Origin of the sequence: Novosphingobium sp., from assembly GCF_040398825.1 — a bacterium.
Classification (GTDB): domain Bacteria; phylum Pseudomonadota; class Alphaproteobacteria; order Sphingomonadales; family Sphingomonadaceae; genus Novosphingobium.
In genome coordinates this window covers 1-56,241 of record NZ_JBBATI010000021.1, presented here as the reverse complement: position 1 = coordinate 56,241, position 56,241 = coordinate 1, and the positions used below count along the sequence as shown (strand labels likewise).

General features: G+C 64.8%; 53 protein-coding genes and 1 pseudogene (1 of these 54 only partly in view). 28 read left to right on the top strand and 26 right to left on the bottom strand.

Going from position 1 to position 56,241, the window contains the following annotated elements; all coding sequences use genetic code 11:
- Positions 1-1,640, top strand: partial view of a TonB-dependent receptor plug domain-containing protein gene (locus ABWP89_RS11665; protein ID WP_353229413.1) — the 3' portion only. 1,291 nt of this gene lie to the left of the window's left edge; the window shows 1,640 of its 2,931 coding nt (coding positions 1,292-2,931); its start codon lies off the left edge, out of view; the stop codon is at positions 1,638-1,640.
- A 93-nt stretch (positions 1,641-1,733) separates the two neighbouring features.
- Here the strand turns inward: ABWP89_RS11665 and ABWP89_RS11660 are convergent, their stop codons facing one another.
- Genes ABWP89_RS11660 through xseA form a run of 3 tightly spaced genes read right to left on the bottom strand, consistent with a single transcriptional unit; the run spans position 1,734 to position 4,272 of the window.
- Positions 1,734-2,555 (bottom strand): M23 family metallopeptidase, encoded by an 822-nt coding sequence (locus ABWP89_RS11660; protein ID WP_353229412.1) that lies wholly within the window; start codon positions 2,553-2,555, stop codon positions 1,734-1,736.
- A complete protein-coding gene (locus ABWP89_RS11655) occupies positions 2,552-2,755 on the bottom strand; it encodes a DUF2093 domain-containing protein (protein WP_353229411.1) in 204 nt (67 codons plus the stop codon). Before ABWP89_RS11655 ends, ABWP89_RS11660 begins: the two co-directional genes overlap by 4 nt.
- A gap of 44 nt (positions 2,756-2,799) precedes the next feature.
- Entirely contained in the window at positions 2,800-4,272 is a 1,473-nt protein-coding gene (gene xseA / locus ABWP89_RS11650) for an exodeoxyribonuclease VII large subunit (RefSeq protein WP_353229409.1), read from the bottom strand.
- On the opposite strand from xseA, the gene purD reads away from it, so the two are divergent.
- The 3 genes from purD to pbpC are packed head-to-tail and all read left to right on the top strand — an operon-like array spanning position 4,271 to position 13,500.
- The gene (gene purD, locus ABWP89_RS11645; protein WP_353229408.1) at positions 4,271-5,551 is read left to right on the top strand and encodes a phosphoribosylamine--glycine ligase; all 1,281 of its coding nucleotides are present in this window, start codon (positions 4,271-4,273) and stop codon (positions 5,549-5,551) included. The two genes, xseA and purD, sit on opposite strands and share 2 nt — an antisense overlap.
- A 39-nt stretch (positions 5,552-5,590) precedes the next feature.
- Entirely contained in the window at positions 5,591-11,377 is a 5,787-nt protein-coding gene (locus ABWP89_RS11640) for an alpha-2-macroglobulin family protein (protein ID WP_353229407.1), read from the top strand.
- Positions 11,365-13,500 (top strand): penicillin-binding protein 1C, encoded by a 2,136-nt coding sequence (pbpC, locus tag ABWP89_RS11635; protein ID WP_353229406.1) that lies wholly within the window; start codon positions 11,365-11,367, stop codon positions 13,498-13,500. Before ABWP89_RS11640 ends, pbpC begins: the two co-directional genes overlap by 13 nt.
- On the opposite strand, the gene galK is transcribed toward pbpC, so the two are convergent.
- The 3 genes from galK to ABWP89_RS11620 form a co-directional block, all read right to left on the bottom strand.
- On the bottom strand, positions 13,487-14,659 hold the full coding sequence (galK, locus tag ABWP89_RS11630) for a galactokinase (RefSeq protein WP_353229405.1): 1,173 nt from the start codon (positions 14,657-14,659) through the stop codon (positions 13,487-13,489). The genes pbpC and galK overlap by 14 nt on opposite strands.
- The gene (locus tag ABWP89_RS11625) at positions 14,656-15,690 is read right to left on the bottom strand and encodes a UDP-glucose--hexose-1-phosphate uridylyltransferase (RefSeq protein WP_353229404.1); all 1,035 of its coding nucleotides are present in this window, start codon (positions 15,688-15,690) and stop codon (positions 14,656-14,658) included. Before ABWP89_RS11625 ends, galK begins: the two co-directional genes overlap by 4 nt.
- 96 nt (positions 15,691-15,786) lie before the next feature.
- A complete protein-coding gene (locus tag ABWP89_RS11620) occupies positions 15,787-16,728 on the bottom strand; it encodes an adenosine kinase (protein WP_353229430.1) in 942 nt (313 codons plus the stop codon).
- A 206-nt stretch (positions 16,729-16,934) separates the two neighbouring features.
- On the opposite strand from ABWP89_RS11620, the gene ABWP89_RS11615 reads away from it, so the two are divergent.
- On the top strand, positions 16,935-17,330 hold the full coding sequence (locus tag ABWP89_RS11615) for a hypothetical protein (protein WP_353229403.1): 396 nt from the start codon (positions 16,935-16,937) through the stop codon (positions 17,328-17,330).
- On the opposite strand, the gene ABWP89_RS11610 is transcribed toward ABWP89_RS11615, so the two are convergent.
- The 5 genes from ABWP89_RS11610 to ABWP89_RS11590 all read right to left on the bottom strand — a co-directional run bounded on the left by ABWP89_RS11610 (position 17,327) and on the right by ABWP89_RS11590 (position 21,017).
- The gene (locus ABWP89_RS11610) at positions 17,327-18,490 is read right to left on the bottom strand and encodes a saccharopine dehydrogenase family protein (protein ID WP_353229402.1); all 1,164 of its coding nucleotides are present in this window, start codon (positions 18,488-18,490) and stop codon (positions 17,327-17,329) included. The genes ABWP89_RS11615 and ABWP89_RS11610 overlap by 4 nt on opposite strands.
- Before the next feature lie 239 nt (positions 18,491-18,729).
- The gene (gene dcd / locus ABWP89_RS11605; protein WP_353229401.1) at positions 18,730-19,284 is read right to left on the bottom strand and encodes a dCTP deaminase; all 555 of its coding nucleotides are present in this window, start codon (positions 19,282-19,284) and stop codon (positions 18,730-18,732) included.
- A 27-nt stretch (positions 19,285-19,311) separates the two neighbouring features.
- A complete protein-coding gene (locus ABWP89_RS11600) occupies positions 19,312-19,758 on the bottom strand; it encodes a cytidine deaminase (protein WP_353229400.1) in 447 nt (148 codons plus the stop codon).
- On the bottom strand, positions 19,755-20,462 hold the full coding sequence (locus ABWP89_RS11595; RefSeq protein WP_353229398.1) for a glycoside hydrolase family 25 protein: 708 nt from the start codon (positions 20,460-20,462) through the stop codon (positions 19,755-19,757). Before ABWP89_RS11595 ends, ABWP89_RS11600 begins: the two co-directional genes overlap by 4 nt.
- Positions 20,463-20,534: 72 nt before the next feature.
- Positions 20,535-21,017 carry a UPF0262 family protein gene (locus ABWP89_RS11590; RefSeq protein WP_353229397.1) on the bottom strand — a complete coding sequence of 161 codons (483 nt, stop codon included), beginning with the start codon at positions 21,015-21,017 and terminating at the stop codon, positions 20,535-20,537.
- Positions 21,018-21,134: 117 nt separating this feature from the next.
- On the opposite strand from ABWP89_RS11590, the gene ABWP89_RS11585 reads away from it, so the two are divergent.
- The 7 genes and pseudogenes from ABWP89_RS11585 to ABWP89_RS11555 all read left to right on the top strand — a co-directional run bounded on the left by ABWP89_RS11585 (position 21,135) and on the right by ABWP89_RS11555 (position 28,177).
- Entirely contained in the window at positions 21,135-22,661 is a 1,527-nt protein-coding gene (locus ABWP89_RS11585) for a replicative DNA helicase (RefSeq protein ID WP_353229395.1), read from the top strand.
- 179 nt (positions 22,662-22,840) lie between these two features.
- Complete coding sequence (locus tag ABWP89_RS11580; RefSeq protein ID WP_353229394.1) at positions 22,841-23,305, top strand: hypothetical protein; 465 nt, start codon at positions 22,841-22,843, stop codon at positions 23,303-23,305.
- Between the two features lie 126 nt (positions 23,306-23,431).
- Complete coding sequence (gene rpoZ / locus ABWP89_RS11575; RefSeq protein ID WP_353229393.1) at positions 23,432-23,776, top strand: DNA-directed RNA polymerase subunit omega; 345 nt, start codon at positions 23,432-23,434, stop codon at positions 23,774-23,776.
- Between the two features lie 133 nt (positions 23,777-23,909).
- Positions 23,910-26,477 (top strand): helicase-related protein, encoded by a 2,568-nt coding sequence (locus tag ABWP89_RS11570; protein WP_353229429.1) that lies wholly within the window; start codon positions 23,910-23,912, stop codon positions 26,475-26,477.
- Positions 26,478-26,488: 11 nt separating this feature from the next.
- Positions 26,489-26,752, top strand: a pseudogene (locus ABWP89_RS11565) (RNA-binding S4 domain-containing protein); the annotation flags it as partial.
- Between the two features lie 164 nt (positions 26,753-26,916).
- Complete coding sequence (gene fdxA, locus ABWP89_RS11560) at positions 26,917-27,255, top strand: ferredoxin FdxA (protein ID WP_353229392.1); 339 nt, start codon at positions 26,917-26,919, stop codon at positions 27,253-27,255.
- A 397-nt stretch (positions 27,256-27,652) separates the two neighbouring features.
- On the top strand, positions 27,653-28,177 hold the full coding sequence (locus tag ABWP89_RS11555; RefSeq protein WP_353229390.1) for a CarD family transcriptional regulator: 525 nt from the start codon (positions 27,653-27,655) through the stop codon (positions 28,175-28,177).
- Between the two features lie 102 nt (positions 28,178-28,279).
- On the opposite strand, the gene ABWP89_RS11550 is transcribed toward ABWP89_RS11555, so the two are convergent.
- The gene (locus ABWP89_RS11550; RefSeq protein WP_353229389.1) at positions 28,280-29,248 is read right to left on the bottom strand and encodes an L-threonylcarbamoyladenylate synthase; all 969 of its coding nucleotides are present in this window, start codon (positions 29,246-29,248) and stop codon (positions 28,280-28,282) included.
- A gap of 49 nt (positions 29,249-29,297) precedes the next feature.
- On the opposite strand from ABWP89_RS11550, the gene ABWP89_RS11545 reads away from it, so the two are divergent.
- Together ABWP89_RS11545 and ABWP89_RS11540 are read left to right on the top strand one after the other, a co-directional pair.
- A complete protein-coding gene (locus tag ABWP89_RS11545; protein ID WP_353229387.1) occupies positions 29,298-31,019 on the top strand; it encodes an acyl-CoA dehydrogenase family protein in 1,722 nt (573 codons plus the stop codon).
- A 10-nt stretch (positions 31,020-31,029) separates the two neighbouring features.
- The gene (locus ABWP89_RS11540; RefSeq protein WP_353229385.1) at positions 31,030-31,851 is read left to right on the top strand and encodes a DUF815 domain-containing protein; all 822 of its coding nucleotides are present in this window, start codon (positions 31,030-31,032) and stop codon (positions 31,849-31,851) included.
- Between the two features lie 29 nt (positions 31,852-31,880).
- On the opposite strand, the gene ABWP89_RS11535 is transcribed toward ABWP89_RS11540, so the two are convergent.
- Positions 31,881-33,344 carry a PQQ-dependent sugar dehydrogenase gene (locus ABWP89_RS11535; RefSeq protein ID WP_353229384.1) on the bottom strand — a complete coding sequence of 488 codons (1,464 nt, stop codon included), beginning with the start codon at positions 33,342-33,344 and terminating at the stop codon, positions 31,881-31,883.
- Positions 33,345-33,406: 62 nt separating this feature from the next.
- On the opposite strand from ABWP89_RS11535, the gene msrC reads away from it, so the two are divergent.
- On the top strand, positions 33,407-33,901 hold the full coding sequence (gene msrC / locus ABWP89_RS11530) for a free L-methionine (R)-S-oxide reductase MsrC (RefSeq protein WP_353229383.1): 495 nt from the start codon (positions 33,407-33,409) through the stop codon (positions 33,899-33,901).
- A gap of 115 nt (positions 33,902-34,016) precedes the next feature.
- Positions 34,017-34,814: a glycine zipper 2TM domain-containing protein gene (locus tag ABWP89_RS11525; protein ID WP_353229381.1), complete on the top strand. Its 798-nt coding sequence runs from the start codon at positions 34,017-34,019 to the stop codon at positions 34,812-34,814.
- On the opposite strand, the gene ABWP89_RS11520 is transcribed toward ABWP89_RS11525, so the two are convergent.
- Complete coding sequence (locus ABWP89_RS11520; protein ID WP_353229380.1) at positions 34,799-34,963, bottom strand: hypothetical protein; 165 nt, start codon at positions 34,961-34,963, stop codon at positions 34,799-34,801. The genes ABWP89_RS11525 and ABWP89_RS11520 overlap by 16 nt on opposite strands.
- 143 nt (positions 34,964-35,106) lie before the next feature.
- Between ABWP89_RS11520 and ABWP89_RS11515 the strand changes: the two genes are divergently transcribed.
- On the top strand, positions 35,107-35,598 hold the full coding sequence (locus tag ABWP89_RS11515; RefSeq protein WP_353229378.1) for an Lrp/AsnC family transcriptional regulator: 492 nt from the start codon (positions 35,107-35,109) through the stop codon (positions 35,596-35,598).
- A 50-nt stretch (positions 35,599-35,648) separates the two neighbouring features.
- Here ABWP89_RS11515 and ABWP89_RS11510 read toward each other — a convergent pair whose 3' ends face one another.
- The 7 genes from ABWP89_RS11510 to ABWP89_RS11480 all read right to left on the bottom strand — a co-directional run bounded on the left by ABWP89_RS11510 (position 35,649) and on the right by ABWP89_RS11480 (position 42,998).
- The gene (locus ABWP89_RS11510; RefSeq protein ID WP_353229377.1) at positions 35,649-36,803 is read right to left on the bottom strand and encodes an acyl-CoA dehydrogenase family protein; all 1,155 of its coding nucleotides are present in this window, start codon (positions 36,801-36,803) and stop codon (positions 35,649-35,651) included.
- Positions 36,804-36,925: 122 nt separating this feature from the next.
- Positions 36,926-37,942, bottom strand: coding sequence for a ParB/RepB/Spo0J family partition protein (locus ABWP89_RS11505; protein WP_353229376.1), 1,017 nt, complete (start codon positions 37,940-37,942; stop codon positions 36,926-36,928).
- Positions 37,939-38,715 (bottom strand): ParA family protein, encoded by a 777-nt coding sequence (locus ABWP89_RS11500; RefSeq protein ID WP_353229374.1) that lies wholly within the window; start codon positions 38,713-38,715, stop codon positions 37,939-37,941. The genes ABWP89_RS11505 and ABWP89_RS11500 overlap by 4 nt, the downstream gene beginning before the upstream one ends.
- Positions 38,712-39,443: a 16S rRNA (guanine(527)-N(7))-methyltransferase RsmG gene (gene rsmG / locus ABWP89_RS11495; RefSeq protein WP_353229373.1), complete on the bottom strand. Its 732-nt coding sequence runs from the start codon at positions 39,441-39,443 to the stop codon at positions 38,712-38,714. The genes ABWP89_RS11500 and rsmG overlap by 4 nt, the downstream gene beginning before the upstream one ends.
- Complete coding sequence (gene mnmG / locus ABWP89_RS11490) at positions 39,443-41,308, bottom strand: tRNA uridine-5-carboxymethylaminomethyl(34) synthesis enzyme MnmG (RefSeq protein WP_353229371.1); 1,866 nt, start codon at positions 41,306-41,308, stop codon at positions 39,443-39,445. Before mnmG ends, rsmG begins: the two co-directional genes overlap by 1 nt.
- A gap of 73 nt (positions 41,309-41,381) precedes the next feature.
- Entirely contained in the window at positions 41,382-42,686 is a 1,305-nt protein-coding gene (gene mnmE, locus ABWP89_RS11485; protein WP_353229370.1) for a tRNA uridine-5-carboxymethylaminomethyl(34) synthesis GTPase MnmE, read from the bottom strand.
- A gap of 24 nt (positions 42,687-42,710) precedes the next feature.
- A complete protein-coding gene (locus ABWP89_RS11480; RefSeq protein ID WP_353229369.1) occupies positions 42,711-42,998 on the bottom strand; it encodes a DUF6489 family protein in 288 nt (95 codons plus the stop codon).
- A gap of 258 nt (positions 42,999-43,256) precedes the next feature.
- Between ABWP89_RS11480 and ABWP89_RS11475 the strand changes: the two genes are divergently transcribed.
- Positions 43,257-43,640 carry a nuclear transport factor 2 family protein gene (locus ABWP89_RS11475; RefSeq protein ID WP_353229367.1) on the top strand — a complete coding sequence of 128 codons (384 nt, stop codon included), beginning with the start codon at positions 43,257-43,259 and terminating at the stop codon, positions 43,638-43,640.
- 90 nt (positions 43,641-43,730) lie between these two features.
- Here the strand turns inward: ABWP89_RS11475 and rho are convergent, their stop codons facing one another.
- From rho to ABWP89_RS11460, 3 genes are all read right to left on the bottom strand, one after another.
- Positions 43,731-44,987, bottom strand: a complete 1,257-nt coding sequence (gene rho, locus ABWP89_RS11470; protein WP_353229366.1) for a transcription termination factor Rho — start codon at positions 44,985-44,987, stop codon at positions 43,731-43,733.
- A gap of 163 nt (positions 44,988-45,150) precedes the next feature.
- Positions 45,151-45,594, bottom strand: coding sequence for a CopD family protein (locus ABWP89_RS11465; RefSeq protein WP_353229365.1), 444 nt, complete (start codon positions 45,592-45,594; stop codon positions 45,151-45,153).
- Positions 45,595-45,725: 131 nt separating this feature from the next.
- Positions 45,726-45,914: a hypothetical protein gene (locus ABWP89_RS11460; protein ID WP_353229364.1), complete on the bottom strand. Its 189-nt coding sequence runs from the start codon at positions 45,912-45,914 to the stop codon at positions 45,726-45,728.
- Between the two features lie 79 nt (positions 45,915-45,993).
- On the opposite strand from ABWP89_RS11460, the gene ABWP89_RS11455 reads away from it, so the two are divergent.
- A complete protein-coding gene (locus ABWP89_RS11455) occupies positions 45,994-47,517 on the top strand; it encodes a glycosyltransferase family protein (RefSeq protein WP_353229363.1) in 1,524 nt (507 codons plus the stop codon).
- Positions 47,518-47,536: 19 nt separating this feature from the next.
- On the opposite strand, the gene hemE is transcribed toward ABWP89_RS11455, so the two are convergent.
- On the bottom strand, positions 47,537-48,565 hold the full coding sequence (gene hemE / locus ABWP89_RS11450; RefSeq protein WP_353229362.1) for a uroporphyrinogen decarboxylase: 1,029 nt from the start codon (positions 48,563-48,565) through the stop codon (positions 47,537-47,539).
- Between the two features lie 345 nt (positions 48,566-48,910).
- Between hemE and ABWP89_RS11445 the strand changes: the two genes are divergently transcribed.
- The 9 genes from ABWP89_RS11445 to ABWP89_RS11405 all read left to right on the top strand — a co-directional run bounded on the left by ABWP89_RS11445 (position 48,911) and on the right by ABWP89_RS11405 (position 55,271).
- Positions 48,911-49,795 (top strand): pyruvate, water dikinase regulatory protein, encoded by an 885-nt coding sequence (locus ABWP89_RS11445; protein WP_353229360.1) that lies wholly within the window; start codon positions 48,911-48,913, stop codon positions 49,793-49,795.
- Complete coding sequence (locus ABWP89_RS11440) at positions 49,792-50,376, top strand: Maf family protein (protein WP_353229358.1); 585 nt, start codon at positions 49,792-49,794, stop codon at positions 50,374-50,376. Before ABWP89_RS11445 ends, ABWP89_RS11440 begins: the two co-directional genes overlap by 4 nt.
- Positions 50,373-51,239: a shikimate dehydrogenase gene (gene aroE, locus ABWP89_RS11435; RefSeq protein WP_353229357.1), complete on the top strand. Its 867-nt coding sequence runs from the start codon at positions 50,373-50,375 to the stop codon at positions 51,237-51,239. Before ABWP89_RS11440 ends, aroE begins: the two co-directional genes overlap by 4 nt.
- Positions 51,236-51,859: a dephospho-CoA kinase gene (gene coaE / locus ABWP89_RS11430; protein WP_353229356.1), complete on the top strand. Its 624-nt coding sequence runs from the start codon at positions 51,236-51,238 to the stop codon at positions 51,857-51,859. Before aroE ends, coaE begins: the two co-directional genes overlap by 4 nt.
- 131 nt (positions 51,860-51,990) lie before the next feature.
- Positions 51,991-52,695, top strand: a complete 705-nt coding sequence (gene dnaQ, locus ABWP89_RS11425) for a DNA polymerase III subunit epsilon (RefSeq protein ID WP_353229355.1) — start codon at positions 51,991-51,993, stop codon at positions 52,693-52,695.
- Between the two features lie 121 nt (positions 52,696-52,816).
- Positions 52,817-53,431, top strand: coding sequence for a ribosome hibernation-promoting factor, HPF/YfiA family (hpf, locus tag ABWP89_RS11420; protein WP_353229353.1), 615 nt, complete (start codon positions 52,817-52,819; stop codon positions 53,429-53,431).
- A 127-nt stretch (positions 53,432-53,558) separates the two neighbouring features.
- Complete coding sequence (locus ABWP89_RS11415) at positions 53,559-54,020, top strand: PTS sugar transporter subunit IIA (RefSeq protein WP_353229352.1); 462 nt, start codon at positions 53,559-53,561, stop codon at positions 54,018-54,020.
- A 30-nt stretch (positions 54,021-54,050) separates the two neighbouring features.
- The gene (locus ABWP89_RS11410) at positions 54,051-54,386 is read left to right on the top strand and encodes a DUF1491 family protein (protein WP_353229350.1); all 336 of its coding nucleotides are present in this window, start codon (positions 54,051-54,053) and stop codon (positions 54,384-54,386) included.
- 462 nt (positions 54,387-54,848) lie between these two features.
- Positions 54,849-55,271 carry a cell wall hydrolase gene (locus ABWP89_RS11405; protein WP_353229349.1) on the top strand — a complete coding sequence of 141 codons (423 nt, stop codon included), beginning with the start codon at positions 54,849-54,851 and terminating at the stop codon, positions 55,269-55,271.
- Between the two features lie 37 nt (positions 55,272-55,308).
- Here the strand turns inward: ABWP89_RS11405 and ABWP89_RS11400 are convergent, their stop codons facing one another.
- On the bottom strand, positions 55,309-56,154 hold the full coding sequence (locus ABWP89_RS11400) for a thioesterase family protein (protein WP_353229348.1): 846 nt from the start codon (positions 56,152-56,154) through the stop codon (positions 55,309-55,311).
- Positions 56,155-56,241: the final 87 nt, after the last annotated feature.

The window sequence follows — 56,241 nt, the reverse complement described above, 5'->3', positions numbered from 1 at the left end:
AGGTGCGTGACGATACCCGCTCCGGGGCGATCCTGCTGAACAACTACGGCGCGGCGCTCGATGCCACGACGATCAACGGCCAGATCGTTTGTGCCGATCCCGCGGCCCGCGCCGCCGGTTGCGTGCCGATCAATATCTTCGGTTACAACACGGCTTCGGCCGCGGCGATCAAGTGGCTGTCGACGTATTCGGGCGTGGGCGGAATTGCCCCCGGCGCAACCGCGGGGCAGACGGTTACCGACGAATATCTGCGCAAGAGCTATCAGGACGTCGCAACAGTCAACATTTCGGGGGCACTCTTCCGGTTGCCGGCAGGGCCCGTTGGCGTTTCGATCGGCGGCGAATATCACCACGAAAAGGCCCGTGAGATCTATGACCCGTTCACCAACGCGGGGATTAGCTCGGCGCAGCAAGCGACCAATACCATCGGTTCCTACAACTCCAAGGAAGCCTATGGCGAAGTCAGCATCCCGCTGCTGGCAGACAAGCCGTTCTTCCACGCGCTGACGCTCGAGGGCGCCGCGCGCTATGCCAATTATTCGACGGTAGGGTCGGTGTGGTCGTACAAGTACGGCGGAACCTGGGCACCGCATCAGGATATCCTGTTCCGTGCGATGTATGCCCGCGCGGTGCGTGCCCCCAATATCAATGAATTGTTTGCCAACAAAAGCCTTACCGCGATCCAGGTGATCGATCCGTGCGACCAGAACGCAGGCAATGGCGACACACCGCCCGCGAGCGGTGCCATCCCTCTTCCTGCCGCCTGTAAGTCGATCCCGGGGATCGCCAATTATCTCGCGAACCACCCCGGCCAGAATTTCGCCTATTCACTTGCGCAAGTTCAGACCGCTTACGGATATCTTGGCGGCAATCTCAATCTGAATGCCGAAGCAACCAATACGTTTACTGCGGGTATGACGGTGAAACCGTCGTTTTTCCGCGGCTTCGACATGACGGTCGATTACTATAACGTGAAGGTCAAGAACGCGATATCGTCGGTCGACCAGCAGACGTCGGTCGATCAGTGCTTCCAGACGAGCAATCCGCAATTCTGCAACAGCATCACGCGTGATGCGAACGGCTTTATCAAACAGGTCGATTCGCTTAATATCAATGCCGCATCGTATCAGGTGGCAGGCATCGACTTGCAGGCACGCTATGCGCTTAACACGCATGTTTTCGCACCAAACGAACACCTGACCTTTGCGTTGTTCTATAACCACAAGTTCAAGCAGCAGCAGACGCCTTTCGTTGGTGGTCCTGTTTCGAAGGAACTCGGGACCGCCGACCAATACGCCGGTAGTCAGCTTGGTACGGGTTTCAAGAACCAGTTCACGCTGAACGCAGGTTACAACACCGGGCCAGTTTCTTTTGCGTATAAGTTGAAATACCTTGGCCCGGTTACTGGCAGCTCGGGAAAATTTGCTATCCCTTCATACACCTATTCCGACATTCAGGTGAAATTTACCGTGGGTGAGGCCAAGAAGCTTGAATTTTATGTCGGGTCGAACAACGTGTTCGACAAGCAGCCGCCGTTGATCACCAGCGGCAACAGCCAATGGCCGGGCACCAATACGGTGGCCGATACCTATGACCTGTTTGGCCGCATGCTTTACGCGGGCGTCACTGCCAAGTTCTGACACCGCCGATATGTCGACAAGCGCCGCCCGGAGCTCAGCTCCGGGCGGCTTTTTTTGGCGCGGGAAACCTCTGCAGACGTTGCGAAGAATCGCTCAGGTACGATCCAGAAACAGCAGCGGATCGAGCTTGCGCCCGTGCCAGTTGAGTGCCCAGTGCAGATGCGGCCCGGTGGCGCGGCCGGTCATGCCAACTTCGCCGACCGGCTGGCCCTGGCGCAGCACAGTGCCCTCGGTCACGGACAGCGCGCGGGCGTGCAGCATTGCGCTGTTCAGCCCCATGCCGTGATCGATGATCAGCAGATGTCCTTCGAGTGTAAACGGTTCGGCCACGGCAGCGAGCACCACCACACCATCCGCTGGTGCCACGATCGGCGTGCCCGCGCCCGCCGCAATATCCAGCCCGCCATGATAGGCCGCCGGGACCCCGCGAAACACGCGTTGCGCGCCAAACCGGCCGGTGAATGCGCCGTGCGCGGGGCGCAGCATGGTCTGGCGCCAGCCCGCTGCGCCGGTGTCGTGGCGTCGCGCCGCGCCGATTCGCGCCAGTTCCACGCTGCGGCGGCGGGCAAATTCGGCATCGGCCATGCCCGGTGGATGCAGCGGGGTATCGATGTGTTCGATCTGCCAGGCGCGCGGGGCAATGGCGATCGTCTGGCGCAGCGTTGTACCCTCTGCCACCAAAGTGGCCGTTGGTGGCGCATCGCGGTCAAACGCAATCAGGAACGCGCCATCGGCGGCGACCGCCACCGGCAGATCATCCAGGCGCAGCGCGGTCGTGCCGGCAGGCACCCGCCCGCGCAACCACCCGCCCTGGGTCGCCGCGCCAGTCAGCGCAAAACGATCATCGGCGGCCAGTGCAGACCCCGCCGCCAGGGCACCGGCGGCACCCAGCAGGTGGCGCCGGGTTACGATCATTCCTGCCCGAGCAGCCGCCGCGTGGCGATCGCGCAGCTGGCATAGGCCTCTTGCCGATCGGCGCTCCAATAGCGCAGCATATCGAGCGGGATCAGCGCGCCGGTCACCGCGCACAGCACGTGATCACCCGGCGACAGCTGGCGAAAGGTACCGGGCAGATAGTGAAGCCGCGCAAGGCGGCTGGCGGGGGGAGTCAGCATTCCCGCTCTCTATGGCCAATTGCCGGTTAAAGCAATTTCGCGCGTCACAGCAATTTGGGCTGGGTGGTCGATCCGCCGGGTGCCGGCGTGGCGCGCGGCCGGGCCGGGCGCGGCGCCGGATCATCCGGTTGCGGCACCACCGCCAGTTTTCCATCGGCGAATTTCAGCATGAGCGCAGCGTGACCCACCGCATCGGCACGGGTTTTCACCACGCCACCGGTGGCATCGGTGACCAGCACATAGCCGCGCAGCAGCGGCGCATCGGGGTCGAGTGAACGGCGCAGACGATCCAGCGCATCGACTCGCTGACGCGCGACGCCGATCCGTTGCAACAACAATTCGGGCCGCAAACGCAGCGCCGACAGCCGTTCGCCTTCACGCCGCAACCGTGCGTCGAGCAGCCCGGGGCGCAGCGCCCCGGCGTGGCGCGCCAGCTGTGCCGCCGCCAGTTCGGTGCGATGGCCCAGTGACCGTCGCAGCCGGTCGCCCAGATCATCCAGCCGCTGCGCCTGCGCCGCCAGCAGCGCCTGTGGCTGCGGCAGGCGACGTGCGCGCGCGTCCAGCCGTTCACGCGCCTGCGCCACCTGGCGCCCGATCGCGCGCTGCCGTCGCGCTTCGAATTCGGCCAACGACGCGATCAGTTCTGCGCGCACTGGCACAGCCATTTCGGCGGCGGCAGTCGGCGTCGGCGCGCGGCGGTCGGCAGCAAAATCGGCCAGCGTGGTATCGGTTTCATGGCCCACCGCGCTGATCACCGGGATGGTGCAACCGGCGATCGCGCGCACCACCACTTCTTCATTGAACGCCCACAGGTCTTCGATCGAACCGCCGCCACGCGCGACAATCACCAGATCAGGGCGCGGAATCGCGCCATCGGCGGCAAGATCGGAAAACCCGCGCACCGCCGCCGCCACTTGCGCGCCGGCACCCTGGCCCTGCACCAGCACCGGCCACACCAGCACATGCACGGGAAAGCGGTCGCGCAGACGGTGCAGGATATCGCGGATCACCGCGCCAGTGGGCGATGTCACCACGCCGATCACGCGCGGCAGATAGGGGATCGGGCGTTTGCGCTCGCTATCGAACAGTCCTTCGGCGGCCAGCCGCGCCTTGGTCTTTTCCAGCAGCGCCAGCAGCGCGCCTTCGCCCGCGACCTCCATCCGTTCGATCACGATCTGGTAATTCGACCGGCCGGGATAGGTCGTCAACTTACCCGTGGCGATCACTTCGACCCCGTCGGCGGGCTGAAACCCCAGCCGCTGCACCGATCCGCGCCACATCACCCCGTCCAGCCGCGCGCCATCATCCTTCAGGCTGAGATACAGGTGGCCGGAAGCGGCACGTTTTACCCCTGACAATTCGCCGCGCACGCGGACAAAACCGAAACGGTCCTCCACCGTGCGCTTCAACAGTTGCGACAGTTCGGAAATCGACAGCGCCGGGGCGTTGTCGCCCGCCGTTTCGCTCGCTAACAGGCCGGGTGCGCCGTAATCATCGTCGGCGAAGGGAGAGGTCATGAATATCCTGTTGCTCGGCGGCGGTGGGCGCGAACATGCGCTGGCGTGGAAACTGGCGCAAAGCCCGCTGCTGGGCAAGCTTCATGCCGCACCCGGCAATCCGGGCATAGCAGAACACGCGCAATGCCACGCGATCGATGTGACCGACCATGGCGCGGTCATCGCGTTTTGTCATGCGCATGCGATCGGCCTGGTGGTGGTCGGGCCGGAAGCGCCGCTGGTCGACGGCCTGGCCGACAGTGTACGCGCCGCCGGGATCAGTGTGTTCGGCCCGTCGCGCGCTGCCGCGCAACTGGAAGGATCAAAAGGCTTTACCAAGGACCTGTGCGCGCGCGCCGGCATCCCGACCGCCGGCTATGTCCGCACCGACAGCCGCGAAGACGCGCTGGCCGCGCTGGCCGGGTTTGGCCTGCCGGTGGTGATCAAGGCCGATGGGCTGGCCGCGGGCAAAGGCGTGGTGATCGCCGAAACCGCCGCGGAAGCACATGACGCCATCGACGACATGTTTGGCGGCCAGTTCGGCAGCGCCGGCGCCGCCGTGGTGATCGAGGAATTCATGACCGGCGAAGAGGCCAGCCTGTTTGCGCTGACCGACGGCGGCACGATTGTGGCATTCGGATCGGCGCAGGATCACAAGCGGGTCGGCGACAACGACACCGGGCCCAACACCGGCGGCATGGGCGCCTATAGCCCTGCGCGCGTGCTGACCCCGGTGCTGGAGCAAGAGGCGATCACCCGGATCATCGCCCCCACGGTGCGGGCGATGGCAGATGCGGGCATGGCCTATTCGGGCGTGCTCTATGCCGGGCTGATGCTGACGGCTGACGGCCCGAAGCTGATCGAATACAATTGCCGGTTTGGCGATCCCGAATGCCAGGTGCTGATGCTGCGGCTGAACAGCGATCTGGTCGAATTGTTGTCGGCGGTCGCGGACAACCGGCTGGCAGCGATCGCGCCACCCGATTTTGCACCCCGCCCGGCGTTGACGGTCGTGATGGCGGCGGACGGATACCCGGGCACGCCCAGCCGGGGCGGGATGATCGCGGGAATTGCCGCGGCCGAACGCGATGGCGCCAAAGTGTTTCATGCCGGAACCCAGCGCGATGATGAGGGTGTGTTGCGCGCCAGCGGCGGCCGCGTGCTGAACGTATCGGCCAGCGGGGCAACCGTGCGCGCAGCGCGCGACACCGCCTATCACGCGGTCGATGCCATCGATTTCGCCGAAGGATTCTGCCGCCGCGACATCGGCTGGCGCGAAATCGCGCGCGAAGCGGGATAATGCGGTTGGCGATGGACAAGACGATCGATTGACGCGAGCATGACGTCGGCAGATTCGCCGGGAGAATGCAACATGGCGTGGCGGTCGGGCGGCATCTGGAAATTGGTGCTGCTGCTGTTGCTGGCATTGCCGCTGGCGGCGCGCGGTGATCTGCCGCCACAAGTGGTAACCGCGACACCGGGCAGCAACGGCGCCATGAGTGGGACGGTGGACCGGTTCACGGTGCGCTTTTCCGAGGCGATGGTGGCGCTGGGCGATCCGCACGCGACCGCGCCCGCCACCAGCGATTGTCCAGGGGCCGGCGCCGGCCGGTGGATCGATGCGCAGACCTGGGTGCTGGAATTTGCGACCGCGCTGCCGCCGGCGACGAAGTGCACGGTAACCTTGCGCGATGCGCTGGCCACATTGGCGGGCTCGCGCGTGATCGGGCTGAAACAGTTTTCGATCGACACCGCCGGGCCATCGGTGCGCGCCGTGCTGGCGCCGGGCGAAGACGGCAGCGCGATCGATGAGGACCAGGTGTTTCTGGTCGCCACCAATGGCCCGGCCGACTGGGCCTCGGTCGCAGCGCACGCGTCGTGCGCGATCGATGGATTGGGTGAGGCGGCCGCGGTGGACGTGCTGCCGCAGGGCACCGCGGCCAAAGTGCTGGCTGGCCTTGGCAAAGGCGATTGGCATGCGCGCAGTTTTCTGGACGATGCCGGTATTCCCGCCGGTGCGACCGGGCATGGGCTGGACAGTGTGCTGGCGCTGAAATGCCGGCGCCCGCTGCCTCCGCATCACGATATGGCGCTGGTCTGGCCGCAGCAGATTACCGATCCGCACGGGGTACCGGCAGGGCGCGACCAGCGGTTTGATTTTACCGTGCGCGCCGCGTTCGAGGCACGGTTTGAATGCAGCCGGATCAATGGCAAGGCCGGGTGCAGCCCGATTACCCCGACGCATCTGGTGTTTGCATCGGGCATCGACCGCGCGACCGCGCTGGCGGTGCGGCTGAAGCTGGCCGATGGGACCGAGCGCGTGCCCACTTTGGGCGATGATGAGCGCAATGCCGCCACCGTCACCAGGCTGGAATTTGCCGGGCCGTTTCCCGCCGATAGCGATGCCACGATGGTGCTGCCCGCCGGGATTCACGATCTGTCGGGGCGTAACCTGGGCAATGCCGCGCGGTTTCCGCTGGCCGTCCATTTCGACCCCGCCCCGCCGCTGGTGAAATTCGCCGCGCCGTTCGGCATTGTCGAGGCCAATGAAGGCGCCGCCCTGCCGGTCACGGTGCGCGCGGTCGAACCCGTGCTGGCCGGGCATGTTACGTCGATCGCCGGTGCCAGCGCCCGGATTGCCGACGATGACCGTGTGATCGCCGATTGGCTGCGCAAGGTGGCCAAGGCCAACCAGGACGATTTTGAATCGATCGACAAGCCCGGCGGGCAGACCGTGACGATCAACCACACCGGCGAAAAACCGATCCTGGCAGGCGGCACGCCGCTGCGCGTCGGCCTGCCGGGCAAGGGCCACGATTTTGAAGTGATCGGCGTGCCGCTAAACGGCAAAGGGTTCCACGTGGTCGAACTGGCCAGCCCGGCGCTGGGCGCGTCGCTGCTGGGGCGCAAGGTGCCACGCTATGTCGCGGCGGGCGCGCTGGTCACCGACATGGCGGTGCATTTCAAATGGGGCCGTGAAAGCAGCCTGGTGTGGGTCACCCGGCTGTCAACCGGCGCGCCGGTCGGCCGCGCCGCGATCCGCATCAGCGATTCGTGCACCGGGCAGCAATGGGCGGCGGGCATGTCGGACGCCAGCGGGCGCATGGCAGTGCATGGCGGCCTGCCGGCACCATCGCTGAACGATGGTTGTGACGAAAACGAAGATCATCCGCTGATGGTTTCGGCGCGCGCCGATGGCGACATGAGTTTCAGCCTGTCGAGCTGGGACAAGGGCATTGCCCCCTATGATTTCGACCTGCCCTATGGCCAGAGCGACAACCGCGAGGTGATCCATACGGTGTTTGACAGAACGCTGGTGCGGGTGGGTGAAACGGTGCATTTCCGCCACCTGATCCGCCGCCCGGTGGGCAGCGGGTTTGCATTCGGGCAGGGGTTTTCGGGCACGCTGGTGTTCGCTCACCAGGGGTCAGACACCAAGTTTACGCAAAACGTGACGATCAGTGGCGCCAATGGTGGTGCGGGCGAATGGACCGTGCCGCAGGGCGCGCCGCTCGGCGATTACAGTTTGAGCTTTGAGACCGGCGGCAAGACCATTGACACCGGGCAGACCGTGCGTGTCGATGAATACAAATTGCCAACCATGCGCGCGACGATCACCGGCCCGGCCGAGGCACTGGTACAGCCGCCATCCGTGCCGCTGTCGCTGTTTGTCGGATACCTGTCGGGCGGCGGTGCGGGGCAATTGCCGGTCACCGTGCGCAGCCAGTTCAGCACCTGGGCCCCCGGTCCCAAAGGCTGGGACGGCTACAGCTTTGGCGGCGACGCCATTGTCGAGGGTACGCGCCCGCTGGGTGGCGGGCGCGATGACGAGGATGGCGGCGACGCCGATGGCGGCACTGCGGGATTGCCCTATGCCCAGACGCTGCCCGCGACACTGGGCACCGATGGCACCGCGCGCGCCGAAGTAACGGTGGGGCGCGCAATCACCCGCCCGCTGGGGCTGACCGTGGAAATGGATTACCCCGACGCCAATGGCCAGACGATGACCGCGTCGCGCTATCTGCGGCTGTTCCCGGCGGCATTGCAGGTGGGGATCAAGACCGACGGCTGGATGATGCGCGGTGATGATCTGCGCTTGCAGATGGTCGTGCTTGATCTGGCGGACAAGCCGGTGGCCGGCGCATCGGTGCATATCGATCTGTATACGCGCGAAACCATCACCGCGCGGCGGCGGCTGATCGGTGGCTTTTACGCCTATGACAACCAGGAAAAGATCACGCGGCTGGCCGGCGGATGCACCACCAGCAGCGACAGCACCGGGCGCGCCGCGTGCCAGTTGGCGCCCGGCATTTCAGGCCAGGTGATTGCCGTGGCGCGGGTAACCGATGCTGCCGGGCACGAAACACGTGCGGTGCGTGATGTGTGGCTGGCGGGCAAGGACGAATGGTGGTTTGGCGGCGACAACGGCGACCGGATGGATGTGATCCCCGAACAGGCCGAATACAAAGCCGGTGACACCGCAAAGTTTCAGGTGCGCATGCCGTTTCGGGAGGCGACCGCGCTGGTCACCGTCGAGCGCGAAGGCGTGCTGTCCAGCTTTGTGACCACGCTGTCGGGCACCGACCCGGTCGTGTCGGTGCCGCTGCCGGGCAGCTATGCCCCCAATGTCTATGTGTCGGTGCTGGCGGTGCGCGGGCGCGTGGGCGGGTGGACGCTGTGGCTGTCAGACCTGGCGCGGCGCTGGCATCTGCCATTCATTTCGCAGGATGCCGCCGCGCCGACCGCCACGGTCGATCTGGCCAAGCCTGCCTATCGCCTGGGCGTGGCGCAGATCCGCATCGGGTGGGATGCACACCGGCTGGCGGTCAGCGTCGAGGCCGATCGCGCGCGCTATCGCGTGCGGGACAACGCCCATGTCGCGATCACGGTCAAACATCCCGATGGCAGCCCGGCCGCCGGCGCCGATGTCACATTGGTCGCGGTGGACGAGGCACTGTTGCAATTGATGCCCAACCACAGCTGGGATGTGCTGGGCGCGATGATGGCGCAGCGCAATCTGGAGGTGGTGACATCCACCGCACAGATGCAAGTGGTGGGCAAACGCCATTACGGGCGCAAGGCGGTCGCGGCGGGCGGCGGCGGCGGTGATGCATCGGGAGTCAACCGCGAGAACTTTCAACCGGTGCTGCTGTGGCGCGCGCATGTCCCGCTGGATGCGGCGGGTTCGGCGCGGGTGGATGTGCCGTTGTCCGATGCGCTGTCGCGGTTCCGCTTTGTTGCGGTGGCCAGCGATGGCGCGCAGGAGTTCGGCACTGGCCAGACCAGCGTGCGCACTGCGCAGGACCTGTCGATCTATCCCGGCCTGCCTGATGTGGTGCGCACCGGTGACCGCTATGACGCGGTGTTCACGCTGCGCAACGGGTCGGACCATGCCATGACGGTGACCGCGCAACCGGTGATCAGCCCGGCTGTGGCGCATGCCGGCCCGCTGACGCTGACCATCCCGGCGGGCGCGGCGGGCCGCATGCGCTGGGGTCTGAACGCGCCGCCGGCCACCGGCACTTTGACCTGGACGCTGACCGCGCAAAGCAGCGACGGTCACGCGCATGACAGCGTGACCGCGCGCCAGCAGGTGGTGCCCGCCGTGCCCGAAGAGGTGACGATGGCCACCCTGATGCGCGTTGGCGATCCGCCGCCAATGATCGCCATTCCACCGGGCGCGCTGCCGGGCGGGGCGGTCACGGTCGATCTTTCAGATTCGCTGGCGGCACCGCTGGACGGCGTGCGGCGGTATATGACCGATTACCCATTCAATTGCCTGGAACAGCGGCTGTCGCGGATCGTGGCCAATACCGACAGCGCGGGATGGACGGTACTTGCCGCTGCGTTGCCGACCTACCTCGATGGCGATGGCCTGGCGCGCTATTGGCCCGACGCCGGCATGGGCGGATCGCCCGAACTGACCGCCTATGTGGTGGCGACCACCAGCATGGCGGGGCTGGCGCTGCCCGCCGACGCGCGCACCAAAATGATCGGCGCATTGCAACGCGTGGTCAGCGGGCAATTGCGCCGTGACCGGCCCTACCAGATCGACGACCGGGTGCTGCGGATTGCCGCGCTGAACGCGCTGGCGCGGGCCGGGGCGGCGGATGCGGGAATGGTCGCGCGGATCGACATGGTGCCGGCCGACATGCCGACCGGCACGCTGGCCGACTGGATGGTGGCGCTGGACCGGGTGCCGGGCGTGGCCAATGCGCCAGGATTGCGTGCGGCGGCGGCAGGCGAATTGCGGCGGCGGCTGGTCTATGCCGGCACCCGGCTCGATCTGGTCGATCGCGGGCGCGCGCCGTGGTGGATGATGGTCGGCGATGACGATATGGCGATCCGCGCGCTGGATGCGATCCTGGGCCGCCCCGATTGGGCTGGCGAAGTGCCGCGGATGATGGCCGGGATCGCCGCGCGGCAAATGCACGGGGCGTGGGACACCACCCCTGCCAATGCCTGGGGCGCGCTGGTCTCGCGGCGGTTTGCCGCGGCCTATCCGGCCAGCGCGATTGCCGGCACCACGCATGTCATGCTGGCCGGGCGCAGCGCCGATGTCGCGTGGCCGCGCCGTGGCGATACCACGCCGCTGCGCCTGCCTCTGGCCAGCGGGCCGCTGACGCTGTCGCAAAGCGGCGGGCAGGGGCCGTGGGCCACGGTCAGCGTGCGCGCGGCGGTGCCATTGAAAAGCCCGCTGTTTGCCGGATACCGGCTGACCCGGTCGGTCAGCATGGTTTCTGCGCGCACGCCGGGCCGGCTGACACAAGGCGACGTGATGCGCGTGCATCTGGAGATCGATGCCGATGCCGGGCGCACCTGGGTGGCGCTGAGCGATGCGCTGCCGCCGGGCGCGGTGGTAATGTCGAACCTGGGCGGGCAATCGCAGATCCTGCAACAGGGCAGCAAGAGCGAAGGCATCTGGCCCAGCTGGGTCGAAGGCGGGCGCGCGACCTGGCGCGCCTATTTCGAATGGTTGCCGCAGGGGCACAGCGTGATCGAATATACCGTGCGGTTGAACAGTGCGGGCCGGTTCACGCTGCCACCGGCGCGGGTTGAGGCAATGTATGCCCCGGCCATTCATGCCGCGTTGCCGATTGCCCCGGTCACGGTATGGAGCAAATAGCGCTGCGTTCGCGCCTGTACCGGCGCGCGCTGTGGGTGGTGCTGGCGGCAATGATCGGGGCAGGCGGCTGGGCCTTGTGGCGCACCACGCCACCGGCGGTGCCCGATTTTGTGGTCTATCGCCAGCAATGGGCGCCGAGCGAGGCGTGGCTGTATGATCGCAACGGCCGCCTGCTGGATGAGGCGCGGGTGGATTTCACCGTGCGCCGGCTGGGCTGGACACGGCGTGAAGCGGTCAGCCCGGTATTGCGCCAGACCCTGATCAATGTGGAGGACCGCCGCTTTGCCTGGCACGGCGGGGTGGACTGGCTGGCGCTGGCGGCCGCGTTGCGCGACCGCGTGACCGGGCATCACCGGCGCGGTGGATCAACGCTGACGATGCAGCTGGCGGGATTCCTGTGGGACGATATGGCCCGCCCGGGGCGCCGATCGGTGTGGGACAAGCTGCGCCAGATGCGCGCCGCCTGGGCCATCGAAAGCCGCTGGACCAAACCGCAGATTGTGGAGGCCTATCTCAACCTCGCGCCATTTCGCGGCGAAACCCAAGGGGTGGCGGCGGGCGCGGCCGCGCTGTTTGCCAAGCCGCCAATGGCCATCGACTGGCGTGAAGCGGCGATCATGGTCACGCTGTTGCGCGATCCTGGCGCGGCGCCGTCCGATCTGGCCCGGCGCGCCTGCCGGCTGGTGCCGGCGGCCGATTGCGCCGGGCTGGTGCCACTGGCGCAGGCGGCCACTGCCGACAGCGGCATGCGCGGGATGGACCCCGGGCTGGCGCCGCACCTGGCCACGCATCTGCTGACCCGGCCCGGCATGCGCGTGACCAGCACGATCGATGCCGGCGTGCAGGACATCGCCGCGACCGCGCTGCGGCACCAGTTGCAGGGGCTGGGGGCCCGGCGCGCGCGCGACGGCGCGGTGGTGGTGGTCGACAATGCCAGCGGGAATGTGCTGGCCTATGTCGGCGGGGTGGGGCTGGGATCGACGGCGGCGGCGGTTGATGGCGCCGCCGCGCCGCGCCAGGCCGGATCGACGCTGAAACCGCATCTTTATGCCCATGCGATCGAACGCAAATGGCTGACCGCGGCATCGATCCTGGATGATTCCCCGGTGCAGCTGGACACCGCATCGGGGCTGTATGTGCCGCAGAATTACGACAAGGCGTTCATGGGGCCGGTATCGGTCCGGCGCGCGCTGGCCAATTCGCTGAACGTGCCGGCGGTGCGCGCGCTGCTGATCGACGGGGTGCAGGATTTCCGCGATCGGCTGGCCGATCTGGGCTATGCCGGGCTGGACAGCGATGGCGGTTTTTATGGCTATTCGCTGGCGCTGGGGTCGGCCGAAGTCACGCTGCTGGACCAGGCCAATGCCTATCGCACGCTGGCCAATCTGGGCCGCTGGTCACCACTGCGGCTGCGCGCCGATGATCCGGCGGGCGAAACGCGCCAGGTGATCGACCCGCGTGCGGCGTGGATCGTGGGGGATATCCTGTCCGATGCCGGTGCGCGCGCGGGCACGTTTGGCGTCGATTCGGCGCTGCGCCTGCCGTTCTGGGCAGCGGCCAAGACCGGCACATCAAAAGCCATGCGTGACAATTGGTGCATCGGGTTTTCCGACCGTTACACAGTGGCGGTGTGGGTGGGCAATCTTGAGGGCGACCCGATGCGCGCGGTATCGGGCACCAGCGGCGCGGCGCCGGTCTGGCGCGATGTGATGCTGGCGCTGCATGCCGACCACCCCGGGCATCAGCCACCGCGCCCGCCGGGTCTCGTGACCACCATGGTCCATTTCCAGACCGGCAGCGAAGGCACCCGGCCCGAATGGTTTCTGACCGGCACCGCGCAAAGCGTGATTCGCGCCGAACCGGCGTTTGCGCGGCCACAGCGGATTGCCAATCCGGTATCCGGCGCGGTCTATGCGTGGGACCCGGACATTCCCGCCGGGCATCAGGCGATCGGCGTGGTGATCAGCGGCGATGCCGCCGGGCTGCGGCTGCGGCTGGACGATCACGATCTGGGCGCCGCCGGCACGGGTGTGCAGATGCCACTGATCCCCGGCGTGCATGTGCTGACCTTGATCGACGCGGGTGGGCAGGCGGTCGACCGGGTGCGCTTTACCGTGCGATGATCCCGGCCCCGGCGGCGGCGGTTTCCACGCTGATGGCCGGCACAGCGCCGGCGGGGGTGCGATACCCGGCCAGCACCGCATCACGCACCGCATCGACGTGCGCCGCGCGCATCACGCCGACCACCGCGCCACCAAAACCACCGCCGGTCTGGCGTGCACCGCCCTGATCCCCGATCGCATCGTTCATCAGCGCCGCCAGCCGGTCGGTGTCGGGCACGGTTATGCCGAAATGTTCGGCCTGCGAGCGATGCGATTCGCGCATCAACCATCCCGTGGTGACCAGATCACCCCGTGCCAGCGCCTCGGCCGCCTGCAACGTGCGGCGGTTGTCCCCGATCACGTGGGCGGCACGCTGCCACGCCAGATCATCCAGCCGGTGGCGCGCCGCTGCCAGCATGGCGTCATCAGCATCGCGCAGCGCGGCCACGCCCAGTATGGCGGCGGCGCGTTCGCATTCGGTGCGCCGGGTGTTATAGGCGCCATCGACCAGGCCGCGTTGCACCCCGGATTGCACAATCATCACCGCCATATCATCGGGCAGCGGGATAGGACGCAAGTCGAGCGACCGGCAATCGATCAGCAGCGCGTGCCCTGCGCGCGCGGCGGCGCTGGCAATCTGATCCAGATTGCCGCAGCGCACCCCGGGAAAGCCGCATTCCGCGCGTTGCGCCAGCAGCGCGATCGCGATCGCCGGCCATTGTGCCGCCACGATCGCCCCGGCCCCCGCCAGCAGGGCATGTGCCAGCCCAACCTGCAGGCTGGCCGACGAAGACAGGCCGGTGCCGCGCGCAAGGCTGCCGGCAATCGCCATATCGCCACCCGGCACGGCAACCCCGGCACGGTTCAGTTCATCGACCACGCCGCGCACATAATTGCGCCATCCGCCGGCGTTGCACGGTTCGACACCGGCCGGCACAAATTGGTCAGATTCATCAAAATCGCACGCCAGTACGCGCAAGGGTGCCGCCCGATCGGGACGAAAGGCCACTTGTGTTTCCGGCCCGATCGCCATCGGCAGCGCAAAGCCGTCGTTGTAATCGGTGTGTTCGCCAATCAGGTTGACTCGCCCCGGTGCGCGCGCGAACAGCGCCGGCGTCCCGCCAAATGCGTCGGCGAATGCCACGGCAAGCCTGGCGGACAGGTGATCGGTTGGCGTCATTCGGTTGCGCCGTTCGTCGGCACCACCGCGCGCAAACGGGCGGCGGCCACCTCCGGAGTCAGATCGCGCTGCGGTTCGGCCAGCATTTCGAACCCGACCATAAATTTGCGCACGGTCGCCGAACGCAGCAACGGCGGATAGAAATGCGCGTGCAGCCGCCAATGCGGCGCCGGGGCGGTGCCTGGCGCCTGGTGCCAGCCCATCGAATAGGGCATCGCGCAATCAAACAGCGCATCATAGCGCCCGGTGATCACGCGCAGGATGCGCGCCAGCGAGTCGCGCGCATCATCCGACAGCTGTTGCAGCCGGACCACCGGATCGCGCGCGATCAGCAACACTTCGAACGGCCAGGCCGCCCAGAATGGCACCACTGCCAGCCAATGGGGGTTGTGCGCCACCACGCGGCCCCCCGCCGCCAGTTCACGCGCGGCCACCGTGTCCAGCAATGGTGCGCCATACGAGGCGTACCACGCGGCCTGTTCGCGATCTTCGTCGATCAGTTCGCTTGGCACAAAATCGCTGGCCCAGATCTGGCCATGCGGGTGCGGGCTGGAACAGCCCATCATCGCGCCCTTGTTTTCAAACACCTGCACGCTGCGCCAGATCGCGCCGAGTGCGGCCGACTGTTCGGCCCAGGTATCGACCAGCACCCGCACCGCCGGCAGATCGAGATCGGGCAGGGTTTTGTTATGGTCGGGTGCATAACAGATGACCCGCGCCTCTCCCCGTGCGGGTGCGCAGACAAACACTGCATCGTCGACGGGTGGCGGCGGGGTATCTGCCATCAGCGCGGGAAAATCATTGGGGAACACGAATGTGCCGGGATAGGCCGGGTTGATCGCACCCGTGCTGCGGGTGTTGCCCGGGCAGAGGTGGCAGACCGGATCGTGCGACAATCCCCCGCGTGGCGCCGGATCGCCGGTTTCACCCTGCCACGGGCGCCGGGCACGGTGTGGCGAAACCAGCACCCAGCGGCCGGTGAGCAGGTTGCGCCGGCGGTGCGGATGATCAAGCGGATCGAATGGGGTCATGGCCAAAGAACTACGCGGCGCCCGCAGCGGGCGGTACCGAAAAACGCATCACAGACCTGTTTGCAGACCTATGCGCCGACCGTTGCGGCTCGCGTTTCAGCCCAGCAGTGGTGCGACCATTGCCTTCAGATCCGCCTCTGGCCGGGCGCCATAGTGCGAAATCACCTCTGCCGCGCAGATTGCGCCCAGTCCCAGGCAGGTTTCCAGCGCCGCGCCGCGCACATAGCCAAACAGGAAACCGGCGGCAAACAGGTCGCCCGCGCCGGTGGTGTCGATCACTTGCGCCACCGGCGAAGCGGCGACCATCGCGTGTTCACCGCTGCAGACGGCGTGCGCGCCCTTTTCACTGCGCGTGACCACCAGGGTGGGAACTTGCGGCGCCAGCGCGGCGATACCGTCGTGAAAATCGTCAAGGCCGGTCAGCGCGGCCAGTTCGTGTTCGTTGGCAAACAGGATGTCGATCGCGCCATCGGCAATCAGCGTGCGAAAATCATCGCCATGGCGCGAAATCACAAATGCGTCCGACAGCGTGAGCGCCACTTTGCGCCCGGCGCCGCGTGCGGTGGCAATCGCGCGGCGCATGGCGCGACGCGGTTCTTCCGGGTCCCACAGATAGCCTTCGAGATAGAGCACCGCCGCATCGGCGATCACGCTGTCGTCCAGCGCATCGGCGGGCAGGTACTGCGACGCGCCCAGAAAAGTGTTCATCGTGCGCTGCCCATCGGGGGTGACGAAAATCAGGCAGCGGGCGGTCGATGGCTCTGCCCCGCGTGCCGGGGTGGCAAAGGCGATGCCGCCTGCACGGATATCGTGGGCAAACACTGCGCCCAGCTGATCATCCGCAACCTGCCCGATAAAGCTGCACGATGCACCCAGCGCGGCCAGCCCGGCCAGCGTATTGGCCGCAGACCCGCCCGATATTTCGCGCGCCGGCCCCATCGCGGCATAGAGCGCGTGCGCCTGTTGGTCGTCGAGCAGCGTCATCCCGCCCTTGGCCATGCCCAACCGGACAATGTCATCATCGCTGGCCGGGGCCATGACATCGACAATGGCGTTGCCGATGGCGACCACATCAAATCGCGCAAGCGTGGCAGTGGATTGCGGTACGGTCTGATCGGACACCGGGTGCTCCTGCGAAAATTCGGATGGCACGCGCCTATTCGTTTGCGGACCATCCGACAAGCCGATGTCAACACGCGCCGGACCGCAACCCGCGCCGATTGACAGCGCCGCCGGGGGCGACGATGGCAAAAGCAATGCGCGCGATCCTGACCTTGCCCGTGGTTTTGCTGCTGGCCGCCTGTGGCGGCGGCGCAGCGCCTTCACCGGTTGCCGCGGTCAGCCAGCCCGAAACGCGCCTGCTGCGCCATGCCCAGCCGCGTGAACAGACTGGCGCGGCGGGCGGGGTGATCGGCGCCGATGCCGAGGCGCTGATCCGTGCATTCGGCCCGCCGCGGCTGGATATCCGCGATGGTGACGCGCGCAAACTGCAATGGTCGGGCACGGCATGTGTGCTGGATGCCTATCTTTACCCCGGGCCGGGCGGTGCGCGGCCCAGCGCGACCTATATCGATACCCGGCGCGGTGATGGCCGCGATGTCGATCGCGCCGCCTGCATCACCGCGCTGCGCAAGAATTAATCCTCTGCCGCAAAGGTCAGTTCGGCATGGTCCCGCAGCCGGGTGACCAGCGCGGCGCCCAGGATCGATCCGGGGGTACCGATCCCGCCCGGCGCCGTGCTTTCGCGCAAGGCAATGCCGGTTTCGGCAATCATCCGGCTGGTTGAACCGTAACCGGGATCATACCGGCCCTTGACGCCAAAGCGCAGTTCGCGCCCGTCGGGCCATTCGCCGACGAACAGCACGTCGTAAAATCCGTTGGCGCGGTCTTCGGGGCTGGGTCCTTCGCCTGGCAGCGGATCGTTGGGCGTGCCGATCATCGGGGTTTTGGCGATATATTCGGCGACCGCTTTGCCCTGGTCGCCCGGCCCGGTCAGGATCATTTCGTCATAGACGAAATCGACGCCATAGGGGTGGCCCAGCAGGTGGTTGGTGCGGTGCACGTTCTTGGTGTTGATGATGGCCATGACAAACGGCGCGGCCCAGCTGCCGGTGGTATCGTCCAGCATCGGTTGATCGCCGCGCGGCTGATCCGGCCCGGTGAAGCCCGGCGTCAGGCCAAACGGGCTGGCCATGATCGCGCCCAGCGCCGGTTCCTTTGCAATCGCCGCCAGGGTCGCCTTCAGGCTATAGGCGGTGCCGCCGGAAAACCCGCCCTGCATCGCGCGGACCCGGCATTTGACCCGTGGCGCCGGGCTGCCGAACCGCGCCTTTGCCTCTGCCTGCAGCGACAGCACGCCCAGGTCAAAGGGGATCGAATCGAACCCGCACGAAAACGCAATCCGCGCCCCGGTTGCGCGCGCCTGCGCATCGTACTGGTCGATCATCTGGCGCATCCACACCGGTTCGCCGCACAGGTCGGCATAATGTGTGCCCGCCGCCACGCAGGCCGCCAGCACGGGTGTGCCATACAATTGATAGGGCCCGACCGTGGTGACCACGACATGGGTGGATGCCGCCATGGCGGCCAGCGATGCGGGATCTTCGCTGTCGGCCAGGACCAGCGGGGTATCGGCCGGGGCGCCGATCAGGTCGCGCACTTCTGCCAGTTTCGCGGCGCTGCGCCCCGCCATGGCCCATTTCAGCCCGGAATGCCCGTGCGTCAGCGCCAGATATTCCGCCACCAGCCGCCCGGTATACCCGGTTGCGCCATACACGATCACATCAAATTCGCGCGCCATCTGCCCATCCCGTTCGATTGTTTAAACGCATGGTTAAAACAGTGGCGGGCAATCGGCAATGTTGATGTATGCGAGGCTGCACTGACGTGCAGACAAACCACCCGCCCCGCCTCGCGTTCCTTGTGCGACGAAAACGATGTTTTCGTCGGGGGCCCGACCACCAATGATACCATCATGCTGTGGTGGTCGGGCGGGGAGGCGGGGCGGGTGGTTTGCGTCGCGCGAAGCGCGACCTGGTCTCAGATACGCGGCAGGGTCACGCCTTTTTGCCCCATGTATTTGCCGGCGCGGTCGGCATAGCTCACTTCACAGGGTTCGTTGCCCTGCAGAAACAGGAACTGGCAGGCGCCTTCGTTGGCATAGATCTTGGCCGGTAGCGGCGTGGTGTTGGAAAATTCCAGCGTTACGTGCCCTTCCCAGCCGGGTTCCAGCGGGGTGACATTGACGATGATGCCGCAGCGGGCGTAGGTCGATTTGCCCAGGCAGATCACCAGCACATCGCGCGGCACGCGGAAATATTCGACCGTGCGCGCCAGGGCAAAGCTGTTGGGCGGGATGATGCAGACATCGGTCTTGCGATCGACGAACGAATTGGCGGCAAAATCCTTGGGGTCCACCACTGCCGAATCGACATTGGTGAAAATCTTGAATTCGTCGGCGACGCGCGCGTCATAGCCATACGACGACAGGCCATAGCTGATACAGCCATCGCGCCGCTGGCTTTCCACAAAAGGCTCGATCATGCCGGTTTCCAGCGCCGTGCGGCGGATCCAGCGGTCGGACAAAATGGACAAGAAGGCCCTTTCGAATGGGGTTGCGGTTCAGGTGCGCAGATTGGCCGGGCCGAACGCCAGTGGCAAGAGTGCGCTCAGCCGCATGTCCACGGTTTCGTGCGCGCCGGTGGCGATAATCAGCGGATCGGTATGCCCCAGCGAGGCCAATTCGGCCAGCACCTGGCGGCAGCGCCCACAGGGCGCAACCACCGCGCCGGGCACACCCAGCGGGCCGCCGGCAATCGCCACCGCCACCAGCCCGGCGCGGTGGCCCTGCTGGCTGGCATTGGCCGCCGCGACCGTTTCGGCGCACAGCGACAGGCCATAGCTGGCATTTTCAAAATTGCTGCCGACCACCACCGTGCCATCGGCAAAGCGCAGCGCCGCGCCCACGTGAAACCGCGAATAGGGCGCATAGGCCCCCGCCATCGCCGCCCGTGCCGCCGCGATCAGGGCATCGCGGTCGGCCGGATCGATCGCAGCTGCGTCGCTCATGGCTGCACCACCACCCAGCGTACCGGCCCCGCCACTCCGGCCAGCCGCAAGCGGTGCGTGGCCGTCCACAGCACCCAGGGCCGCGCGACATAAGTGGGCACACGATAGTCGCCGGTCACCCACACATTGCGATCGATCCGCGCGGCCAGGTGATAGCGCGATTCCAGCGCAGGCGACGGCATCAGCACCACCGGGCGGCCCAGATGACGTTCCACTTCGTTGAGAAAGGTGGTCAGCTCGCTGTCGATCACCGCTTCGCCAGGCGGATCGCGGCATGCCCGCGGATCAAGGTCGAGCGCGATCGCCGCGGGCAACAGGCGCCGGTCGCGCGGCACGGTGGTGACAAAGTTGCTCGCCTGCGTATCGGCCGGGGCGCACAGATCATAGACATGCACCGCGCCGACCTGCAGCCCGGCGGCGCGCGCAGCATCCAGCCCATGCGCAAACGCGGAATCGCGCGACGCGGCGCCGCTGCTGGCGGTCAGATAGACGAAATCGGCGCCATGCCCGCCCGGCCCGGTGGCCTTTAGCGTACCCCAATCGACTGCGCCGTCACCGGCATCGAGCCACAGCCCCTGTTCGGCATAGTGCGTGCGGTCGGGGGTCCAGCGCACGGCCCAGATCCACCCCGCCACGGCCAGCCCGGCCAGCACGATCGCCGCGCCGGGAATCAGCAGCCAGCGGTTGATCCGCGCCTTTGCCACGTTAAAATTCCCTTGGATTCAACAAAACATCAATGACCGCATGCCAGGCGCGGGGGATGGCCGGGACCATCGCTACCCCTTGATATGCAACACGCAAATCAGCGTGAACAGGCGGCGGGCGGTGGCAAAGTCGGTTTCGATCTTGCCCTCAAGCTTTTCCAGCAACGTGGTCGCGGCGTCGTTGTGCACGCCGCGCCGGGCCATGTCGATGGTTTCAATTTCTTGCGCGGTGGCGCGGCGGATCGCCTGATAATACGATTCGCAGATCGCAAAATAATCGCGAATCGCCCGGCGGAACCGCCCCAACCCCAGAATCACGGTTTCCAGCGGCTGCGATGCCTCATCCGCAACCTGCAGCACCAGCCGGCCATCTTCGACCGACAGCCGCAACCGATAGGGCCCGTTATGCCCGGCGGCGGCGGCACGCACCGGTTTGAACGTGTTTTCTTCGATCAGATCAAAAATCGCGATGCGGCGTTCCTGCTCGATATCGGCATTGCGCCAGATGATCGTCGCATCATCGAGTTCGATATGGGCAATTCGCGGGTCCACCATGGTCCGGCCACTGATGGCATAGCGCCGGCGTGATCGGCAAGCCCTTCCCCGCTATCCACAGGGCAAGTATCGGTGCGCCGGGTTGTCGCTGCCACGCAGGTGGGGCACAGTGCCACGATGTCTGCATCCACCACCATCCTGCTGCGCGAGGCTGAACCGGCCCCGACCCTGCCCGCCCGCACCCTGCCCGCCAATGTCGAGGCAGAGGCCGCATTTCTGGGCGCGGTGCTGATCGACAACCGTATTCTGGAGGAAATGACCTGCCCGCTGACCGCGGACCATTTCTTTGCCCCGGTGCATGGTCGCGTGTTTGCGCGCATCGCCGCGCTGATCGATCGCAAGGCGGTGGTCACGCCGGTCACGCTGAAACCCTATTTCGAATCCGACGACGGGCTGAAGGAACTGGGCGGCACGGCCTATCTGGCGCGGTTGACCGCCGACGGGCAGGGATTGCTGGCCCCGCGCGAACTGGCGCAACAGATTTACGATCTGGCGCTGCTGCGCGAACTGATCACGGTCGGCCGCACATTGGTCGAACAGGCGATGGACACCAGCGAAAGCGTATCGCCACTGGGCCAGATCGAAGCGGCCGAATCCGCATTGTACGCGGTGGCCGAGGGCGCGCAGACCGGCAGCGAAGCGCAAAGTTTCAGCGTGGTATCGCGCGCATCGCTAGGCATGATCGAAAAGGCGCTGCTGTCGGGCGGGCACATTTCGGGCAAGACCACCGGGCTGACCAGCGTGAACGAAAAGATCGGCGGCCTGCACGAGTCCGATCTGATCATCCTGGCCGGGCGGCCGGGCATGGGCAAGACCAGTCTGGCCACCAATATCGCGTTCAACGCCGCCGATCGGCTGCGCCGCGATATGGTCGATGGCATCCCGGTCAATGAATCGGTGGGCGCCGCGGTCGCGTTTTTCAGCCTGGAAATGAGCGCGGACCAATTGGCCACGCGCGTATTGGCCGAACAATCGGGGATCAGTTCCGAAGCCTTGCGCATGGGGCGAATCAGCCGCGAGGATTTTCAGCAATTGTCGTTTGCCAGCCAGCGTCTGGCCGAATTGCCGCTGTTCATCGATGATACCCCGGCGCTGACCATCGGCGCGCTGCGTGCGCGGGCAAGACGGTTGAAACGGCGCCACGATATCGGGCTGATCGTGGTCGATTACCTGCAACTGTTGCAGGGATCAGGGCGGACCGAAAACCGCGTGAACGAAATTTCGGAAATCAGCCGCGGCCTCAAAACGCTGGCCAAGGAACTGTCGGTGCCGGTGATCGCGCTGTCGCAGCTGTCGCGCGCGGTCGAACAGCGCGATGACAAGCGCCCGATGCTGTCGGATCTGCGCGAATCCGGCTCAATCGAACAGGATGCCGACATGGTGTGGTTCGTGTTCCGCGAAGATTATTACATCGCATCGCGCGAGCCCAAACAGGGCGTCGATGGCGATGCCGCCAAGATTCACGAGGCGCATGCCGCCTGGGCGGCAGAAATGGAGCGGGTTTACGGCCTGGCCGAATTGATCGTGGCAAAACAACGCCACGGGTCGACTGGCAAAGTGCGTCTGCGGTTTGAACCGCGCATCACCCGTTTTTCCGATCTGGCGCCCGACGCAATGGGCGCCAACAGTTACGGCGACGATTGATCGCAACCCGCCTGCGCTAAACCTTCATTCCGGAGCGGGCGGCGCTGGCCACCACCACCAGCGCCGCGATACCAACCGCACTGCCGGGCTGACGCCCGGCCATGCGGGGGGAATGGGCGTTGGATTCATGGGGCCACGCGTTCGACAGCATTGTTGCGGCATGGCCGATATGGGCGACGATGCCGGGCAAAATCACGCTGGGTGCGCCCGGGCAACCCCTGTTTGTGGCGGCATTTGTCGCCGTGTGCGGCGCACTGTGGGTCGCCCCCCGGGTGATCGCGCCACTGGTACCGACTCTGGCGGGGCTGGGGGCCGGCGCTGCAAGTGGCTGGTGGATGGCGGGCGCGCTGGGCTGGCACCCGCTGCTGGCCGGGCTGATCGCGCTGCCGGTTGCTGCCGGCGTGTTTCAGCTTCTGGCCAATGTGTTTCTGGCGCGACTGGGGTTTGCAGTGATTGTTGCGCCGGTCGGGGTGCTGGCCGTGGGCCGGCTGGCCTTTACCGTGTTTGGCGGCTGGTGGGCCTGGGCGATCACGCTCATCGGCACATGGGCGCTGGGGAACATGCTGTACCGTTTTATCAAGCGCCAAAACGGCGCCACCTGGCAGTGGTTGACCAATCTGGTTGACGAACTGCGCGGGGATTAGCCGTTGTGGGTTTCGCAGTATTGCGCAGCCACGTGGCGCGCTTGCACAAACCTTGACTCAAACGGCCCCACCGCATAATGGCCGCGGCTTACCCATTCCCGGTCTGTAATACGAAAAGAGCCCCCTATGGCGCGCGTTACCGTCGAAGATTGCGTCGACAAGGTTTCCAATCGGTTTGACCTCGTGCTGCTGGCAGCGGAACGCGCGCGTGCGATTTCCGGCGGGGCAGAGCTGACCGTCGATCGCGACCGGGACAAAAACCCGGTGGTGGCCCTGCGCGAAATCGCCGAGGAAACCGTGATTCCGGCAGTGCTGAAGGAAAACGTGATCCAGTCGCTGCAGCGCGTGCTGCCCGATGACGATGACCAGGTCGATGAAATCGGATCGCTGTCGCAATCGGCCGAAGCGCTGCGGATTACCGCTGCCGCGCCGGTGCGCAACACGTCGCTGGGCGCTGATTACGACGGCTGATTGCCGACGGGCGGCGGGGCAATAACCCCCGCCCGCCAGGACACCGAAGCGAATTTGCCCTTTATACTCGCGCGGGGGATAATTCCCTGGGCAGCGCTTGCGGTTGGCTGCCTGGCGCGCCACCTTTGTGCCCATGGCCAACCAGCTTTCTTCGCGGGGTGACCGTTTCGCGCACCATGACGACCATGGGCGGGGAACCGTCCGCGCCGTGCTGGGGCCGACCAACACCGGCAAGACCCATCTGGCCATCGAACGGTTGTGCGCGCATTCGTCGGGCGCGATCGGGTTTCCGCTGCGGCTGCTGGCGCGCGAAGTCTATGACCGGGTGGTCGCGCTGAAAGGGCCCGATCAGGTCGCGCTGATCACTGGCGAAGAACGGATCGAGCCCAAAAATGCGCGCTGGCTGCTATGCACGGCAGAGGCGATGCCCCAGCGCCCCGATCTGGCGTTTGTCGCGATTGATGAGGCGCAGCTGTCGGCCGATCCCGAACGCGGCCACGTGTTCACCGACCGCCTGCTGCACACGCGCGGGCGGGAGGAAACCATGATCCTGGGTTCGTCCACGCTGGAACCGATGATTCGCGCGCTGGTGCCCGATGCGCAAATCGTCACCCGCCCGCGCTTTTCGACGCTGAGCCATGTCGGCGCGAAAAAGCTGTCGCGCATCCCGCCGCGCAGCGCGATCGTCGCGTTCAGCACCGAACAGGTCTATGCCATGGCCGAAATGCTGCGGCGGTTTCGCGGCGGCGCGGCGGTGGTGATGGGCGCGCTGTCGCCACAGACGCGCAATGCCCAGGTGGCCATGTACCAGGCGGGCGAGGTCGATTACCTGGTGGCGACCGATGCCATCGGCATGGGGCTGAACCTGGATGTCCACCATGTCGCGTTTGCGGGGCTGGGCAAATATGACGGGCATCGCCAGCGCCGGCTGACCACGGCGGAAATGGCGCAGATTGCCGGGCGGGCCGGGCGCCACCACCGCGATGGCACCTTTGGCACGCTGGCCGGGCTGGGCGCGCACGGTGCCGAATTCACCGACGACGAAGTTTATAGCATTGAGGAACACCGCTTTCCCCCGTTGACCCGGCTGTTCTGGCGAGAGGCCGATCTGCGGTTTGGTTCGCTGGACCAGTTGCTGACCGATCTGTCCTGCCCACCGCCGCGCCCCGAACTGGCCAGCCCGCCCGAAGCAATCGACCTGGCGGTGTTGCGCCAGTTGGCCAGCGACCCCGATGTGGCGGCCACCGTGCGCGGGGAACGGGCGGTGCGGCGGTTCTGGGCGGTGTGCTGCCTGCCCGATTTCCGCCAGCAGGGTGCCGACACCCATGCGCGGTTTGTCGCGCGGTTGTGGCAGGATCTGGCGCGCGGCTATCTCGGCAGCGATTTCGTGGCGTCGGCCATCGCCCAGCTCGACAATCCGGCCGGCGATATCGACGCGTTGCAGGGCCGGATCGCGGCAATTCGCAGCTGGGCCTATATCGCCCAGCGGCCCGATTGGGTCATGGCGCGGGAGGAAATGGCAGCGCGCGCGCGCGCGGTCGAAACCCGGCTGTCCGACGCGTTGCACGCCCGCCTGACCGAACGGTTTGTCAACCGCCGCACCACCGTGCTGATGCGCAAGGCCGGTGGCGACGCGCTGCTGTTGCCGGTGCGGCTGTCGGATGCCGGCGCGGTGCTGGTCGATGACGAACCGATCGGTCATCTGGACGGGTTTCGCTTTGTCGTCGATCCGTTGGCGCGCGCGGCCGACCGCAAATTGTTGCTGGCCGCGGCAGAGCGCCATCTGCCCGGGCTGTTTACCACGCGCGCGGCCGCGCTGATCGCCGCCGCCGCCATGCCCGACGGGCTGGCGCTGACCGAGCGCGGGCTGGTGTGGGACGAAACGGTGGTGGCACGGCTGGAACCGGGGCGCAGCCTGCTGGAGCCGCGGCTGCGGCTGGACGCGGCGCTGGACCGCTTGGCGCCGGCATTGCGCGACGCGGTGCGCGCGGCGGTGACCGACTGGTTTACCAGGACGCTCAATCGCGGTCTGGCGCCGCTGCGGCGGCTGGCCGATGCGGCAGAAGCACGCGAATCCGGGCCGGAACTGCGTGCCATGCTGTTGCGGCTGGTCGATGGTGGCGGGGTGATCGCGCGTGACGGATCGGGGCTGGACCGGCTTGATCCGCGCCAGCGCGAAACTTTGCGCCGGCTGGGGCTGCGCATCGGCGGGATTGACCTGTATCTGCCGGCCATGTTGCGGCCGGCAGCATTGCGGCTGTGGCTGCGGCTGGCGGCGGTGCGCACAACGGGGTCAAACGCGCCGGTGGCGCCGCCTGACGCCCTGCCCGCTACGGTCGCCGGCCGTGCGGTCCCGGTCGGGTACCGCCGCGCCGGGGATGCCGCGGTGCGAGTCGATCTGGCCGACCGGTTGTTGCAAGAGGCGCATCGCTGCCGGCTGGGTGCAGCAGGGCGGCGGGTCTATCTGGATCCGGCGCGCGCGCAATCAATGGGGTTGTCCACGGCGGGTTATGCCGCATTGTTGCGCGCCGGGGGTTTTCGCGTGGCGATGCCGCGCATGCTGCCCGACGGCGCGTTCGGACCGCATGCGCCGCCGCTGTGGGACTGGCGCGCGCCGCGCCCTGCGCCACATCCGACCGTTATCGCGGCGGCCCGCCCCGCCACTGGCGCGTTCGCCGCGCTGGCAGAACTGCTGCGCTGAGGGCTGGCGGCATGTCCACCGGCAACGGCCTGCGCATCGACAAACTGCTGTGGTTTCTAAGGTTCGCGGCCACGCGTGCGGTGGCGCAGGAATGGGCGGGCACCGGGCATATCCGGTTGAACGGCCGGCGCATCGAACGTGCCAGCGCGGCGGTGCGCGCCGGTGACGTGCTGGTGCTGGCACTGCATGGCACCGTGCGGGTGATCGAAATCATCATGATCCCGACACGGCGTGGCCCCGCGCCAGAGGCACAAGGCTGTTACCGCTTTGTCGATTCGGTCGATAACGCCGCCAGCAGCGACGCGCGAAACGGCCGCAACGGGGGCGATACGGCAGATTGTGGGCAGCACAATGGTCAAAGGGTTGACGGGCGCCCCCTGACGCCTCTAGCAACCGTGCCAACAGCAACGTCGCCAATTTCCGAGGGACAATCGCCACCATGACCTATGTCGTCACCGAATCCTGCATCAAGTGCAAGTTCATGGACTGCGTCGAGGTCTGCCCCGTCGACTGTTTTTACGAGGGCGAAAACATGCTGGTGATCAACCCCAGCGAATGCATCGATTGCGGTGTGTGCGAACCCGAATGCCCGGCCGAAGCGATCCTGCCCGATACCGAAAGCGGTCTGGAACAGTGGCTTGAGCTGAATACCAAATTTTCGGCCGAATGGCCCAACATCACCACCAAGAAAGAGGCGCCCGCCGACGCCGACACTTTCAAGGGTGAAGAGGGCAAGTTCGACAAGTACTTTTCAGCCGAACCCGGTGAGGGCGACTGACCCGGCAGGCGCGCGTCGCGGCCCCGTTGCGGGGCGCCAAAACCATGATCTGGTCACAATTCCGGGTCCCGTTTCCCACAGGAGACGGGAAACAACCGATTTTGGCCACAATCACGCGGCCAGACCACTGGAAATTTTGTGACAGACCTGCTATATAATCGCTCGAGCGCCCGAAAGGTCTTTTTCGAGTGGCGCGTCACAACACGAATCAGGCAGGACAGACGGCAAACGGAACGCTGGGCTTCGCTCGACCGCAGGTAAGACGGTCGTTTGCCGGACCTCCCCCAAAAAGGGCCCGGATGGCATTTTGCACTGACGCAGATATCCCTTACGGGTGTCTGCGAAAGGGTCCCGTATCCGTCCCCGTTTCTGTGCTGCTGGGTCGAAAGGATATGCAATGGCAGCCAAGGCTCTTGCCTTCGATGTTGGGGATTATGTCGTTTATCCAAAGCACGGCGTAGGCCGGGTGGTCGAACTGCAGAACGAGGAAATCGCAGGGATGAAGCTGGAGCTGTACGTGCTCCGCTTTGAAAAAGAACGCATGACCCTGCGCGTACCGGTCAACAAGGTTGAAGCGATCGGCATGCGCAAGCTGTCTTCGGACAAGACATTGCGTGAGGCGCTCGACACCTTGAAGGGCAAGCCCAAGGTCAAGCGCACGATGTGGTCGCGCCGCGCGCAGGAATACGAAGCCAAGATCAATTCGGGTGACCTGGTGTCAATCGCCGAAGTGACACGCGACTTGTTTCGCGCCGATGACCAGCCGGAACAGTCCTATTCCGAACGCCAGATTTTCGAAGCCGCCTCATCACGGCTGGCCCGCGAACTGGCTGCGATGGAAAAGACCGACGAGCCGGCCGCGCTGAAAAAGATCCTGGCTATCCTGAACGAACACGCGCCAAAGTATTACGAAACCGCCTGACACATCAGACGCGGTCGCGAGTCACGCGGCACAGACAATCGAACGGGCCGCCGGGCTTTCGGCGGCCCGTTTGTTTTGCTGCCCTGGTGCCCTGTGTAACCGTCACGCCGCTGCGCGGCGCAAACGGTCGTTGATCGCCCGTCCGATGCTGGTATCGGGCACCGGTGCGATCGCGATCCGGGGCGCCAGTGCCGCCGCCGCGGTGTGCAGGCAGGCATAGAGCCGTGACGCCGCTTCGGCCAGATCACCGGATTGTGATAACGATATATCACCGGGGACCGCGCCAAACCCGATCATGAATTCATCCGGCGCCGGTCCACCGGCATCGAGCCGGACCGGCTTTCCCGGCGCATAGTGGCTGGCCAGTTGCCCGGGCGCGGTAATCCCGTCCGCCGCCTCCACTTCGCGATCGGGCCCGAGCAGCGCGGCAATCTGATCACGGTCAATCGGGCCCGGACGCAACACGGTCCACCCCGGCACCGCGCCATCACCGCCGCGAATCGCTACGATCGTCGATTCGATCCCGCGCGCGCAATCCCCACCATCCAGAATCAGATCAACCCGGCCCCCTAACGAGGCCGCAACATGCGCGGCGCTGGTCGGGCTGACCGCGCCGCTGCGGTTGGCCGAAGGTGCGGCCAGCGGCAGGCTGGTCCGGGCGATCAGTGCGCGCATCACCGGGTGCGCCGGGCAACGCAAGGCCACGGTGGGCAATCCGGCACAGACCGCCGCGCTCAACCCCGCATCCGCACGGCGCGGCAGCACCAGCGTCAGCGGCCCAGGCCAGAATGCGGCTGCCAGCGCCCGCGCCGAATCATCAAACCACGCCAGCCGTTCGGCCGCGGCCAGATCGGTAACATGCACGATCAGCGGGTTGAAATCGGGGCGCCCCTTGGCGCGGTAGATTGCCGCCACCGCCGCATCGCGATCAGCGCGCGCGGCCAGGCCATAGACCGTTTCCGTCGGCACCGCGACAGTCCCACCGTCGTGAATGACCTGCGCGGCGCGGGCAATCGCCAGGCCGGCATTGTCACCTTGCGCCAAAAGGCAGTTGGACTTTGTCGCGGGCATGACGCTTGGCTATAGAGACGGAGCAAGCCTTGCCAAGGAAAAGCGGACGATGACTTTTACGCCCCCAACTGCTGACCAGATTCTGGCCATAACGGTCAACGCCGGGATCGACGCCCTGGCGGAGCACGACCGCTTTGCCGCTGCCACCCCCGATCTGGTGGCAGCGATTGTCGAAGGTATCGGCCAGCTGGGTGCGGGCGAATGGGCGCCGCTGAACCGCATTGGCGATACGCGCGGCGCGCAGCTGAGCGACGGCGTGGTGCAATCGCCGCCGGGGTTTGCAGCGGCCTATCGCGGCTTTGTCGAACAGGGCTGGAACAGTGTCGCCGGCCCGGTCGATCATGGCGGCCAGGGCCTGCCGTTTACGCTGGCGACGTGCGTGCTGGAAACGCTGGGCGCGGCCAATATGGGTTTTGCGTTGTTGCCGATGCTGACCGTTGGCGCGATCGAGGCGATCGACCACCATGGCAGCGACGCGCAAAAAGCGATGTATCTGGCGAAACTGGTGTCGGGCGAATGGTCGGGTACGATGAACCTGACCGAACCGCAGGCCGGGTCCGACGTTGGCGCGCTGCGCACCACCGCCAGCCCGATCACCAGTGGGGAGCATGTCGGCAAGTACCTGATCAAGGGCACCAAGATCTATATCACCTGGGGCGAACACGATCTGGCGGACAATATCGTTCATCTTGTGCTGGCACGCCTGCCCGGCGCACCAGCCGGATCGCGTGGAATTTCGCTGTTTATCGTGCCGAAATTTCATGTCGCGGCGGATGGCGCGCCGGGTGCACGCAACGACGTGCGCTGCGCATCGATCGAACACAAGCTGGGGATCAACGCATCGCCGACCTGCGTGATGGTCTATGGCGACAACGATGAATGCGTGGGTGAACTGGTCGGGCACGAAGGTGGCGGCCTGCGCGCCATGTTCACGATGATGAATTCGGCGCGTATCAACGTGGGCAGCCAGGGCGTGCAGATTGCCGAGGCTGCGCTGCAAAAGGCCCGCGACTATGCGCGCGACCGCGTCCAGTCAGCACGCGCCGGCAGCAACGACAAGACCCCGGTGGCCATCATCGAACATCCCGATGTGCGGCGCATGCTGTTGCGCATGCGCGGCCTGACCGAGGCCGCACGCGCGCTGTTGTATTACACCGCCGGGCAGGTCGATCGGGGCACGCTGGGCGATACCAATGCCGCGCAGCGCGCCGAAGTGCTGGTGCCGCTGCTGAAAGCGTGGGGCACCGACGTCGGATGCGAAGTCGCCAGCCTGGGCATCCAGATCCACGGCGGCATGGGCTTTGTCGAGGAAACCGGTGCCGCGCAATTTTACCGCGATGCGCGCATCGCCCCGATCTATGAAGGCACCAACGGTATCCAGGCGGCCGATTTCGTCACCCGCAAGCTGGGCTTTGAAAACGGCGCGGTGGTGCATGCGCTGCTGAACGATATCCTGGCCGATTGCGGTGAAAGCCCCGAACTGGCCGCGCTGGCGCGCGATGCGATCGCGATTGCCACATGGATGGCCAGCGGCGATGCCAGCCTGGATGACAAACTGGCAGGCTCGGTACCGTTCACCACGATGTGCGCGGTGGCGGTCGCCGGCTGGCAGCTGGTGCGGCAGGTGCATGCCACCGGATCGGCCGAAAAGACGGCAGTAACCCGCTTTTTCAACCGCACCGTGGTGCCAGAGGCGCGCGGCCTGGGCGCGGCGGCCATGGCCGGCGCGGCGCTGCTGTATGATCTCGACACTGCCGCACTGGTTGGTTGAGACACGCACGATGGCTGACCCGGACGCCACCCTGCAACGGATTGCCGACGCGCTTGACCGGATCGCCCCGCCGCCTGCGCCGGCGATCGACTGGCTGCGCTACCCCGCCTATGTCTGGCAGGGGGCAACCACCCGCGCGGTGGCAACGCTCGAAGCACCGTCGATCGATCTGATCCGCGGCATCGACGCGCAAAAGGCGGCGGTGGTGGGCAATGTCAACCGGCTGGCGGCGGGCGCGGCCGCGCACGACATGCTGTTATGGGGCGCGCGCGGGATGGGCAAATCCGCTGTGGTGCGCGCCAGCGTGGCGAATGCCGCGTGGGCCTGGCCTGGCCAGATTGCGCTGGTGCAGGCCAGTGGTGATGCCAGCCTGGCGCTGCTGTTCGGCGTGTTGCGTGGCTGTGCCCGCAATTTTCTGGTGTTCATCGATGATCTGGGGTTTGACGATCGTGACAGCGATGGCCCGCGCAAATTGCGGTCATGGCTGGAAGGCGGGGTGGAGGCGCGCCCACGCAATGTACGGCTGGCGGTGACATCAAACCGCCGGGCGATTGTCGAACGCCACATGCGCGAACAGGATGATCCGATCAACCCGCGCGATGTGGTGGATGATCAACTGGCACTGGCCGACCGATTCGGGCTGAGCCTGGGTTTCCACGCCTGTTCGCAGGATGATTACCTGGCCATCATCGCCGGTTACGCTGCGCATTACCGGCTGGATTTCGATCCTGCCGACGCGCTGGAATGGTCGAAACGGCGTGGCAGCCGGTCCGGCCGCGTCGCCTGGCACTATGTCACCGAATTGGCCGGGCGCGCGGGCCGGGAGATATGAGTCGCGCATTGCGCGACCTGGTATGACCATTACGGCTTGGGTTGGTTCAGCGCCGAATCGTTGTCTTTGCGGATGGTGAAATGTTGCGGCATCGTGCCGATCGGCGGCGCTTCGCGTGAGGCGATGGGCACGATCGGCGCGGCGGGCTTTGCGCCCGGGGCCGTGACCCGCCACACCATGCCGCCCACATCATCGCTGACCAGCAGGGCCCCATCGCGCGCAAAAGTTACCCACACCGGGCGGCCCCGCGCCTGTCCCCTGGCATCAAGAAAACCGGTCAGCACGGGCTGTGGCGGGGCGGGCAGCACATTGCCGCGATCGTCAAACCCGACAAACACCACGTCATAGCCCACCAGCGGCTGCCGGTTCCACGATCCGTGGTTGGCAACAAAGGCGCCATTGGCAAACCGGTCGCCCAGCACGTGGCCACCGCGCGCAAATGCCAGCCCCAGCGGCGCCACGTGCACGCCCATCGCATATTCCGGCTTGCGCACATAATCGACCATGTCGCTAGGCATGGGCGCCTGCACCCGCCAGTCGGGGAATTTTTTCCAATAGAGCCACGGCCAGCCATAGTTTGCACCCAGCGGCACATTGGTCAGGTAATCGGGCACGAGGTCGGAACCGAGCATGTCGCGTTCGTTGACCACCGCCCACAGTTCCCCGCTGCGCGGGTTGAAATCCATCCCGTTGGTATTGCGCATGCCGCCGGCATATTGCCGCGACGTGTGGCGGGTGAAATCATATTCGAAAATCGCCGCACGGTCCTTTTCGTGTTCGATACCGTCATCGGCGATATTGGTTGAGGACCCGACCGCAACATAGAGTTTCGCACCATCGGCGCTAAGCACCAGGTTGCGCGCCCAATGGTTGCCGCCCCCCGCCAGATCCATCAGCTTGTCCGGTTTGCCGGGCAGTGTGGTCTGGCCCGGCTGGAACGGCCAGGACACCACCGCATCGGTGTTGGCGACGTACAACCGGCCATCGCGCAGGACCATCCCGAATGGTGAATGGAGCGCCGGGTTGGTCATCACGAAACGCTGATCGGCGGTGCCGGTGCCCTTGCTGTCGCGCAGCACCACGATGGTATCGGGCGATGGATCGCCCGCGCCGGCCGCGCGAAACAGATACCGTGCGATCAACCCCGACAGACCGCCCTGAAAGCTGCCCGCCGGTGCATTGGTCTGCGCTGCCAGCACATCGCCGTTGGGCAGCACGGTCAGGGTGCGCGGATGATCAAGCCCGGCGGCAAAGCGGGTGACCACCAGCCCCGGGGCGGCCTGCGGCACCTCCCCCGCCTGCCAGCCGACCGGTTTCGCAATGCCGATGGTGGGAAACGACTGTGGCCGCGGGTCGGTCAATTTGGGGTGTGGGCCGGTGGTTTGCACAAACGGGACTTGCGCAGGGTCACCCTGCAGCAGCCAGGCAATGCCGCCACCGGCGACCAGAATCCCGGCGCCGAGGCCGATCAGCACTTTATGCGATGTTTTCATGGCTGTGAATCTAGGCCTGCACGGGGGCGACAGCAACGGCCAATCGGATTATGGAGCACGACATGTTTGCATTTTCCCCTTCCGACGGCGGTGACAAGCGCGAATCCTATCGCGATCTGGTGGTGGCCGCGCTGGCACTGACCGATGGTGAGAGCGATGGCGTGGCCAATATGGCCAATCTTGCCGCGCTGATCTGGACCATGCTGCCCGATCTCAACTGGGCGGGATTTTACCGCGTATTGCCCGGCACCGCCGGGCTCGTGCTCGGCCCGTTCATTGGCAAGCCGGCGTGCATCCGCATTGCCCATGGCGCTGGCGTATGCGGTACCGCCGCCGCAACCGGGACGACGCAATGCGTGGCCGATGTCCATGCGTTTCCCGGCCATATCGCGTGTGATGCCGACAGCCGGTCGGAACTGGTCGTGCCGGTCTTGCGTGACGGCACGGTGGTCGCGGTGATCGACCTCGACAGTCCTGCGCCGGCGCGGTTCGATGCCGATGATGTTGCCGGCATTGAGGCATTGGCCCAGGCGATCGCAGCCCGCATTCAATTCTGATCCGATCTGGGACAGGCGTCGCAGGTCGCTTGGCCTTTGGCACAATGCAGTGGTAAATTAGCGGTTAACGCCGGGCTGCGGTTTGCGCAGGTCGGTCAGACCCCGGGGATTTTTGATGCGCCCGCACCGCTCGTTTGCCCACCTGTCCCGCTTTATCCCCACCTACCTGGCCCTGCTGGCGGCCTCTGCCTGCGCGCTGGCCGGCGGCACTGCCCTGGCCGATCAGGCGCCGATGGCATCACCACCGCCGGGCTGGGTGTGGCAGGGCACCTGGCAAGATGGCCAGTGGAACGGACAATGGGTGCCGGGCAACCCGGCCGTGGCCGGCTATGCGCCGGGCTATGGTCCGGACTCCAATTCGGCGGGGGCCTATCCCCCGCCCCCGCCAGGTGCGCAACCGATGGGCGATGATCCGGAAACCCGGCGCATGGCAGACCGTTGCCGGCATTATCATCACGACGGCGTGGCCGGCGGCGCGATCATCGGTGGCGTGGTGGGCGGTGTGGTCGGCAACCGGGTGGTCGGCGGTGACCGTCTGGCCGGAACGATCGGCGGGGCGGCAGTCGGAGCGGCGGCGGGGGCCGCGATCGACCATGCCGGTAAACGCGCACGCGATCGCGATTGCGAGGCTTTCTTTGCCGATCATCCCGACTATGCCGACAATGGCATGCACCACGGCCACCATGGCGGGATGCCCTATGGCGCGATGGGGTATGGCGCGCCCTATTACGGTGGAGCGATGGCGCCGGCCTATATCATGGTGCCGGTGATGCAGGCGCCGCAGGCCCCCTGTGTTGAAACCAGAACGGTAACCACCGAATATGTCGACGTTCCCCGCCACCGCCTGATTCGCACCGCACCGCGCCGGGCCGCGCCGCATCGCAAGGAAAAGCGGGTTTATACCGGCAGCTGAGCCGACTGCGCGCGATCGCCGTCGGGTTTGGCTTTCGCCAGGTTCGCCCAGGGGGCGTGATAATGGATCGCCACGCTTGCCTCAAAGGTTTCGCGGACGAACGTCATGAACCGGGCTGTGAATCCGGCCGTTTTGGGCGTGTGCAACATCGTCTTGTCCTTTTCCGTCGGTGCCGGTCAGGCATCGGTGCGGCGCTCTCGGCCGCAATGTGGACATGCGTGTAGCCCAGGGTGTTAGATCATTGGCGCCGAATTTGGGTATATTGGTGACGAATTTTCGCATAGAATAACGAATGATGCGAAAAATGATCGATCTGGACGATTTTGACCGCCGTTTGATTGATGAAGTGCGGCGCGACAACCAGCAGCCAGCGCGAATCCTGGCCGACAAAGTCGGGCTGTCGGTATCGGCAGTGCTGCGGCGGCTGCGACGGCTGCGGGATGGCCGGGTGATCATCGCCGATCGCGCGTTGATCAATCCGGCGCTGACCGGATCGGCGCTGACCATGCATGTGCTGGTCAAGATGAAGCAGGCGGGCGCGAGCACGATGGACGGGTTTGCCCGCGCCATCAGCCAGCACCGCGAAGTGACCGCGGCGTGGGACGTGACCGGCGATGATGATTTCGTGTTGAAGGTGCAGGTCGGGTCAATGCAGGAATACGATCGGTTTACCCGCCGCGCATTGAGCGAGGAACAGGGCGTTTACGCCTTCAAGACGCTGATCACGATCAGCGCCATTGTCGACGATGATGGATCACGCCGTCCGCTGATTGCGCAAGATTGATGCCTGGGCCGGGCGGCCCACCAGGGAACCGCCCGCGCCACTGTTACCAATCAGAGCTTGCGCCCGATCAGTTCTTTCATGATTTCGCTGGTCCCGCCGAAAATGCGCGTGACGCGCGCGCCACGCCAGGCGCGGGCAATCGCATATTCATTCATGTAACCGGCGCCGCCATGCAACTGCAGGCACTTGTCCATCACTTCCCACTGAAATTCGGTGTGCCACAGTTTTGCCGCGGCGCCTTCTTCCGGCGTCAATTCGCGTTTCAGATGCCGCGCCAGCGCCCAATCGAGATGCGCCCAGCCCACCTGCAGCTTGGTCTTGAGATCGGCGAGTGTGAACCGGGTGTTCTGGAAATCGATAACCGGCTTGCCAAACGCCTTGCGGTCGCGGGTAAAGGCAACCGTGTCATCAAACGCGCGCTGGGCAGAGGCCTGCGCGCTGATCGCAATCGACAGCCGTTCCTGCGGCAGTTCACTCATCAGATAGATGAAGCCTTTGCCCTCTTCACCCAGACAATTGGTGATCGGCACGCGTACATCGTTGAAAAACAGTTCAGATGTATCGGCCTCATCCTGGCCGATCTTATCCAGATTGCGGCCACGCTGAAACCCTTCGGTATCGGCTTCGACCAGCACGATCGACACGCCTTTCCACGCCGGCTGAACCTCGGTGTCGGTCTTGCAGCAGACCAGCACCAGGTCTGCATTCTGGCCATTGGTGATATAGGTCTTTGACCCGTTGATGACGTAATGGTTGCCATCCTTTTTCGCGGACGTGCGCATCGCCTGCAGATCGGAACCGGTGCCCGGTTCGGTCATGGCGATGGCGGTGACCACGTCGCCCGACACCATTTTGGGCAACCATTTGCGCTTTTGCTCTTCGGAACCGTATGTAATCAGATAGTTGACCACGATATCCGACTGCAGCGAAAAACCGGTGGTGACGCGGCCGTAATAGGCGCTTTCTTCGTCAACGATCGCGTTATAGCCGAAATCGAGGCCAAGCCCGCCGTATTCCTCTGGCACGGTGGGGCACAGCATGCCCAGCGCGCCAGCCTTCGGCCAGATCGCCTTTGGCACGATGCCCTCGTCGGCCCATTTGGCGCCGTTGGGTTCGATTTCCTCCTGCAGGAAACGCCGGACGGTATGGCGAAACGCCTCGTGATCGTCGTTGTAGGCAGAGCGGGGAATGAGATCGAGTGACATGGCCGGCATCTCTTGTTTGGTTTGCTTTACCCATGGGTAAACCAGGCCGGAGAGCACGGTCAATCAAAATTAATTGCGCGATTAAAGCACTGCCCGCATGGACACGCCGGTTGCCGGGACGATCAGATCGCCCCGCCGGTCAGCCGCTGACAGATCAGGTCCAGTTGATCGAGCGTGGTGTACCGGATCGCCACCGAGCCGGTGCGCGGGTCGGTATCGGCGTGAATGGTGACCTTCAGCCCCAGGAATTCTTCCAGATGCGCCTGAACGGCCGCAATATCGGCTGATTCCCCCGGTGATCGATCCGCCCGTGCGCGCCGGGGCGGGGCCGCGTCGGGCCGGCCCAACCGCTTGGCCAGCTTTTCGGTATCGCGTACCGACAGCCCGCGCGCCACAACATCGCGTGCGGCACTGGCAGGATCGGGCAATGTCGCCAGCGCGCGCGCATGTCCCATCGACAATTCATTGCGTTCGATCATGGTCAGCACGTCGGCGGGCAGGCCCAGCAACCGCATGATATTGGCGACGTGGCTGCGCGATTTGTCCACAAAGCGCGCGATATCCGCCTGGGTAAGCCCATCGCGATCAGACAGCTTTTGATAGGCGCGCGCCTCTTCGACCGGGTTCAGGTCTTCGCGTTGCAGGTTTTCGATCAGCGCCAGTGCAGTCACTTCGTGATCGTCAAGCTGACGCACGATCGCCGGAATTTCGTGAATGCGCGCACGCTGCGATGCCCGCCACCGGCGTTCGCCCGCCACCAGCTGATAGCGGTCGCCACCAAGCGGCCGCACCACCACCGGCTGAATCAGCCCGCGCGCGGCAATCGACGCAGCCAATTCTTCCAACGCGGCCTCATCAAAATGGCGGCGTGGCTGATCCGGGTGGGGTTCGATCTGCGCGATCGGCAACAGCATCAGCCCGGCCGTCGCGGCACCTGCCACCGGGCGTGCCACGGTGGTTACAGTTGCCGCGGCGGAATCGGCGGATTGCGGCCCCACTGCCTCTTCACGCCGGGTTTCGCCCAGCAGCGCACCCAGCCCACGACCCAGTGCCGGCCGACGCGGAGCAGGCGTTTTTGCCGCGGCCGGCTTGGCAGTACCGTCTGGAATCGTTGCGGACGTGGTTGCTTCGCCGGTCATGCCGCTTTCCTCTTTTCAGGCAAACGCCCGATGATTTCACGCGCCAGTTTGATATAGGCCTGCGACCCGACACAGGCGTGATCATAGATCAGCGCGGGCAGTCCGTGGCTGGGCGCCTCTGACAGGCGAACATTGCGCGGGATGACCGCATCAAACACCAGATCATTAAGGCACGAACGCACATCCTCGGCAACCTGATCGGTCAGGCGGTTGCGCCGGTCATACATCGTCAGCACCACCCCGAGAATGCCCAGGTTGGCGTTGAAGCGTTCCTGCACGCGTTCAACAGTCTGCAACAGCTGGCTCAACCCCTCCAGTGCAAAGAATTCGCACTGCAGCGGCACCAGCAGGGTATCGGCAGCGCTCAGCGCGTTGAGCGTCAGCAGACCGAGCGATGGCGGACAATCGATCAGGCAGATGTCATGGCCAGTGTCATGTGACAGCGCCTGGCGCAGCCGGCTGGTGCGGTTTTCGACGCTGACCAGCTCAACCTCTGCCCCCGACAGATCGACCGTGGCGGGAACCAGATCAAGCCCTGGGATGCGTGTGGCCATGGCGCATTCACCAACCGGAACCTGGTCGATCACCAGTTCATACGATGATCGCAGGCGCGACGCCGCGCTGACCCCCAGCCCGGTCGAGGCATTGCCCTGCGGATCGAGATCGATCAGCAGGACCTTTGACCCGGTCGCTGCCAGCGCAGTGGCCACATTGATCGCGGTGGTGGTTTTGCCCACTCCCCCCTTTTGGTTGGCAATCGCTATCGTGATCATCGGCGCGCACCTTTTTGGGCCGATCTGGTCGGGTCCAGCCTCACAGGTGAGGCTGCCCCGCCCGTCTTGGCGGCAATGTCCCTTGGCAGACCCGTGACCTGACCGACCAGGATTCCGGCAGACGAATCGGTCAGCGATTGTTCCACGTGGAACGTATGAAACCACGCCGGGGCCAACTCTTGCAGTTCATGCCGGGCCTTGGCCCCCTTCGGCAACAACCAAAGTGTCTGCGGTGTGGAAAAGCGTGCGGATAGCTCCAACAATCGTTCAAGTGGCGCAAATGCACGTGCGCAAATAACCGCAAACCGCGTGGTTGGCATATCTTCGATACGCGATGCGACGACCGCGACCCGATCAAGCCCGATCGCTGCAGTCGCGCGCACCAACCAGTCCGTGCGCAACCGCCGTGATTCTACCAGCGTGACCGCGCGCTGCGGCTGCAATGCGGCGATCACCAGGCCAGGAAAGCCGGCGCCGCTGCCCAGATCAAGCCATGCGCCATCATTTGGAACGGCGAATGTTCCACGTGAAACAGTCAACAGCTGGGCGCTGTCGACGATATGCCGCTGCCAGACGTGATCCAGACTCGCCGCCGACACCAGGTTTTGGCGCGTGTTTTCCTCAACCAGCAACGCCACGAGTTGTTCCAGCCGCGCCATGGCGGCAGGATCAACGCCCAATACATCGATCAACCACGCACGCGCGGCGGTCTCGCCGTCGATCGCCATCACGCGGCCCGGCGACGCGCGTGGACCAACAGGCTGGCCAGGGCCGCTGGCGTGATACCGGGAATGCGCCCGGCGACGGCCAGCGTGCCGGGCTGCGCAGCCATCAACCGCTCAACCATTTCACGCGAAAGACCGGGAACCGCTTCGAACGGGAATCCATCGCCCAACTGCACACCGTCACTCGCACGAAGGTCGCGCAGCTCCGCCTCCTGACGGCTGAGGTATGGCGCGTATGCAGCGTCCTCCTCAATTTCCTCGGTGAGCAATGGGTCAATATTGGCCAGCGCAAGGCCGCCGTCGGCGTCATCAAGCCACGGCGCCAACGATGCCAGGCTCAATTCCGGAAAGCGCAACCATTCGCCCAAACTGCGCCTTGTACCATCGGCACGCACTGCCAATCCGCCCTGGGCAAGATCGTTCGATCCCACCTCTTTGGTCAACGCTTGTTCAATCCCCGCGCGGGCTTCGGCCCGACGGTTATGCCAGGCAGTGCGCTCCGCGCCCACGCTCCCCGCAGCCATCGCCAGCGGGGTCAGGCGGGTGCTGGCATTGTTGGCACGCAGCCGTAGCCGGTATTCGGCCCGTGCAGTCAGCATGCGATAGGGCTCGGTCACACCGTGCAGCGTAAGATCGTCGATCATCACCGCCATGTAACTGTTCGCGCGATCGAGCACGGGCAGTTCGCGTTCCAGCACTTGCGCCGCGGCATGCATTCCGGCGACCAGGCCCTGCGCGGCAGCCTCTTCATACCCCGTAGTACCGTTGATCTGCCCGGCAAAAAACAGACCAGGCAGCGCCCGCACTTCCAAACTGGCGCGCAACGAACGCGGGTCGATGTGATCGTATTCCACCGCATAACCCGGCACCAAAACCTGCACATGTTCCAGCCCGGCGATACTTTGCATCATCGCCACCTGCACGTCAGTCGGCAACGAGGTCGATACCCCGTTGGGATAGACTGCGTGGTCATCAAGCCCTTCCGGCTCCAGAAATATCTGATGCCCATCACGGTCGCCAAACCGGTGAATCTTGTCCTCGATCGATGGGCAATAGCGCGGCCCTTGTGCCGCGATCGCCCCGGTAAACAGCGGCGAACGGTCCAGCCCGGCGCGAATGATGTCGTGCGTGCGCGCGTTGGTGCGGGCAATAGCGCAAAACACCTGTGGCAGCGCGCGCTGTGTGGTCAGCGGTGACATCGTCCAGGGTTGCACGTCGCTGGGCTGTTCGGGCAGCCGCGCCCAATCAATCGTGCGCCCATCAAGCCGCGGAGGTGTCCCGGTCTTGAGCCGCGCCATCGGCAGTGCCGCACCGCGCAACTGTTGTGCCAGGCGGTGGGCAGCATCTTCGCCAATCCGCCCACCCTCCATCCGCTCTTCGCCCCGGTACAGCCGCCCGCCCAGAAACGTCCCCGTGCAAAGCACGACGGCCGCTGCAGACAGTGCTGTACCATCGGCCAGATCAACGCCGCACACCCGCTCGCCCGCAAACCGCAAGGCCGCAGCCTCACCGCCGAGCACTGTCAACCCGTTCTGCTGCCGGATTGCTGATTGTACCGCCGACCGAAAACGGCGCCGGTCGGCCTGGATACGCGGGCCTTGCACCGCACTGCCCTTTGACCGGTTGAGCATGCGGTAATGGATCGCCCCGGCGTCCGCCGCGCGCGCGATCACCCCGTCAAAGGCATCGACTTCACGCACCAGATGCCCTTTGCCCAGGCCACCAATCGCGGGGTTGCAGCTCATCGCGCCGATCGTTGCCGGATCGAACGACACCAGCGCGGTGCGCGCACCCATGCGCGCGGCCACGGTGGCCGCCTCGACGCCGGCATGTCCGCCGCCAACCACGATGACATCAAAATGCTGCATGCTGTGCCATTATCGCATTGGCGGGCTCAGGTCAAAACAACCCACCACGCATTGTTCCACGTGGAACACACTCCTATTTGCCGATGCAAAACCGCCCGAACAACGCGTCCAGCATCGCTTCGGTGTCGGTACGCCCGATCAATGCATCAAACGCCAGGCGGGCCAACCGCAAATGCTCAGCCGCCAGCAAACCATCGCGCTGGTCTTCCGCTGCGATCAGCGCGTCATGCGCGGCAGCGACGCAGCGCGCCTGTCGCTGGTTCAGCGCAGCAGCACCGGGCAGCGGCAGCGCCGCACGCGCTGCACCGATCAGCGCTTCGCGCAGGTCAGCCAAGCCCTCCCCCGTTCGCGCAGACAGGCGCAGCGCATCGGCGGTCTTCGTCACATGATCTGTGGAATCGCATTGTGCCGCAATTTCCAACAAAGGCCGCGTGGTGGGCCCGACACCCTGCGGACCCAACCACAGCACCAGATCGGCGCGTTCCGCTTCGGCACGGGCGCGCGCGATGCCGATTGCCTCGATCGGATCGGTTCCTTCATCACGCAAACCTGCCGTGTCGATAAACGCAAATGGCACACCGCCCAGCGCGACCGTGCTGACCAGCACGTCACGCGTTGTTCCTGGCAGTTCCGAGATAATCGCCGCCTCATATTCAACCAGCGCATTGAACAGCGTGGATTTGCCTGCGTTGGGTGGCCCGGCCAGGACCACACGAAACCCTTCGCGCAGCGGCTCTGCGCGCGGGCGATCCAGCCACTCGCGCAAACTATCCACCAGTGCCCGACAGCCTGGCGCAAACCCGGCAGGCAAACCGTCGCCTTCTCCCCCCACGTCGGCTTCATCGGCAAAATCAAGCGAAGCTTCGACTTGCGCGGACAGATTGAGCAACTGCGTCCGCCAACTCTGCGCCGCACGCGACAGCGCGCCACCGGCCATGGCCTGCGCGCTGCGGCGCTGCAATTCGGTTTCGGCGGCCAGCACATCGGCCAGCCCCTCGACTTGCGCCAGATCCAGCCGGCCATTGGCAAACGCGCGCCGGGTAAATTCGCCAGGCTCTGCCGGCACTACATCAAGCGCTGACAGCGCAGAACCAACCGCACTTGCCACTGCGCGACCGCCATGCAGATGCAATTCGGCGCAATCCTCTCCGGTTGCGCTGTCAGGTCCGGGAAACCACAGCACCAGCGCGGAATCGAGTTCCGCGCCATCGCGTGGATCGACCAGCCGACGAAGGACAGCGCGGCGCGGTTCGGGCAAGCGCCGGCCTGCCAGCAGCGCCTGCACCGCGTGACCGGCCTGTGGCCCGCTGATCCGCACCACGCCAATCGCCGCCGGCAACTGCCCGGAGCTGAGCGCAAAGATCGTTCTGGCCACCATGGCTCGTTCCGCCGGTAACCCGGCCTATTCCTGGCCAGCCGGTCCTTTGCTGGCGCCGGTGACCCCGGACTTGAACCCGGCCAGCGCCGCGCCGGCGCCCTGTTCAAACAGCTGCTGAAACATCTTCAGCCCGATCTCACCCATTGGCGCCAACTGTTTGGCATAACTGTTGAGCTGTTCGAGCGAACTTTCACCCTTCATCGCCTTGGCGACCGCCTCCACATAGGCATCGTTGGCCTTGGACACATCGGGCAATCCCAGGAAACGGCGCGCCTCTTCGGGCGTGCACTCAATTTCAAAATTCACTTTCATCGGTGCATCTCCCTTGCCCAAGCCACCACGCGCCAACCCTGCAGACGTCCTGCGCAGCGGCTGGTAACCGAACGAATTGTGTCAGCCTGTCATGACCAAACGCCAAAGTCCACGATCGCCACCAACACCCTGTCGGCAAACTGATGTTCGACCAACCGCGCTTGCCAACCGGTCCGACACCACCAGCGATCATGCAAGCCATGTTCAAGCCAATGTTTTGCTGATAGCCAGAGTGCCGAACTACCGGAAGGACGCACAATGCAACTCGGGCTGGCCGCATGGCATCGCTACATGGTTGGCAACGATCCCGCCCTGCTCGACGAGCTGATCGCCGACGACGCCGTGTTCCACTCTCCGGTGGTGCACACGCCGCAAGTGGGCAAGGCCAAAGTGCTGCTCTATCTGCACGCTGCCGGCAAAGTGCTGGGCAACGATGCATTCCACTATGTGCGCGAACTGGTCGATGGGCCGGAAGCCTTGCTGGAATTCGAAACCGCCATCGACGGCATCATGATCAACGGCATCGATCTGATCCGGTTTGATCTGGAAGGCCGCATCATCGATTTCAAAGTGATGGTCCGGCCATTGAAAGCCATCAACAAATTGTGGAGCATGATGGCTGCACAGTTGGAACGATCCTGACAGTATACTGATTTTTTTCGTAAAACAAAGATGTGGGCGGCAAGAAAAAATGATGTTGCCGCCCAAGATTTTTCGATGCCGGTGCCAGTATTACTGGTTCATGGTGGCAAAGAAATCCTCGTTGGTCTTTGAATCTTTCATCTTGCCCAACAGGAATTCCATCGCGTCGACCGTTCCCATCTGCATCAGAATACGCCGCAGCACCCACATCTTTGACAGCTGGTCTTTGGGAACCAGCAGCTCTTCCTTGCGCGTGCCGCTCTTGCCGACATCCAGCGCGGGGAAGATGCGCTTGTCGGAAACCTTGCGGTCGAGCACGATTTCCGAATTGCCAGTGCCCTTGAATTCTTCAAAGATCACTTCATCCATGCGGCTGCCGGTGTCGATCAGCGCGGTGGCGATGATCGACAGCGAACCGCCTTCTTCGATATTGCGCGCCGCGCCGAAAAAGCGCTTTGGCCGCTGCAGCGCATTCGCATCCACACCGCCGGTCAGCACTTTGCCAGAGCTTGGCACCACGGTGTTGTAGGCGCGGCCAAGCCGGGTGATGGAATCGAGCAGGATCACCACATCGCGCTTGTGTTCGACCAGGCGCTTGGCCTTTTCGATGACCATTTCGGCCACTTGCACGTGGCGCGTGGCCGGTTCGTCAAAGGTCGATGAAATCACCTCGCCGTTCACCGACCGCTGCATGTCGGTCACTTCCTCGGGCCGCTCATCGATCAGCAGCACGATCAGGAACACTTCGGGGTGGTTGTCGGTAATCGCCTTGGCAATGTTCTGCAACAGCACGGTCTTGCCCGTGCGCGGCGGGGCCACGATCAGTGCGCGCTGGCCTTTGCCCTGCGGGCTGACCAGATCGATAACCCGTGCCGACTTGTCTTTGACCGTGGGGTCAAGCGTATCGAGCCGCAGGCGTTCGTTGGGATAGAGCGGCGTCAGGTTGTCGAAATTCACGCGGTGACGCACTGCATCGGGTTCATCAAAGTTGACCTTGATCAGCCGCGTGATCGCAAAATAGCGTTCGCCATCCTTGGGCTCACGAATTTCACCTTCGACCGTGTCACCCGTACGCAGGCCCCATTTCCGCACCTGGTTGGGGGACACGTAGATGTCGTCCGGACCGGCCAGATAGTTCGCTTCGGGGCTGCGCAGAAAACCGAAACCATCGGGCATGACCTCGATCGTGCCGATACCCAGGATTTCTTCGCCGTCTTCGGCCATTTCCTTCAGGATGGCAAACATCAGGTCCTGGCGCCGCATCGTGCTTGCGCCTTCAACGCCCAGTTCCTCGGCCATCGCCACCAGCTCAGCCGGCTTCTTTTTCTTCAATTCTTTCAGATGCATGGGTCTATTCCAGCAAGGGAGTGTGCCGGCCGGACGGTCATCGGGCTTGGGGAAAGCAGACCGAGCGCAGGCCGGATGGCCCGCGACAGAAATTCCGGCAAGGTGGTGGATCCATTATCCCCGCGCAGGTGCGGCGTCAATCAGCCAGTGCCAAGGCCGGCGATCAAAACGGTTTGACGATGACCAGGATGATGATGATCGCCGCGGCAACCCCGGGCACTTCGTTGGCGAGCCGCAATTGCCGGCCAGTCAGCTTGCGGCGGCCAGCGGCGAGATCGCGCGCATAACCGGCCATCCACATGTGATACCCGCTCAGCACCAGCACCACCGCCAGTTTCGCATGGAGCCAGCCGAACGCAAACCAGCCACCCCCGACTGCAAGCGCCAGCCCCAGCACCCACACCACGATCAATGATGGCCACAGGATGATTTTCAGCAGGCGTGCCTCCCGATCGATCCACAGCGCATTTTCCGCTGCATCGGGGGCCAGTTCCTGATGATAGACAAAAAACCGCGGCAACATGAACAGCCCGGCCATCCAGAACACCACGAAAATGACGTGGCCGGCCTTCAACCAGAGATAAATCATCGCGAGCACCTGCACCATGAGCCATTGGATAAAGCATCGTGCGAAAAAGTGGGTACCGGTTTTTCGCCAAAACGATGCGACAGCAAAAATCTTTCTGCCATTCCCGCTGCCGCAAGGGCTGATCGTTTGCAACCCGTCCTTTGCGGCGATCATTCCGGTGCAGATGCCGCCGGCCTGGCAATACGCTTGCCTTTGCGGCGGCTGGTCAGGTGCCAGGCACCGCAGCGGTCGCAGCGATAGGGCCGCACCAGCTGATCATAATGCGCGGACACGACCTGCGCGGCGGCCTGATCGGCAAAGCGCATCTTGGTCTTGCATATCCGCAGTCTGGTCCGCATCGTCCCGCCTGTGTGCTGGCGTTCGATCAGCTTGTCCACCTGTCTGCGCGCGCCCACTGCCACCATCACGCAAAGGACCATGTTGCCGGTGCCGCAAAGCCCACCCCCGACCGTGCTGGCACCGACCATACGGCGTATCGGCGCAATCACCCTGATCATGCTGTTCACGGCTGCGGCGGTCCTGGCCATCATCCGGCGCGGACCGTGGTACGACGAATTCTATACCTTTTACCTGGTGCGCCCGGGTACCCCGCTCAGCTTGTTGTGGCCGGCCTGGCTACGCGACAACCATCCACCACTGTTTTACGCGCTGGCATGGCTGTGGGCCCGTCTGTTGGGCTGGTGCGGGCTTTCCGCGACGGTGGAGGCGGGGCGCACGATCAATCTGGCGCTGCTCGCGCTCACGGTCGGGCTGATGGCAATGATCGCGCGCCATGACGCCTGGTTTAAACGCCTGGGCTGGTATTATGGCGTGGCACTCGCGGCGATGTTTCCCGCGCTCGACCAGATTGACCAGCTCCGGTCCTATTTTCTGTCGTTTGCGCTGACCGCGCTGGTCCTGCCGTTGCTCGTCCACCACATCCGCTGTGTGCGCCCATCATCGCGCCAATCGCTGGCGCTGGGTGGGATGCTGACGCTGGCGTTCAGCGTGCATCTGGTGACCACTGTGGTGATTGCCGGGCTGGTTGCCGGGGTTATCATCCTGCTGACCCTGGCCCGGCGCCGTGCTGATGCCGCCCGGCTCACGCAGATCGCGGTGCTGGCCGCGATCCCGTTTGCGATCAGCACCGCGATGCAATTGACAACGCTGGTGGCAAACACCCAAACGTTCTGGATTCCGCCCGGGTTCAACGGTGGGCGGTGGGCGATCGAAACCGAACTTGCCGGAGCGTTGGGCGCCAACCTGGTGCTGGATCTGATCGCGCTGGCCGGGTTGGGCGTCACGCTGGTGTCCGCCACGCGCCGGGACGCACAGGCACAGACCACCATGATGGTGATCATCGCCCTGACCGGCGGCCTGATGCTCGCTTTGGCAATGTTGGTTGCGGTGCATCTGCACCGGCCGCTGCTGATCACGCGCTATCTTGTCGCGGTTGATCCAGTGGTGGCGTTTGTCCTGGCGCTGGGTGCGTGCAGGCTGGCCCGGCGTTTGCCGGCACCGGCGGTTATTGCCAGCGATCTGGCGGTTCTGGCGGCCGCTGCGCTGGCGATCCACGCCAATCTTGACCGCACCCTGCATCAGCCATCGTGGGATGGCACTGGCCGCGTGATTGCCGCGCTGGTTCAGTCTTGCCCCGATACGCGTGTCTATCCGAATATGGATTGGAACGCGAACCCGCGCAATTTTCCCCCGCACGACAATCACGAGGTGGTTCCGTTTGCCTATGGCTATGTCGCGCAACGGCTGGGTTTTTCGCTGGCTTTGCCGGGGTCGCATGATCTGTCACACCGCTGTCCAACGCTGTTCTGGACAGAACACGCCAACGATCAGCACCCGGATGCGCAAACGGTGATTGGCCGCCTGCGCAGCGCCGGTTACCCGATCGGATCAGGCCGTATGATGCGAATCGGCCACGGCTGGATTCTGGTCGCCCGGCCCTGAACGGGCCCGCGCAAATCGATCAGCCCGCGTGCCAGCCACGCACCAGCGCCAACAGCCGCTCGACATGCGCGATCGGCGTAAACTGCCCGATCCCGTGACCCAGATTGAATACATGCGGGCGCCCGGCAAAGGCATTCAGAACCGCGGTGGCCCGCTCTTCCAGCCTGTCACCGCCTGCCAGCAGCAACAGCGGATCAAGATTGCCCTGCACCGGCATTCCTTCGGGCAGCGTTGCCGCCGCCCACAGCGGATCGATGGTTTCATCCACGCCAATTGCACCAACCCCGGTTTCACGCGCATAGGCGGCCAGCTTTTCACCCGCTCCCTTGGGAAAGCCGATGATCGGCACACCGGGATGCAGCACCGCCAGTTCCGCCACGATCCGTGCGGTTGGCGCAATCACCCAGCGTTCAAACTCTTGCGGCGCCACGCTGCCCGACCATGAATCAAACAATTGCACCGCTTCGGCACCGGCAGTGATCTGCCCTGACAGGTATTCCACGGTGACCGCGATAATCGCATCGATGATTGCCTGAAACGCCGGCGGATCGCGATAGGCCAGCGCACGCGTTTCATGCTGGTCGCGGCTGCCCTCTCCCGCAACCATATAGGTCGCCACGGTCCACGGGCTGCCGGCAAAGCCCAGCAGCGTCGTTTGCGCACCCAGGCTGGCGCGCACCTTGCGCACGGTATCGTAAATGATCGCCAGCCGTTCCGGCACTGCGGTCAGCGCATCCAGCGTGCTATCGATCAAACGTGGTGACAGCGCCGGGCCTTCACCGACCAGAAATTCCAGCTTTTGCCCCATCGCATGCGGCACGATCAGGATATCGCTGAACAGGATCGCGCCATCAAAACCGAACCGGCGGACCGGTTGCAAGGTCACTTCGGCCGCAGCGTCGCTGTCATAGACCAGATCCAGAAAGCCGCCTTTTTCTGCACGCAAAGCACGGTATTCCGGCAGATAACGCCCGGCCTGACGCATCAGCCACACCGGGCGGCTGGCAAGGTTTGCTCCAAACAGGGTATCAAGCAGTGGGCCGGGCATCGCGTTCTCGTCCATTCTACTAAAAAAAGAATTATATTATGGGATGTAGGAGTCTGTTGGCCCTGTGGATATCGGGGACGGGCGCGTTCTGCCCCAATTGATCCACCAATCCCACAAAAAATTACGCCTCGCGACTCTGCACCAACCGTCACACAAGTGAAACTTATCCGCCTTGTCCACACGCTGTGGGTAACCCATGCGCACCTGTGATCAAAAAGGCGCGGGGGGAGCCGATGACGGGCATGGAATTGCCACACCGCCTTGTGGCCGCATTCATCCCGTGGTTTATCCGGTGCCTGTCCACAGATCCATCCCGGACCGGCTGGGCATCGGGTGCAACCTGTCATGGAACGTCTTCACCTGCATCTTTTGTCGGATTCCACCGGTGAAACGCTGGAAATGGTGGCAAAGGCCGCGCTGGCGCAGTTTGAAAGCGCGGATGTCGTGCGCCATTTCTGGCCGATGGTCCGGTCGCAACAGCATCTTGACCGGATCATGACGGAAATCAGCGCCAATCCCGGTCTGGTCATGTTCACCGTGGTCAGCACCGAAATCCGCGAACGGCTGGAACAGCGCTGCACCGCACTGGGCCTGCGCAGCGTGGCCGCGCTCGATACCGTGACCGACGCGCTGGAAACACTGCTGGGGCAAGAGGCCAAGGGGCGGCCGGGCCGGCAGCACCTGATGGACGATGCCTATTTTCGGCGGGTTGATGCGATTCAGTTCACCATTGCGCACGATGACGGCATTGCCTCTGACAATTGGGAACAGGCCGATATCATCCTGGCCGGGGTTTCGCGCAGTTCCAAGACGCCGACCTCGATCTACCTCGCCAACCGGGGATTTCGTGTGGCCAATATCCCGATTGTGGTGGAAAGCCCGCCCCCGCCATCGCTGTTTGCAGTCCGGCGCCCGCTGGTGGTGGGGCTGACCACCAGCCCGGAACGCCTGATTCAGGTCCGCCGCAACCGCCTGCTGTCGCTCAATCAGGCGCCTGAAACCAGCTATGTCGACAACGAGCATGTCACGCGCGAGGTGCAATATGCCCGCCGCATGTTTGCCGACAACGGCTGGCCGGTGATCGATGTCAGCCGACGGTCGATCGAGGAAACCGCAGCCGCGGTGATCAATCTGTACAACGAACGCCACAACAGCCGCGCGCCCGGCGGGACCGAGATCGCGCGCGATGAGCAAAGCTGGACCGAAACCCGCAAAGGATCTGCGCAATGATCGTGCTCGCCTCACAAAGCGCGTCACGCCGCGCCATGCTCGAAGCGGCAGGCATCCCGTTTGTGGCACAGGCCTCTGCGGTGGATGAAACCGGGCTCAAACGCGAACTGATCGGGGTGCCGGCGGCAGATGTGGCGATGATCCTGGCCGAGGCCAAGGCATTGGGTGTGTCGATGGCGGTGCCCGGACAACTGGTGCTGGGTGGCGATTCGCTGGTCGAGGTTGCCGGGCGCCAGTTCGACAAACCGGTCAGCCGGGCCAACGCGGCAGAACACCTGAGGTTTTTTTCCGGCCAGACCATGGCGCTGTCATCGGCCACGGTGATTGCGCGCGATGGCGCGGTGATCTGGCGTCATGTCGAAACCGCGCGGCTGAATGTTCGACAGCTTTCCAACAGCTTTATCGACAGCTATCTCGACAGCGAATGGCCTGCGGTCAGTGGCTGTGTCGGGGTGTTCCGGATCGAGGCGCGCGGCGTGCAGCTGTTCGAAACCATTGATGGCAGCCATTTTACCGTGCTGGGCATGCCATTGCTGGCGGTACTGGCGCAATTGCGCGCGTTGGGGGAACTGCCGGCATGACTCACGCCAGCGCCGGCTATGCCGAAGTGATCGGCGATCCGATCGTGCAATCGAAATCACCCGCCATCCACGGTTATTGGCTGGATCAGCTGGGCCTCGATGGCAGCTATCGCGCCACGCATGTGACGGCGGAGGGACTGCCCGGTTATATCGCCGCACGCCGCGCCGATCCGGAATGGCGCGGGTGCAATGTCACGATGCCGCACAAACAGGCGGTGATCGGGCTGATCGACCGGCTTGATCCGCTGGCGTCGCGCGTGGGCGCGGTCAACACCATCGTGCCCGAACATGGCGCACTGGTCGGCTACAACACCGATGTGCCGGGCTTTCTTGAACCGTTGCAGCCTTGGCTGGATCAGCCGCATCTGTTTCGCATGGCGCGGGTGCTGGGCACCGGCGGTGCCGCGCGCGCGATTATCACCGCACTGGCCGGGGTGGGGACGGTGATCGTGCTGGCCGGGCGAGACCTGGCCAAGGCGCGCGCGCTGCTGGATGAACTTGATCCCGGCGGCAGCCACCATGTCACTGATCTGGCGCACTTTGCCAGCGTCACCGATTTTGCGTTTGACGATCGTCAGGGCTGTTTCGATCTGGTGGTCAACGCGACATCGCTGGGCATGGTCGGGCAGCCGCCGCTGGCCTTTGACATGACGCATGCGCCGCCCGGGTCGGTGTTCTATGACATTGTCACCAGCCCGCTGGATACGGCGCTGTTGCAGGCGGCGCGCGGCCATGGGTTTCGCACGGTTGATGGCCTGGCGATGCTGATCGGGCAGGCGGACCATGCTTTTCGCCGTTTCTTCGGCGCGAAGCCGCCGCGCGGTGATGCCGATGCGGCGCTGCGCGAACGGTTGGAACAATGACCACGGCCGATGGCGCGCCCGCTCACCGCCCGTTTGTGCTGGGCCTGACCGGCTCTATCGGCATGGGCAAATCGGCCGTGGCGGCGATGCTGCGCCAGCTGGAGGTGCCGGTGTTTGATGCCGATGCGGCGGTGCACCGTTTGCAGGCCGCGGATAGCCCGCTGCTGCCGCTGATCGAAGCCGCATTTCCCGGCACCACCGGGCCCGAGGGCGTGCGCCGGCAGGATCTGGGCGCACGCGTGTTTGGTGATCGCGCGGCGCTGGCCCGGCTGGAGGCGATCATGCACCCGGCGGTCGCGCAACTTCGGCAGGGCTTTCTGGCCGATCATGCACACGAACCGCTGATCGTGTTCGACATTCCCTTGCTGTTTGAAAAAGGGAATGGCGCCGGGCTGGATGCGGTCGCGGTGGTTTCGGCACCGGCGGATCAACAGCGGACCCGTGTGCTGGCACGTCCGGGCATGACCGAGGCCAAATTCGCGCAGATCCTGGCGTTGCAAGTGCCCGATGCGGACAAGCGCGACCGTGCCGATCATGTGATTGATACCGGCGTGCCGCTGGCGCAGACCGAGGCCGCCGTCGCGGCGCTGGTGACCCGGTTGCGCGCCGGCGCGGCCTGAAATTTTCTACAATCCCGACTACGGCAAATACGCAGGTGCGAAATTGGATAACGATTTCAACACTCAGCCCGCTCACGAAATTTTGCGACGGAGCCTTGTCAGCGCGGCGTTGCAGGTCCATCGTCTTGCCAATGCGCGAAATTGTGTTCGATACCGAAACGACGGGGTTCGACCCCAAGGGCGGCCACAAGATGGTCGAAATTGGCTGCATCGAACTGTTCAACCGGCTTCCCACCGGCGCCGTATTCCACGCCTATTTTGATCCCGAACGCGACATGCCGGCAGAGGCAGAGGCAGTCCACGGGTTGTCGATCGCATTCCTGACCGGCAAACCGCGATTTGCCGAACGTGCCGCTGATCTGATCGATTTTCTGGGTGATGCGCCGCTGATCGCGCACAATGCGGCGTTCGACTTTGGCTTTCTCAATGCCGAACTGGCGGTCGCCGGGCTCGATGCGGTGTCACTGGACCGCATGATCGATACGATTGCGATTGCCCGGCGCAAACATCCCGGGGCAAAGCTCAGCCTGGATGCGCTGTGTTCGCGTTATGGCATCGATCGCAGCCACCGCACCAAACACGGGGCGCTGCTCGATGCCGAATTGCTGGCGCAGCTCTATGTCGAATTGCTGGGCGGTCGCCAGATCGGGCTGGAACTCGCCGCCGATCCTGCCCCTGTCGCCTTTGCGCCGCAGGGACAGATCGGCCAGGCTGGTGCGGCGATGCTCGCACGCGTGGTCCGCCCCCCGCGGCCCCATCACGCCAGCGACGCCGAACTGGCCCGCCACCAGGACTTCATCGCCGGTTTTGAAGACCCGTTGTGGACGCGGCCGTAATCCGGACGGTCTGCATTGCCCGGGATCGCGTGATCGGGGGCAAAAGATTGGTGTTGCGGCATTTTGGACAAAACCCGGTTCGTCCGCGTCTTGTCGGCAGGCTTAATCGAGGAGAACGACCATGGACATTCGCGTTTCGGGGCATCAGGTTGAAACCGGCACCGCATTCGAAACCCACGCGCAGCAACGGCTGGCGGTGATTGTCGGAAAATACTTCTCACGCGCGCTGTCTTCGCAAGTCACCCTGGGCAAGGCGCCGCATGGCGGGTTTCGCTGCGACATCGTGACCCATGTTGCCCAGGGGCTGATCCTGAAGGGCAGCTCGATCGCGCAAGACGCGCACCAGGCGCTGGACCAGTCGGCCGAAAAGATCGATCGTCAGCTCAGCCGCTACAAACGCCGGATCAAGGACCACCACGAAAGCGCGCTGCATGCGCGTCGTCAGGATGATGCCCATTTTGCCCCGGCGCCATTCAACGGGTTTGACGAACACGGCGAAGACGCAACCTATACCCTGTTTGCCGAACCGTCGCAGGACGAAGAACCCGCCGACGCGCCGCTGGTGATTGCCGAAACCCGCGTCGACGTGCCAACCGCGACGGTGTCCGATGCGGTGATGATGCTCGATTTGCGCAACACCAATGCGCTGCTTTTCAAAAACGCCGGCACCGGCGTGCACAACATGGTCTATCGCCGGGGTGATGGATCGATCGGCTGGGTTGAGCCCAAGAAATAGCCCGGCATCGTTGCACCGCCGCCATGGCCGCAGTGCAAATGGGCGCGCGCGGCAACTGTTTGCCGCGCGCGCCTACGCCAATCGACCCTTGCGCCTGACCCAAATCAGGCGCATTGGCCGGCCTGAGATGACCGCGCTTTTCGCAATTGATCAACAGGCCGTGCAGATGATCGGCCCTGAATCCAAGGCGCAGATCATGACGATCCTCGCCGACCGGTTTGGCGCGGTTTATGGCCTTGATCCCGCCCATGTGCTCGAACGTCTGGCAGAGCGTGAGGCGTTGGGCAGCACCGGGTTTGGCCGCGGCGTGGCGATACCGCACGCGCGCATCGGCGGATTGACCAGGCCGGTTGCGGTGTTCCTGCGGCTGCACAAACCGGTCGATTTTGCCGCCGCCGATGGCATGCCGGTCGATTGTGTGTTTGGGCTGTTGTCGCCCGATCAGGCTGGCGCGGTGCATTTGCAGGCGCTGGCGGGAATATCGCGGCTGATGCGCGATGACCGGATGCACGCACGGCTGCTGGCGGCGCCCGATGCCGATGCGCTGTATGGTCTGCTGGTCAACGTGATCGACCGCGACGCCGCCTGAACCCGTGCAATCCGGACCTGAACGATCGTGATGGACCCGCCGCGCCTGCCCGCATCGCTGGAAGCGGGCGCGCTGATGCGGCAGGCGCAGGCCGCCGGCGGATTTGCCATGGTGCTGCACAAGGGCGATGCCGATGGCGGCACAATCCTGGTGGTGGCGGTCGATCGGGACGGGCTTGGTACGCTGTACGAACGCCTGCCTGATCCCGCCGGGCCGCGACGCTGGGTGGCAGTGCGGCAACAACTCGCCGATGCGCGCGGTGAATTCGATGCCTACCTTGACCGCCGCGCAAAGCTTGATCGCGATGTGTGGATAGTCGAACTGACCGTCGCGGATGTTGAACGGTCCATCCTGAACCTCGACTGACCAGCGGGTCTGTGGGTTGACTTGCGCGTTCATCACAATAAAGGCGGCGGTCCCACTGTTGCGCAGGCGGTGACGACCGGTATCAAGACCGGTTGCACTTGCACGCAGACGGGGGGCAGACGGCCTGGCTCTTGGTCGGGTTCGTGGAACCGGGCATATGTCCTGCAACGCGAACCGTGACCAAACCATGTCCCGATGTCCACCGCCCGGACTGGATATAGAGTGAGTCTATCGTTTCGTTTGGCCACCATGCTTAGCGTGGCAATGACCCTGACTTTCGCGGTTTTGAGCACGACAGGTGCCAAAGCCGGCCCGCAGGACCCGCAGAACCGGGCCCCCGATGCCCAGACAGCATCACCCAGCGTGGCATCATCCGGCACCAGCAGTGCCGCAAATCTCCCTGACCCGATTCAGCGCGACACCCCGGTCAACCCGGCGATCGTCCCGAATACAGAAACTGTCGTGCCCGCCGCCGCGTCCCTGGCGGAACTGGTCGATTCGGTTGAAATCCCCGCCAATCTGCCGCGTGACATCGAATGTCTGGCTGGCGCGATCTATTTCGAAGCCAAGAGCGAAAGCCTGGCCGGGCAACTGGCGGTTGGCCGGGTGATTGTGGCGCGCACCGATTCGGGCCATTTTCCGGCGTCCTATTGCGGCGTGGTGTTTCAGCATGCGCAGTTTTCCTTTGTGCGCGGCGGCGTCATGCCCGGATTTGACCGGTCCAGCCGCATCTGGCGCCAGGCGGTCAAGATTGCACTGATCGCCGATAGCGGCGCGTGGAAAAGCCCGGCCGAAGGCGCGCTGTTCTTTCATGCCGCCCGCATTGGCCCGGTTGCCGGCAAGGCGCGCGTCGCCCGCATCGACAATCACGTATTCTACCGCTGATTTGCTGCCCCGTGCAGCGTAACCAACAGCCGCCGCATCACCCGGCGCGGCGGCTGTTGGCTATGGCCGATACGGCGATAACCCCCAGCGGGCCGGCGACATCGTGAATGGCAGCCTGGCCCATGGCCACGCCATCGGCCGAACTGTGCCCGACCAGTTCAAACCCGATCCATTCGCCCTGTGGCAGGCGGTGAATGTGCACCGTAAAATCGGTGTTGACGAAATCGATGCCGAATTCGCTGCTGTGCGTCAGTGGGCTGGCAAAATCGGCAGTGGTTACCAGCATCAGCCACGGGCTGAGCGCATTGCCCGCCACCACTTCGATCCCTGAACTCAGCCAGGTCTGACGCGTGGACGGCGCCGCCAGAACGCCCAGCACCGGGGGATTGCCCGTGGTATTGTGGCCCTGGACTGGCGCGTCGCGGGCAAACCGTTCTGCCCCTGCGGGGATCGGGCGCATGTCCCAGCGGGCAAACTGGGTTACCCGGGGCAGCGTATCAGGGTGCGGCGCCGGCCACGGCGGGCTTTGCCACAGCGGGTTGTCGGGCTGCACGCCGCGCCGCACGATCTGGCACTGTGCGCGGGTCTGCACCCGGCCCTCTGCGATCAGGCGCGCCTCTACCAGCCGCACCCGCCCGCTTTCGTGCAGCACCTCAACTGCCACCGACAGCGGTGCATCCGGCGGCATCCGCAGCATATCCACCGACAGCCGCACCGGCACCCAGTCGGGATCGAGACAATCGCGTTCGATCACGTGCCCCAGCAGCGATGCCGCGGCTGATCCACTCAGCGTGCCCTTTTGCCAATAGCCCCGCGCCGCGCGTGTCGGCACAAAGTGGTCGCCTTCACTTACAAAAAAGCTGCGCGCGCGTTCGTCAGTCACCCGCTTACTCCAGTCTTGGCGATTTCAGACCCCCCGCCCCGCCTCGCGAGCCCGACCACCACAGCATGATGGTATCATTGGTGGTCG

What these genes read in the sequence shown, in the direction of transcription:
- ABWP89_RS11655 (WP_353229411.1), bottom strand. Translation starts at nt 2,755, where the DNA reads ATGCTGACTCCCCCCGCCAGCCGCCTTGCGCGGCTTCACTATCTGCCC.
- rpoZ (WP_353229393.1), top strand. Translation starts at nt 23,432, where the DNA reads ATGGCGCGCGTTACCGTCGAAGATTGCGTCGACAAGGTTTCCAATCGG.
- ABWP89_RS11445 (WP_353229360.1), top strand. Translation starts at nt 48,911, where the DNA reads ATGGAACGTCTTCACCTGCATCTTTTGTCGGATTCCACCGGTGAAACG.
- ABWP89_RS11545 (WP_353229387.1), top strand. Translation starts at nt 29,298, where the DNA reads ATGACTTTTACGCCCCCAACTGCTGACCAGATTCTGGCCATAACGGTC.
- ABWP89_RS11600 (WP_353229400.1), bottom strand. Translation starts at nt 19,758, where the DNA reads ATGAGCGACGCAGCTGCGATCGATCCGGCCGACCGCGATGCCCTGATC.
- ABWP89_RS11455 (WP_353229363.1), top strand. Translation starts at nt 45,994, where the DNA reads ATGTTGCCGGTGCCGCAAAGCCCACCCCCGACCGTGCTGGCACCGACC.
- ABWP89_RS11535 (WP_353229384.1), bottom strand. Translation starts at nt 33,344, where the DNA reads ATGAAAACATCGCATAAAGTGCTGATCGGCCTCGGCGCCGGGATTCTG.
- ABWP89_RS11555 (WP_353229390.1), top strand. Translation starts at nt 27,653, where the DNA reads ATGGCAGCCAAGGCTCTTGCCTTCGATGTTGGGGATTATGTCGTTTAT.
- dnaQ (WP_353229355.1), top strand. Translation starts at nt 51,991, where the DNA reads ATGCGCGAAATTGTGTTCGATACCGAAACGACGGGGTTCGACCCCAAG.
- ABWP89_RS11500 (WP_353229374.1), bottom strand. Translation starts at nt 38,715, where the DNA reads ATGATCACGATAGCGATTGCCAACCAAAAGGGGGGAGTGGGCAAAACC.
- ABWP89_RS11410 (WP_353229350.1), top strand. Translation starts at nt 54,051, where the DNA reads ATGGACCCGCCGCGCCTGCCCGCATCGCTGGAAGCGGGCGCGCTGATG.
- aroE (WP_353229357.1), top strand. Translation starts at nt 50,373, where the DNA reads ATGACTCACGCCAGCGCCGGCTATGCCGAAGTGATCGGCGATCCGATC.
- hpf (WP_353229353.1), top strand. Translation starts at nt 52,817, where the DNA reads ATGGACATTCGCGTTTCGGGGCATCAGGTTGAAACCGGCACCGCATTC.
- ABWP89_RS11525 (WP_353229381.1), top strand. Translation starts at nt 34,017, where the DNA reads ATGCGCCCGCACCGCTCGTTTGCCCACCTGTCCCGCTTTATCCCCACC.
- ABWP89_RS11440 (WP_353229358.1), top strand. Translation starts at nt 49,792, where the DNA reads ATGATCGTGCTCGCCTCACAAAGCGCGTCACGCCGCGCCATGCTCGAA.
- fdxA (WP_353229392.1), top strand. Translation starts at nt 26,917, where the DNA reads ATGACCTATGTCGTCACCGAATCCTGCATCAAGTGCAAGTTCATGGAC.
- ABWP89_RS11660 (WP_353229412.1), bottom strand. Translation starts at nt 2,555, where the DNA reads ATGATCGTAACCCGGCGCCACCTGCTGGGTGCCGCCGGTGCCCTGGCG.
- ABWP89_RS11480 (WP_353229369.1), bottom strand. Translation starts at nt 42,998, where the DNA reads ATGAAAGTGAATTTTGAAATTGAGTGCACGCCCGAAGAGGCGCGCCGT.
- rho (WP_353229366.1), bottom strand. Translation starts at nt 44,987, where the DNA reads ATGCATCTGAAAGAATTGAAGAAAAAGAAGCCGGCTGAGCTGGTGGCG.
- ABWP89_RS11460 (WP_353229364.1), bottom strand. Translation starts at nt 45,914, where the DNA reads ATGCGGACCAGACTGCGGATATGCAAGACCAAGATGCGCTTTGCCGAT.
- pbpC (WP_353229406.1), top strand. Translation starts at nt 11,365, where the DNA reads ATGGAGCAAATAGCGCTGCGTTCGCGCCTGTACCGGCGCGCGCTGTGG.
- ABWP89_RS11540 (WP_353229385.1), top strand. Translation starts at nt 31,030, where the DNA reads ATGGCTGACCCGGACGCCACCCTGCAACGGATTGCCGACGCGCTTGAC.
- xseA (WP_353229409.1), bottom strand. Translation starts at nt 4,272, where the DNA reads ATGACCTCTCCCTTCGCCGACGATGATTACGGCGCACCCGGCCTGTTA.
- msrC (WP_353229383.1), top strand. Translation starts at nt 33,407, where the DNA reads ATGTTTGCATTTTCCCCTTCCGACGGCGGTGACAAGCGCGAATCCTAT.
- ABWP89_RS11520 (WP_353229380.1), bottom strand. Translation starts at nt 34,963, where the DNA reads ATGTTGCACACGCCCAAAACGGCCGGATTCACAGCCCGGTTCATGACG.
- ABWP89_RS11515 (WP_353229378.1), top strand. Translation starts at nt 35,107, where the DNA reads ATGATGCGAAAAATGATCGATCTGGACGATTTTGACCGCCGTTTGATT.
- coaE (WP_353229356.1), top strand. Translation starts at nt 51,236, where the DNA reads ATGACCACGGCCGATGGCGCGCCCGCTCACCGCCCGTTTGTGCTGGGC.
- mnmG (WP_353229371.1), bottom strand. Translation starts at nt 41,308, where the DNA reads ATGCAGCATTTTGATGTCATCGTGGTTGGCGGCGGACATGCCGGCGTC.
- ABWP89_RS11505 (WP_353229376.1), bottom strand. Translation starts at nt 37,942, where the DNA reads ATGACCGGCGAAGCAACCACGTCCGCAACGATTCCAGACGGTACTGCC.
- rsmG (WP_353229373.1), bottom strand. Translation starts at nt 39,443, where the DNA reads ATGGCGATCGACGGCGAGACCGCCGCGCGTGCGTGGTTGATCGATGTA.
- ABWP89_RS11625 (WP_353229404.1), bottom strand. Translation starts at nt 15,690, where the DNA reads ATGACCCCATTCGATCCGCTTGATCATCCGCACCGCCGGCGCAACCTG.
- ABWP89_RS11580 (WP_353229394.1), top strand. Translation starts at nt 22,841, where the DNA reads ATGCCGGGCAAAATCACGCTGGGTGCGCCCGGGCAACCCCTGTTTGTG.
- ABWP89_RS11475 (WP_353229367.1), top strand. Translation starts at nt 43,257, where the DNA reads ATGCAACTCGGGCTGGCCGCATGGCATCGCTACATGGTTGGCAACGAT.
- ABWP89_RS11510 (WP_353229377.1), bottom strand. Translation starts at nt 36,803, where the DNA reads ATGTCACTCGATCTCATTCCCCGCTCTGCCTACAACGACGATCACGAG.
- ABWP89_RS11570 (WP_353229429.1), top strand. Translation starts at nt 23,910, where the DNA reads ATGGCCAACCAGCTTTCTTCGCGGGGTGACCGTTTCGCGCACCATGAC.
- ABWP89_RS11610 (WP_353229402.1), bottom strand. Translation starts at nt 18,490, where the DNA reads ATGGCGCGCGAATTTGATGTGATCGTGTATGGCGCAACCGGGTATACC.
- ABWP89_RS11465 (WP_353229365.1), bottom strand. Translation starts at nt 45,594, where the DNA reads ATGGTGCAGGTGCTCGCGATGATTTATCTCTGGTTGAAGGCCGGCCAC.
- ABWP89_RS11640 (WP_353229407.1), top strand. Translation starts at nt 5,591, where the DNA reads ATGACGTCGGCAGATTCGCCGGGAGAATGCAACATGGCGTGGCGGTCG.
- hemE (WP_353229362.1), bottom strand. Translation starts at nt 48,565, where the DNA reads ATGCCCGGCCCACTGCTTGATACCCTGTTTGGAGCAAACCTTGCCAGC.
- ABWP89_RS11415 (WP_353229352.1), top strand. Translation starts at nt 53,559, where the DNA reads ATGACCGCGCTTTTCGCAATTGATCAACAGGCCGTGCAGATGATCGGC.
- ABWP89_RS11585 (WP_353229395.1), top strand. Translation starts at nt 21,135, where the DNA reads ATGTCTGCATCCACCACCATCCTGCTGCGCGAGGCTGAACCGGCCCCG.
- purD (WP_353229408.1), top strand. Translation starts at nt 4,271, where the DNA reads ATGAATATCCTGTTGCTCGGCGGCGGTGGGCGCGAACATGCGCTGGCG.
- galK (WP_353229405.1), bottom strand. Translation starts at nt 14,659, where the DNA reads ATGACGCCAACCGATCACCTGTCCGCCAGGCTTGCCGTGGCATTCGCC.
- ABWP89_RS11550 (WP_353229389.1), bottom strand. Translation starts at nt 29,248, where the DNA reads ATGCCCGCGACAAAGTCCAACTGCCTTTTGGCGCAAGGTGACAATGCC.
- ABWP89_RS11615 (WP_353229403.1), top strand. Translation starts at nt 16,935, where the DNA reads ATGGCAAAAGCAATGCGCGCGATCCTGACCTTGCCCGTGGTTTTGCTG.
- ABWP89_RS11620 (WP_353229430.1), bottom strand. Translation starts at nt 16,728, where the DNA reads ATGGCCCCGGCCAGCGATGATGACATTGTCCGGTTGGGCATGGCCAAG.
- ABWP89_RS11590 (WP_353229397.1), bottom strand. Translation starts at nt 21,017, where the DNA reads ATGGTGGACCCGCGAATTGCCCATATCGAACTCGATGATGCGACGATC.
- mnmE (WP_353229370.1), bottom strand. Translation starts at nt 42,686, where the DNA reads ATGGTGGCCAGAACGATCTTTGCGCTCAGCTCCGGGCAGTTGCCGGCG.